The organism is Arthrobacter sp. W4I7 (assembly GCF_030816215.1).
Lineage (GTDB): Bacteria > Actinomycetota > Actinomycetes > Actinomycetales > Micrococcaceae > Arthrobacter > Arthrobacter siccitolerans_A.
The window spans coordinates 2,007,942-2,062,934 of sequence record NZ_JAUSXU010000001.1 but is presented as its reverse complement, the minus strand read 5'-3'; the positions used below and the strand labels follow the sequence as shown (position 1 = coordinate 2,062,934).

Genomic DNA, 54,993 nt, shown 5'->3' with positions numbered 1-54,993 from the left:
AATCACTGTAGGGGCTCCGATGACTGACAAGTACGCACAACTCGTCAACCACGGCCTGGGCAGGAACGTAGCCAAGAAGCTGGGGCTGCCCCAACCTGCCGTTCTCCGCCGGTACCAGCCCGGCCAGCCGCTGGTCACCGGCCCCATCGTGGTCCAGGGAGACACGCCCGGCGCTGACAGCCTGGCCGCCGAACTGCTCTCCTGGGACCTCGACGTCAGGAGGCACGCCGTTCCAAGGGAGAAGCTCGGCGCCATCATCCTGGTGCTGGACGACGTGGCACGCCCTGAAGACCTGGCGAAGCCCATTCTGACGGCCGCGGCTTCCCTTCGGGACCTCGGCCCGGGAGGCCGGATCATCACCGTCTCCCGGCCGGCCTCTGGCGCTTCCTCACCGGCCCAGGCAGCGGCCCGGCAGGGGGTGGACGGGTTCCTGCGCTCCCTGGCCAAGGAACTGCGTGCCGGTGCCACCGGCAACGGCGTGCTCCTGGGACCGGAAGTGGGGACAACCAGCCCCAGTACGTTAGGGGCAGTCCGGTTCTTCCTTTCCGGCCGGTCCGCCTTTGTGGACGGACAGTTCGTGACGGTATCGACGACGGCGGGGGAACTTCCGGAGGACGCCGCGGAACCGCTGGCTGGACGGGTCGCCGTTGTCACCGGAGCAGCGAGGGGTATTGGTGCTGCAATTGCCAGGACCCTGCACCGCGACGGCGCCACACTGGTGCTGGTGGATATCCCGGCAGCCGGCGACCACCTCGCCGAGGTGGCCAACCAGGTCAAAGGCACTGCCCTGCAGCTGGACATCAGCAGGGAGGACGCCGGGCAGCGGATCCTCGAGCACGCCGCGCAGCGGCACGGTCGCCTCGACATCATGGTCCACAATGCCGGAATTACACGGGACAAACTCCTCGCCAACATGGACCAGTCCCGCTGGAGTTCCGTGATCGACATCAACATTGCCGCGCAGCTCCGGATCAACGAGGCCCTGCTTGCGTCGGAACACTTCCGCGCGTCTCCCCGGATAGTCTCCGTGGCGTCCACCAGCGGCATTGCCGGAAACCGCGGCCAGACAAACTACGCGGCCTCCAAGGGAGGCGTGATGGGAATGGTCCGGGCCACGGCCCCGCTCATTGCTGCCCACGGAGGAACGGTCAACGCCGTGGCCCCGGGCTTTATCGAAACTGAAATGACAGCCAGGGTTCCCCTGGTGCTGCGGGAGATGGGCCGGCGCCTGAACTCACTCCAGCAGGGCGGCCAGCCAACTGACGTAGCGGAAACCATAGCCTTCCTCGCCAGTGACGCCGCCGGGGGCATCAATGGGGAAACCCTGCGGGTCTGCGGACAATACGTGATGGGCGCATGATGCCCGTGCAGCCGGTCATCCTCGGCGAGATGCCGTCGCTTTCGAAGCTGTACGTCAATGCGGCAGCCCAGGCGGCGCGGCGGCGGCTGCTGGGGACCCATGACGGTACCGCCTTGCCGGCTGAGAGCCACGAGGTCCGCGGGGTCACTGTGGACGTGGGGAACCTGACTGCCTACCAGCACCTCATTGGTGAAACCGCCAGTGACGTCCTGCCGGCGGGCTTCATCCACGCGCTCGCGTTCCCCCTCGCCATGAGCGTGATGAACAGGGACGACTTTCCACTTCCGCTGCTCGGTATGATCCATCTCCGGAACAGTGTGGAACAACGGTCTCCGGTGCTTTTCACGGACGCCCTGGACGTCACGGCCCATGTGGAAAACCTGCGCGGCCACCGTGCCGGTACCCAGGTGGACGTGGTCAGCGAAGTACGCCGGGCCGGGCTGGCGGACACCTGCTGGCGAGGTGTCTCCACCTATCTCGCCAAGGGTGTTTTCCTGCCGGGAATCGACAAGCCCTCGCCCGCGCCCGTGCGTGCCGACTTCAAGGCTCCCGATCCCACAGCACAGTGGCAGCTTGGGGTTGATACTGGCAGGGCGTATGCGGCTGTGTCCGGTGACTTCAACCCCATCCACCTCAGCGTGCTTTCAGCGAAAGCGTTGGGGATGCGGCGCTCAATCGCCCACGGAATGTACCTGGCTTCCCGGGCGCTCGCAGATGTCGGTGCAGTCCGCGGTGATTCCTTCACCTGGGATGTCGACTTTGAGGCGCCGGTGTTCCTGCCCTGCGGGGTTGCCTTGGATATCAGCAGCGCCGAGGGAACGTCCGGGGCGTGGGAGCGTTCGGACTTCGCAGCGTGGAACCCCCGTTCGGGCCGCCGGCATTTCAGCGGCTCGGTTGCCGTGCTCTAGGTTTTCGCTTCACGACGCCGAGGCCTCAGTTCCGGGGCGGACGGAACGCAGGATCCGGTGCAGGCTGAGGAGGATCGATTCGGAGGCAGGGACGGCGCCCTGGTCCAGCTCCCGCCCGGCGGTGGCGGCCATGCAGGCTTCCACCGCCGCGTGGGCCGCCTTGAAGCGTTCCGCCTGCTGTTGCGGGTCGTCAATGCTGAAGGAGCCCAGCAGTTCACCGGTTGCCGTGATGGCGTCGGCGAGGGGAACGTTGTCCTGCAGCGGGACGGTGTACGGCACGTCGCTTTCCCAGATCACGTCAGTGAGCACGTCCGTCATGTCCTGGACGTGGAACGTGACCCGTTCAAGCTGGCGAAGGTTGCGGTAGTCGAGGTCAATGTCACGGGGGTGGAGCCGGCGCCGGGGGTTGGCCCTCCGGCTGGCGTCGGCTTCCTTGACGAGGTGCCGGACCGACCGGGTGGCCGTGGCCAGCTCGTCGGAGCGGTGGGACCATTCTTCGTGCTCGGGCGGCCACTCTTCCTTCAGTGCGGTACCCATGTCCGTCATCTGCCGGCCCAAAGCGAGGCGGAGGTCATCCAGGCTCGCCGCTGCTGCCTGCAGGTGGAGCGGGGGGAAGACCAGGAAGTTGACGCCGATGCCCACAGCGACGCCCGCACCCATCTGCACCAGGTAGCCGAAGGAAAAGTCATCAGCGTTGCTTCCGCCCACCAGCAGGACCAGCAGGGCCGCCGTCGGAATCCAATCACTGCCTGAACCGAGGCCCGGCAAGCCGCCGAGCAGCACTCCTATCCCCATAAAAATCGCCACCGTCAAGGGTGACGGGTCCGCGATGTTCACCAGGACCACGGCGAGCCCGATGCCCACGGCCAGTCCGGTGAGGGCCTGCAGGCCCTGCCGAACGGAGCCAGCAACGTTGTGGTACATCGCCACCAAGGCCCCCAGGGGCGCGTAGTAGGCGTAGTGCGACGCGCTGCCGGGCATCAGCGGGGCGATGAAAAATGCCACGCCCGCTGCCAGTGCCGCTTTCGACGCCAACTGCAGTCGCTGTGCAGCGAACGCCGCGGACAGTCCTTCTACTGCCTGCTTGAGGAATTGGGTTCCCCTGGCCCATCGGATGGTGGGACGTGCTCGAGAATTGCCCATCCGCCCCACACTAGGGCGCCTTGTCCCGCAACCACAAAGGCGCAGGTCAAGGCCGCGAGCAAACCTGCCGGAGCCGGTCCATTCAGGCCAAGGCGGCTGCCGAACGGCGCACGGCAGCAGCCAGCCGGTGCGCCCTTCCGGGCGTCCGCCCGTCCTCTGCACGCCGGGGAATGTAACCAAAGCCGAGGCCGTAGGCGGGATCGGCAAACCCGAGGGCGGCGTTGGCGCCTTCGTGGCCGAAGGCACGGTGGCTGCCGAAGTTCCGGGACGGGTGCGGCTTCATAAACACCACCGCGAAGGCGTTGTCCAGCCCGGATGAACGGTCCAGGCCCCATACCTGTTCCTGGGACATAAGCTCCAGCGTCTGCGGATTGAGGAAGGCCGGCGCACTGTCGGTCCCCGTAGTGGCGGCTGCATAGAGGCGCGCCAGTCCCTCCGCGGACCCAACGCCGCCGGCCGCCGACATCCCTGCACGGCGGACGCTGCGGATATTGGGCAGCTCCATGATGGTGCTGACGGGCGCATTGCTGTTCAGACCCTCCAGGCTGAGGGGATCCACCCAGGGTCCTTGCGGATCGTCGGTGTAGAGGACGTTCCGGTAGCGGGGCTCCAGCTCTGCGGGCAGACCGAGGAAAAAGTCGATGCCCAGCGCCGTCCGGATCCGCCGGTCGTAGATGCTTTGCAGCGATTCTCCGGCCGTCCGGCGGCACAGTTCCTCCATGATGATCCCGATGGTCAGGGCGTGATAGCCAAATTGCCGCCCGGGCTGCCAGGAGGGCCGCGCCGCTGCCAGCCGGGCAGCAGCGTCCGCAGTGGTGAACTCCTCCAGCGCGAAACCGCCCTCCACTCCCATGAGTCCCGCCTGGTGGGACAAAGCCTCCCGGACCAGAAGCCGGTCCTTGCCGTGGACTGCAAACTCCGGCCAGTACTTGGCCACGGGGGCGTCGAGGTCAAGCAGGCCGTCCTGGACCAGCAGTGCGATCACCATGGCCGCCACGCCTTTGGAGCAGGAGTAGGCGCCCGTGATGGTGTCCGCATCCATATCCGGTCCGCCGGCGAGCCGCACAACCTGCGCCCCGTTCCGGAAAGCGGCCAGCTGTGCACTGTACTGCGGGTCCTCGGCCAGGAACGATTCGAACAAGTCCAGTACATTTTCGAAACCGGGCGCTACGAAGCCTTGAGAAGTCTGCATCCCGCCAGTCTAGGCGAGCAAGCGCTTTCCGTCAGGAAATCGCTCCGTGGCCTGGGGCAACTTCTTCACCAGGCTTGACCGGCCCCGGCGCTGTTCCATCGCCGAACGGCTGTCCGCCCAGGGACTCGCGGTCATGGGGCTCAAGCCACCCGCGCAGGTCGGGACCGGCGGGAACGATCCCGGTGGGATTGATGTCCTCGTGCACGATGTAGTAGTGCTGCTTGATCTGCACAAAGTCGGTGGTGTCCCCGAATCCCGGGGTCTGGAAGAGGTCGCGGGCGTACCCCCAGAGCGCCGGCATTTCGCTGAGTTTCTGGCGGTTGCATTTGAAGTGGCCATGGTAGACGGCGTCGAACCGGGCCAGGGTGGTGAACAGCCGGACGTCCGCTTCGGTGATGGTGCCGCCCACTAGGAAGCGCTGCCGGGACAGGCGGTCTTCCAGCCAGTCCAGGGCTGTCCAGAGCCGTTCGTAGGCTGAATCGTAGGCTTCCTGCGAGCCGGCGAAGCCGCAGCGGTAGACGCCGTTGTTGACCTCGGTAAACACCCGCTTGTTGACCTGGTCGATCTCTTCCCGAAGATGCTCAGGGTAGAGCTGAGGGGCACCGGGCCGGTGGAACTGGCTCCACTCGGTGGAGAAGTCGAGCGTGATCTGCGGAAAGTTGTTGGTCACCACTTCACCAGTGGCCACGTCGACAATCGCCGGGACAGTGATGCCCCGCGGGTAGCCCGGGAACCGCTTGAAGTAGGCCTGCTGGAGGCGTTCGATGCCCAGGACGGGATCCACTCCACCGGGATCCAGGTCAAAAGTCCAGGACCGGGCGTCGTGGGTAGGGCCGGGTTGACCCAGGGAAATAGCGTCCTCCAGCCCCAGGAGGCGGCGGACAATCACCGTTCTGTTGGCCCAGGGGCAGGCTCTTGCAGCGATGAGGCGGTAACGCCCCGCCTCGGCCGGCCAACCGGGTTCCCCGTTCGGGCCAGGCCTGCCGTCCGCCGTGATCCGGTCCTCGATGTAGTTGGTGTCCCGGTTGAACTCCGCTCCGCCCGTAACGTAGGCGCCCCGGGTAGTGTGTTCGAAGGATTTGCCGCTATCCGTCTGCTGCGTGCTTTCAGTTTCCTGGCTCATTAATCCAGCCTATGCGCCTTACCGCAGGATTGTTGAGAGTGGCTGCCAGGCCACCAGCCAGGACCCCGCCACAAGGACGGTAAACAGGAGGATCCAGATCCCGGAAGGGACCGCCGTTGCCCGGAACAGCAAGTAGGCATCTGACGTGGCCAGCCTGTCCCTCCTGCGCAGATGGACGTGGGTGAGCTTGATCAGGTCCCGCACTGCGCCCACCAGCAGTACCAGGCCCAGCATGACCGCGGTGTGGCCCACGAAGCCGGCAGGAACCAGGAAAATCAATGCGACGCAGCCCAGCATCGCTCCGATGGTGATGAGGAAGCCTGCGGCGTTCCGGAGGAACACCAGCGTGGCGGCCAGGGCAATGGCACTGGCAGCAATTGCGGCGGGCCCCCATCCGTTCAAGCCGCACCAGACAAAAGATGCACCCACCACGGCAGGCATGGGGTAGCCCCAGAAGCAGGACCAGACGGTGGCAAGCTTGCTCCGGCTGAAGGTGGTGGTGGTTCCGGAATGGTCAAACCTCAGCCGGATACCGGAGAGCCGCTGTCCGCTCGTCACAGCGGCGAAGGCGTGCCCCAGTTCGTGGGTGGCGGTGGCCAGCAGGCCCACGTACCTCCAGGACCGGCGGGGGATGGACAGCGCGGTGGCTATGGAAACCACCAGCAGCAGCTCGATGACGGTGATAGCCGGGCTATCTGTACGGCCGAACGCGTTGATGAAGGTAGTCCAGAGGTCGGCGGGAAGGCTCACAGGGTCCGGTCCGGGGACGGGTGGTCTTTTTCGGGCATAAGCCCCTACGGTACTAGGGATACCTGGGCGTGGCCGCAATGCCCAGGCGCCTCCCGGTGAACAAGGGCCAACAGGAACAGAGGAAAACGTGTCAACACTGAAAGAACGGCTGCAGGCCGATGTGGTCATGCATATGAAGGAGCGCAACAAGACGGCGCTCACCACGGTCCGGAACGTCCTGGGCGAAATCGAGACCCGTGAGAAATCGGGTAAAACCCCGGTGCAGCTTGATGACCTGCAGGTGACGTCCCTGCTCCAGAAGGAAGCTGCGAAGCGCCGCGAAACGGCGGTAATCTATACGGAAGCGGGCCAGCCGGACCGTGCGGCCGCCGAAATCGCCGAGGCCGAAGTCATAGAGTCCTACCTGCCCAAACCGCTTTCGCAGGCCGAAGTCGAGGCAATCGTGGATGAGGTCATTGCCGGGCTGCGCGCCGCGGGCCGTGAACTCACACCCCGCCAGATGGGCGAAGTCATGAAGCCCGTGACGGCGGAGGTGGCGGGGCGCTTCGACGGAAAGGAAGTCAGCCAGATCGTGCGGCAGAAGCTCGCTTAAAAGCCGAGAGGCACGTCTCCCGATGGGACGTGCCTCTTGCTCAGTTGAGGAAAATGGCGGTTTCCGCCCTCCACATGACTGCCTGATCAGCCCTCGCACTCGGTGCAGTAGCTGTGGCCGTCCTTCTGGCGCGCAATCTGCGAGCGGTGGCGGACCAGGAAGCAGGAGTAGCAGGTGAATTCGTCATCGGCCTGCGGAATGACCTGCACCACGAGCTCCTCGGCGACGAATTCGCCGCCAGGTACGCCCGCTCCGTCCAGGCCGTCAGCTTCATCCAGCTCGAGCACAACGCTGCGTGCGTCAGGAGCATTTGCTGACTGAAGCTGCTCGAGTGAGTTGTCCTGCGATTCCTTGACGTCGGAACGCAGTTCATCGTAATCGGTTGCCAATTTAGGTGCTTCTCTTTTCTTTGGTTCGTCTGTCGCGTATGAAACGTACAGCATCATGGGGGTATTCCCCAATAGCCGGAGTATATTGACCGCCGTCTGGGTACAGGTTCAGAGGAAGGCCGCCACAGCGTTCGTGATGCTGTTGCGGCTGCACGGGCAGGGGGGCCGCAGCAAAAGGGGCGGCCCCGGCTTTAGTCGAAGGGGTATGTGTGGAGCAGCTGACTGCAGAATTCGGTGGTGCCGGACGGGCCGGCATGGGCGTTGGCCCCGTACTGGAAAAGTTCGAGGCAGTGGACAGGATCGCCGTCCTGCGCGGCGGCGGGCTGGGTGATCTGATTTTTGCCGTACCTGCCATGGCTGCGCTGAAAGCGGCCTATCCGGGGGCTTCCATAACGCTTCTTGGCACTCCGGCCCATAAGGCACTGATCGCCGCTACGAAGAGCCCGGTGGACGAAGTATGTATCCTGCCCTTTTCCGAAGGCGTCCGGCCCGGGGCGGAAGACGAGGACGAGCTGGACCGGTTCTTCCAGGAGATGCGTGACCGGCGCTTTGATCTGGCGGTCCAGCTTCACGGCGGGGGACGGTACTCGAATCCTTTCCTGCTCCGGCTGGGCGCCCGGCATACGGTGGGAACCCGCACGCCGGATGCAGCGAGCCTGGAACGGACGGTTCCCTACCTCTATTACCAGCACGAACCCCTGAGGGCTTTGGAAGTGGCCGGTTTCGCCGGGGCGTTCCCGGTTGATCTTGAGGCCCGGCTCGCTCCGGCCCAGGGCTTGCCCACTCTTTCCGGCACGGCCGACGACGGCGCGCAGCCTTTGGTGGTGATGCATCCGGGGGCGACGGATCCCCGCCGTCGCTGGCCCGTTGAGCGGTTCGCCGAGCTGGCCGCTGCCTGCGCGGCGGATGGGTTCCGGGTGGTTGTTGCCGGCGATAAGAGTGAGCAGGAACTTGCCGCGCGCGTTGTGGAACTGGCCGCTTCGGGACCGGTCCGCTCTGTGGCGGGAGAACTGGACATGGCGGGTCTGGTGTCGCTGTTGGGCAGCGCGGCGGTGGTGGTTGGAAACGACAGCGGCCCGCGGCACCTGGCCCAGGCCCTTGGGGTCCCGACCGTGGGGATTTTCTGGGCGGGCAATATCATCAATGCCGGCGCGCTCGGCAGGAGTCTTCACCGCATCCATGCCTCCTGGGTCACCGCCTGCCCCACGTGCGGGATTGATGTCACCCAGGTGGGCTGGACGGCGCCGCGCTGCCCCCATAACGATTCCGTGGTGGCGGGAGTTGCCGTACGGGATGTGCATGAGGACGTCCGCAGCCTGGCGGCGACTGACGCGGGCGGGCAGCGCCTGTGAGCATTCCGGGAACTGCCGCTGCCCTGAAGGCTGAAGATGTCCATGATGGGAAACCCGAGCTCCTGGTCCTTCGGGCGCTCAAGCTCGGTGACCTGCTCGTCGCGGTTCCAGCACTGAAGGCCCTCCGCCGGACGTTCCCCGGGCACAGGCTGCGGTACGCGGCCCAGGGATGGTTGTCTGACGCGCTGGGCCTCGTGGGCGGGTATGAGCTTTTCCCCACCCACGGGCTCGATGAGCCTTTGGCCATCGAGCCCGGCGTGGTGGACGTGGCCGTGAACCTGCACGGCAGCGGGCCGGAGAGCCAGGGCCGGATCGAGGCGTTGCAGGCCAGGCAGACAATAGGGCACCGGAGCCAGTACCGGGACGGGCCGCCCTGGCGCGCGGAACTGCATGAACGGGAACGCTGGGTCCGGCTCCTGGAATGGCATGGCATCGAGGCCGACCCCCTGGATATCCGGCTGAATACACCCCACGTGCCAAGCCCTGTTCCCGGTGCCACGGTTTTGCATGTGGGAGCCGCCTACGGCAGCCGCCTCTGGCCGGCCGAGCGCTTCGCGACAGTTGCCTCCACGCTTGCCTCCGCCGGGCACAACGTGGTCTTCACCGGTGGCAGCGGTGAACGGGAACGTGCCCTGGATGTCTGCCGCCGCTCGGGATTTTCCGAGGATATGGTGCTGGCAGGGCGGCTGGGACTGGCCGAATTCGCAGCCGCCATCGCAGCAGCGCGGCTGGTGATCTCGGCGGATACGGGAGCGGCCCACCTGGCCTCTGCGTATGGAACGCCCTCAGTGGTGCTGTTTGGTCCGGCTCCGCCCGAAATTTGGGGTCCGCCCCCGGGTCCGCACGTGGTCCTGACCCGGGCTGAGTTGAGGCGCGGTGACACCTTCGCTGAGCAGCCCGACCCCGCTTTGCTGGCAGTCTCGGTGCAGGACGTCCTGGCGGCGGTGCGGGAGCTGGGAGTGTTGTAGAGCGGGCAAGGTTGGTCAGTCCAGGGCTCTCGCTTACGGCTCCAAAGTCCTAAAATAGAGCCATGGGCATTGAGTTGGAGATTGCCTTGGTGTTGACGATGGCGTTCCTCTGGGTTGCGGGCACCTTCGCGATTCTGTCCGGAATTGACCGGGCGGAGCGGAAGGCCCGGCGCCAGGAGCAGCGGGCCATGCGGGCTGATCATCGGCGGGTCCAGTACCGCCCCGTGGCCGCTGGCTCCCGGCTGGCAGGATCCCGCAGGCATCCGCGGACGTGAAGCTGCGCCCGCACTGAAGGCAGCAACGGCCTGTTAGCCCGCCAGATCCGGCGGGGTAGCAGGTTCATTCCTTGCCGCGCCGGCGACAACAATGGAATGAGGGCCGGGCGCGGCTGTTCCCAGCAGCGTGGCAATGGCCTGCGCAATCTTCCGTCCGCCTTGAATGGACGGCTCGATAGGGTTGGCATAGTCCCCATCCTCGCTGCACACGAGCCGCAGATCGACCAGCGCTACTCCGCGGGAAAATGCGGCCCTCGTGATGACGTCGTTGAACAGGGACAGTGCTGCCTTGATGACCGGCTGGTTCGGCCCTGACGGGGGAGTGTCGTAGACAGTGCAGACCCCCACCGGCAGTCCCCCTGCCAGGACAGCGGAAAGCATGGCCCGGTAGTCGGCGTCGAATCTGTCCCTCGCCCCGCCAAGCATAAGCAGCGCCCCGCCCACTGTTGAAGGTTGCTCCTGCAGCAGTGGCGAATGGCCAAGCGCGTCGTTTCCGCCCGCGCTCACCACCAGGTGGGTCGCATCCGCGGGGAGGCGGTCAAGTTGGCGGACGACACCGGTAATGATGTCGCCGTCGATCGCCAAGAGGGTGCATTTCCAGCCCGGCAGTTCCTGCCGCAGTTGGCTGATGACGTCCGGTCCGCCGCCAACATACGCGCCGTTGTCGAAGATGGAATCACCCAACAGAACCACGTGGCCAAGGCTGGCTGCCGGAAATGCTTCCATCCTGAAATACTGCACCATTACGGCGACTGGGGACAGAGCCCGGGGAGCCAGGGTGCGTTCCTGGAGTACATGGCTTCAAGTGCGCTGTCCAACAACATCGGTGACTAAGAATTCCCCAAGGTCTCTGTATAACGCTGATCCAGCAGATGGTGCGTCCATTCGGTCATCAGCTTGATCTCCCGGGAAGGAACAGCAGTGACAGCTACGCTTGATGCGGCGGGTTCGGGATGTCCGGGTCCTGTTGAGCCTCCCGTTCTGTTGGTACTCGTTTCGAGGTACAGGTATCTCGACGCCGATTCCATCGCCCGGCTGCAATCGGCAGCCCCACTCATCATGCAGGACTTACCGGGCCGCAGCAGGGCTGTATCAGGCTGCGTGGTTCTATCCACATGTAACCGGTTCGAGATTTACTGTGAAATTGCGCCCGCACCTGAAGCCGGTAAGGCATGCGCAGATGCGCTGGAAGCCGTGAGCTCCTGCTCCCGCCTACCGCTGGCAACCCTGCGGGCACTGTTCGAATGCCGTATCGGGCCGGCAGTGGCAGAACATCTTTTTGGCGTTGCATGCGGGCTGGATTCGCTGGTCATAGGCGAACGTGAAATCACCGGCCAAATCCGCCGTGCGTTGGCTGCAGCCCAAGCTGCAGGAACGGTCACCGGACTCCTGATCCGACTACTTCAAGGGGCTTTGCGCACTGCGAAGGACGTCGGAACACGGGCGCGCCTTGGGGGTGCCGGCACGTCAGTGGCTTCCGTGGCGATTAATCTGGCCGTCTCCCGGTTGAGCCCGTTGATGCTCTCGGATCTGTCCGTGGTCGTCATTGGCAGCGGGTCTTACGCTGCGTGCATTATGAGCCTGCTAGCGAGGGGAAGGTGTTCAAATGTCACCGTCTTCTCCCGCTCAGGCAGGACGGCCGCATTCGCCGCTGCCCATGCGGTGGCAGCGGTAACGGAAGCGGAGCTGCAGGCAGCCATCGGCCAGGCGAACGTTGTTATTGGCTGTAGCGGCAACGGATCCCGCATCGGCACCTCGGTGATGGCACGGCAGCAGAAGGACCCCAAGCCTCTCGTGGCCTTGGATCTTGCTCCCAACCGCGACTTCGATCCCGACGTTGGTGAGTTAGCCGGCGTTGACTTGATCACTCTTGAAGCGGTGCGCCTGGCCGCCCCACAGACGGACTCAGCACAAATCCAGCTGGCCCGAATGTTGATCCGGGATTCAGCCTGCCGCTTTTACGAACAAGAATCCCTCCGCACTATCGATGCTGCGATTATTGCCCTGCGCCACCACCTTCATCAGGCGCTTGAGCGGGAAATGGAAAACGTCAGAAAGCGAAACGGAGCGAGCACGTCGGCGGAGGAAACTGCCAGGGTCCTGCGGCGTTTTGTCCGTCAGGTGCTGCACACGCTCTCGGTCCGTGCAAGAGAAATGGCTGCTGCGGGCCGGCGTGACGAGTATATGGCCGCGCTGGAGGCACTCTTTGGCATCAGCGTCCACCTCGCCCAGCCCGCCGGTGTCCCAAATGCCCTTGAGCAGTAGGGACATTCTTGATCAGCAGGGACACTAAAGAGGTTTGATGCGGTCATCTTCGTCGGGTTCGCTGACGGGACATCTGAAGAGGAAGCCGGTTCAGCCGCCGTGCCGCCTCGCCAGGAACGCGGCCAGCGCCGGGTTATCGATTTCACGGGCCAGCCACGAAACTGCCTGGGCTGCCGCCTCGTCGCCAAGCACAGCCCTGTGGGACTGCCCCCGCACCACGAATTCCCGCATCCCGCTCCGGCTCGCCAGTTCAGCCAGACGCTCCACGAATGCCGACGCACGTGGCGACCTGCTGGCAATGGAAACTTCCGCCGCCGTATCCAGCAGGCGGGCCGAATACCAGAGGTACCACGGCCTGGGTTCCAGGCCCCGGTCTATCCAGTGCTCGGCAGCGGCGAGGTCGCCGTGCTCCACGAACAGCCGCGCTTCCGCACCGGCTGCCAAGGCCATGTAGCAGTGGTCGCCGGCCAGTTCGGCCATCACCCATGACCTGTCGATCAGGGCGGCTGCTTCCTCCAGCTGCCCGGCGGCCAGATACGTTTCTCCCCGCACCCCGGCGACAAACGGCTCGAACGCGGTCCAGTGTTCCTCCGCAATCCAGACCTGTGCCCGGTCCAGGGATTCGGCCGCCTGCTCCAGTTCCCCGCGGAGCAGCCGGACCCTGCCGAGCAGCGCCTCGCTGAACGCCTGCTGGCGGCGGTTCCCGGCGGCCCTGGCCAGTCTTCCGGACTCCGTCAGAGCCCTCACGGCGCCCTCGTACCGGGCAGTGTCCGAGGCCAGCATGCCTTGGATCGCCAGGATTCTGGCCTGTTCGTCGGGGAATCCATCCGCCGCCGTCATCGCCCGGTCCAGCCAGCCGGCAGCCCGGTCCGGTACGCCCCGCTGCACGGACAGGTAGCCCAGCTCGCGGTAGGCTGCAGCGGCAGTCCGGGAGGCGCCGTCGGGCCCTTCCGCCTGCAGGGCACGGTGCAGGAGGTCCGCCACCTCAGCGCCGCGGCCGCCTGCCTGGTGGATCAGCGCTCCGGAGAGCGTCACCAGGGACTCGGCGAGCAAATGTTCATTTCCGGTGCGCTGGGCGAGCACCACCGCGAGCCGCAGCTGGTCCAGCCCCCGGTCTACCGCCCCTGCCCACAGAGATGACCCGCCGGCGTCGAGATACGACCGTACTGTCCCCACAGTGGCCGGCATTCCGGGATCCGCTTCCGGAGCCGCAGCGGACAGTGCCCGCCGGACTTCCGCAGGCAGCGGCAGGCCCAGCTCCTGCCGGTAGAGGTCCCCGCATTTCGTGACGTGCTGGCGGGCGCGGCGATGTTCGCCCAGGGCCACAAAAGCTTTGACCAGGACTGCGTTGCAGTCTGCGTGGAAGGGATCCCGGTCAAGGGCCAGGGCTGCCAGTTCCGCCGCCACATCGGGAGTACCCGCAGCCAGGGCCGCCAGCGCGGCCTCGTAGAGCAGGGACTGGACCATGTTGTCGAAGCGGTACCGCTGGTCCGCCAGCCAGGAATCGAAGACGGGGCAGTCCACGAAGGACAGCCCCTGCAGCAACTGGCCGGTGAAGCTTCGGGGGTCCAGGCCAGGGTTGGCGGCCGAGTCCATCACTTCCAGCGCATCGCAGCGCCAGGGGGATTGCAGTACAAGCCGCAGGGGATCACCCGCCAATGTCACGCCGTCGAGGGTCCGCCGCAGTTCGGACAGGTTCCAGCGCAGGGCACCAAGCGGGTCCGCGGCGTCCGGGAAGAGCAGCGTCGCTGTGCGGGACCGGCCGGTGCCGCCGGCCTGCAGCGCAAGATAGGCAAGCACCGCCCAGGCCTTGCGGCCTCTGGGCTGCAGGGGAGCTGCGCCGGGGGACTCGATCACGGGCGGACCGAGGAGCCGAATCCAATTCTCGGCCATAGGCCCCATGCTACTGCCACCCGTCCAGGGCGTCTTCCGCCTTCACACGCTTGCTCACACGCCCGCCGCACACACTGGCATCACCACATCCGCCCACACTCATACGAGGTGCAAACATGGAACTGTTCGGCTTACTGCTATTTGGACTCTGGGTTCTTATTGCCACTGTCTGCGCCGTGCTGGCCGACGGCCGGGGCCACACGCCCGACGTCCGCTCCACAGCGCCGTGGTCGGCCGGGAACCTTCCCAGCGAGCCTTACGCGTCGCTCCGTATGTAGGTCCTCTGGTCCAGCCAGCAAGAAGTACGACGGCGGGAGGCCGGCTGATCTGCCGGCCCACCGCCGCAGTCTCCGCAAGCACGGAGACGGTGCCGGTGCTGGCGGGGAGGGGAAAAGGCGGGACACTGGAAGTCACTACTACGAAAGCGACACCTTTTGATTAAGCTGCAGCAGGACGCCGATGGTTTCATCCGGATGAACCGGCACTTCCCGGAAAGCGTCATTGTCACTGTCACCTTTGCGGACGGCACAACCGAGGAGCTCTCAGGCCGCCGGCTCAACCGTGCGTATGATGACGCCCTGGCGGCCTACCGCGCCCGGAACCACCTTGACGCCAAGGGCTTTTCGCGATCCCCAAAGAAGAAGACGGGCTCAGGTAACAAGATCGATTTTGTGCCCGTCCACCCGGGTATGGGTGACTGACTGCAGGGAAGGGTGGGTCACCAGACAGCTGACGCCGGCTGGCGCGGTTCCACGGGGCATGGCCAATATCAAGGGGGCCGATGCCGGCAGATGGGGTAGCAAACACCCTTATGGTGGCGCAGACCCGGGGGTAGTTTGGGCAACAGCGGGAGCCAGCCTTGAGGCGGCTTGGCCGCATCGCAGGGTCAGTTGGGAACCCGGTTCAATACCCGCCCGCAACCATCGGCGGTCCTGCTTTCTCGTGTCCTATTCAGGAGACAAAAAATGTTTAAGCGCGTTGCAGCGATCCTTGCTGCTGTTTTCGCGGCGCTTTTCCTCTTTGGAGGACCCAGTGGACAAGCAACACCAGGTGCCCCTGATGAGAACGTCCCGACCACCTATGTCGACTGCCCGCTCGAACGGATCGGCAGCCAGCTCGTGCGCTGTGACAACCTCACGGGGGCCGGAGTGGAAGCACCGTTCTGGGTTCCCGTGCAGAAATAGGCCGCCAGTATCCCTGCCCCTGGCGTGAAGGCCATCCTTGAGGTCCTGGGGCGCTGCGGTTCAGATCGGAGTTGGCATGATCCAGGCTCTGCTGTGCAAATTGAATATCCGCCACGAATGGCACGTTGAACATGCCGACGACGGAGGCCTCTACAAGCGATGTCGGCGCTGCGGCAAGGATGGCGACAGCGGTGATGGCGCCACCAACGCCTGGGCGCTGCAGAAGTGGTGGTAAACCCTCCGCCTTGGCAGCGCCTAAGTAGACAGTCTGTAAAAACGGGGTTAGCGGGTTAGCGGCCCGCGAAAAGTCCTCCCACATGGCTGGAGACACAAAAAAGCCCCGGAAAATCACTGATTTTCCGGGGCTTCCCTTTGTGCGCGGAGGGGGACTGGAACCTCACTCCCGGCCTGTCGTTCTCAGGGTCGGCTATGAACCCCACCCGGCGGTCAAGGCCCCGGCAGCGGTATGACTTCGAAGCATGGATGGAGCCGCGATTGGGGCAGGCGAGGCTTACTCAATGAGTCTCTTTGACGAAGCGATGGGCCACTTCAACGGCGCCGAGAGTGAAGCCGTCAATGCTCAAGAGAAACATCAAAAGGCGGTGGCTTATCTCTCCAATCAGATCGATCAGATAGCACCCGAATTCATTGACGCTGTTTGGAGGATGTCCCAAAGCCCGCCACCGAAGAGTGTGCGCAAAGCCCGCTCCCACACGTGGAAGATGTGCCTCCGGCTGGGTTCGAAAAAGATGTTCCGCCGACGTACGAGCGAAATGAGCTGGCAGAAATCGAGGAGGAGACTATCAGGGGTGACGTGCGCTCAGAAATCTTGCGCTTCCTGACCGGTGCTACTGCCCGCTAACCACCTTCGTCCCCGTCCAGTACATCAGCTCGGTGTCCGAATCGGTGATGGGGGCTTCAGCGTGCTCGAACTCGGCCGTGAAATCGAACCCATCGATGGTCTCCACGGTGCTGATTTTGGTGAGCATCCCGAGCAGCATGCCTTCGGCGAGGCGGAACTCGGTGCCGAAGTGGTTGGAGTTCAGACTGCGCGCCGGCAGGTACCGAGTTTTCAGCATCGGCCAGACAGGGACAGGATCCTCATCAAGTGATGAGTCCAGCAGCCGATCCGGGAAACGGAAGTTCCAACCGCAGCCGGCCTCCCGGTCGACAAACCGACGCATGCTGTCGCACCTGGGGAGGTGAACTTTGCCGGCCAGCGAGACGATGAAGCAGTCCCCGGAGTCAAGTCACTCCTGCATGGCCGCCTTCTCCAAGGCCACCGTTTCTTTCATCCGCTCCCGGAGCTCGTCCCCGCTGAGACCCTTCAGGCTACCGGGCTAGTGCTCCTGTCTATACAAGATTGGACCGGCCCGTCCGAAAACGGTCGTTATTGACGTGCCGACTTTATCAACCTACTTCTTAACCGCCACAGCGGAGAGGATCAAGGGAGTCCCACGCACCATCAGCAAGCGAAAACCTGATGGTCAAGCGCCGCGGCCTTCCCGAAGATCTCACGGGATGCCATTCGGGCCTCCGGGGCCTGTGTTGCTCTTGGTCGAGTTACTGGAACTTAGTAACATGCGAGGGTCTAAATTCCCCCGAGGAAGCCGCTGATGTCCTTGAAAACAGTTTCGCTCGATAGAGGATGAGGGCACATTACGCGAGAATCCATGCATCTTCTCCTGGTCACTAGGATTCCAATACCTTTTTTGACACGTTTCCTTGGTCCCTCTCGGTGCGTTGGATCGCCAGAATGGCTCCTCTTCATTCATGTTGTATGTCCTGGCTTCTCCAGACACCCCTACCCGGACCATGACTGCGGGACCGACCGTCCCGCGAGCCATGTTTGAGCGTATAGACCCGCTCCGCGAGACGGGTGTACTTTGAGCTGTGGAAGGCTTCAGGCACTCTTCGAAGGCCGACCGTGAGTTTTATGAGCTCCGCAGGCGGGCATACGGTCCGGATCCAGACATAAGTGTCGACCCTCCGGGCCTAGCGAGGTTGCGCGAACTTGAGGCGGCGGACCGCGCTGACGTCAATTCTCTGCCGGTTGCCCCCGCGAGCGAGAATGCGGCAGATTCGGAGGCCCCCGCGGACGCTGCCTCGGTGGAACATCCGGTGCCAAGGTGGAGTCGCCTGTACTGGGCCGGTGCCGCACTGGTCCTCGCGGGAGGGATCGTTACGACGACCCTGCTGTTATCCGCGCCGCGTCCTGATGCCACTCTTCATCCGAGCGGGGCCGCGGTCGATAACCGGCTCCCCGGACTGCTGCTTAGGGGAGCACCCCTGTTGAAGATCGAGGCTTCAACCCTCCGCGGATACGGGTCGTATCTCGGTCTCGAGATCTATTTCGGGGTGAACGCGTTCGACTCGCCGTGTCTCGTGGCACTGCACCGGGCGAGCGGTAATCTCTCAGACGTTCGCTGTGCTCCGGCTCCAGCAGATCTCATAATGGACGTCGCCTCATCCCGGGATGGGTTTGAAGGATTCGAAGGGCGCGCCGGCGACGGCATCATCCGATTCGTACTTCGTGACGACACGGTGGATGCTTACGTCTACCTCATTCCTGAGGCGGATTGATGGACGCATCCTCACCCCGGTCCGATGCTCAGCGCGAGCTGGACGAGCTCCGCAGGAGGGCATACGGTCCGCATCCGGATATCGAGTCCGACCCCGCAGCACTGGTAAGACTGGCAGAACTTGAGGCGGCACACACGGCGAGTCTTCGCGCAGCCACCGGTACCGAGATCACAGCACCCGCTGCAGCCCCGGATTCCGGGCCAGGTGCTCACTCCACCTGGACCACATTCATTGAAGAATGGCCGGAACCAGCAACCAGCACCGCACCCGTGGCGGAGCCCGGGACTGGATTGATGTCCTCAGCCTGGCGTCGTCGCGCCGCGACACAAGTGCGCCGTTACTCATTTATGGCCACCTTGATGTCCACCGCGCTGGCAGTCTTTGTTGCCGCTATGATCACCGTGGCATGGATCGTAAGACCGCGTCCCGATGCCACATTGCCTCAAATTGCAGACAAGGCAGACAGCGCCGTTCTCACCATGCTGGCGTTCCTCTCAACGCTGGAATTCCCTTGGGGGGAAGCTGCCGGCCAATCCAGCTTCCGCGGCTATCAACAGTATCGGGGAGTCGAACCCTGGTTCTTCGTGGACGGACGGGGCTACCGGTGCTTCATGCTCATCGATCGTTCCGGTCCTTTTGTAGACGGCGCCAATTGTGTGCCGCCCGGGGTCGATCTTTTTGCAGACGTCGGCGGGCAAACCCATTCGGGTGATGATGCCATGATGGGCCTCCCGAAGGGGAGCGTCGTCCGGTTCCACTACCGCGGCGACTCCGTAGACGTCTTCCTCTACCCCGCATCGTCGGAGGCAGAATGAGGCCAGGGCCCGGAGAGACGGGCCGCCATCTCAAATAAACCTTCGGAACCGCGCGGTCGGTCAAACCAGGCGCGGGAAACGGTGCGATAACCGGTCTGATCTTCGGAGAGTTTTGGCGCTCTTCTGTTCAGGGCTTCCGGATTCCCACTAGATCGCCCGAAATATTTGCCCGGTGATGGTGCCATAAACGGTGCGGCAGCTTGTACGCAAAAACGACCGTTTCTGACCTGCCTCCCGCAAGCCTTCGTAAAAGATTGTGAATCGCAGAGCTATTTGGCACTGAATCTGCACCGCTTAGTGGCCGATGAGAAGAGTTTCCCTTGCTGCATCGACGACCTCGGGGGTGAGCGTTTCAATGTCGTTGAGCGTTTGGATCCGGCGCACCTGAGTGAGGAGTCTGTCAACGAGACGGAAGTTTCCAGCAGTGATTCGCACAATGGTTGCAACCGCGGTTGCATGGGCGAGGTTTTCCTCGGGATTGTGTGAGCTGGCCGGAATGCGTTCGGTGAGGACGGCGGTGACTTCATCTGGACTGAGTGGTCGGTATTCGTGGGCGAATCCTATGCGGCTGTATAGCTGCGGGTAGCGGGCGAGACGCTTCTCGATGCCCGGCATGCCTACAAGGATCAGGCCCATAGTGTGGCGGTCGTAGTAATCCCGTACTTGTTCCAGTCCGGTTGCCTTGAGCCGGTCAGCCTCATCGATGATTAGCAATTCGGTCCGGCCGCTGGAGCGGGACTCGGTATGCACGTACGGGTCAACGACTCCATGTTCTGCATAGTCGATCGCGTAGGAGATTTGTTGGCACGCGCTCGGTAGACCCAAGTCAATTTGCCGCACGGTTGCGGCGACGGTGGGAGTGAAAAACGCTGTCCGCGCTTCGAGAACCCTGTCTGGGACAGGTTCAGGCTTCTCAGTAAGGGCGGCCTGCCAGGCCTCCCATTCGTTCACCGCTGCGTAGTGTCGAGCGGAGAGCGTTTTGCCGACCCCTGGCGGTCCCCAGCACAGCCCGATATAGCGATGGGCGCGAACAGTGTCGGCGAATTCCGTGAATCGCCGGTGCTCTCGGGTGACGAGGAACGAGGGCTGGTCCGGGGGTGATGGTGGGGCGCCGCTGTTGACCTCACCGAGGGCGCCAACGAGAAACCTGCGGCCGTCGTCTTTTCCGGCGAGAAGGCTCGGTCTGCCAAAGTTAATCGGTTTCATACACGCGCAGCCCATGTCGGGGCGGAGGTTCGACCAAAGGTTTGCCCTCAGCTGGGGCAGGAGTCATGTTTGGCGCTGGCGGGACGTAGCGGGTGTCGCTTGGCAGGGCATCGGCAAGGCTGCGCCGCTCGCGCAGCTGCTGTTTGAGCTCGCGTCGTCTGTGCGTTCTGGCGCCGCGTAGCTGTTCGAGGGAGATCGCTTCGGCTGCCAGCTCCGGGGCGATTGCGCGGCAGAGGAAGGCATCGTTGAAGTAGACGCGTATCTCGCCAATATCCCGTGGGTCGTAGCGGACCGTCACGTGTTCGCCAACATATGCCGCCAGCACTGAAGAAACGTAGCGGGTGGAAGCGAATTGGATCCCGTCGCGCTGCACCTTCCGGCCTGTGGCCACGGTCAACAGCAGCAGGTCCAGGTCTTCAGGATGAGCAGGCATTCGGGGAATGAATGCCGAGGCGGCCCACCGCTGCACCGGGGATTCACTGGTAGAAGAGTGCCGGCGCTGGTTGTACTCGGTCACGATGAATGTCTCCAGGATGCCATCGAGTTGCTGCAGGGTCAGCTCGGGTGGACTGATTGGTCGACCGCGCGTGCCGTGCGGGATGAACCCGGGAAGGTGCGGCAGGAGCTCGGTTGTGACCGTCCCATAGAACCGCTCGATCTTCCCGCGTCCTTGGGGTACTCCTATCTGGGAATGGATGAGTTGAATATGGGTGTCGAGGCAGACGCGATCGAGGCGAGCGGAGGTGAAGTCAGCGCCGTGATCGCTGTAGAGCATTTCCGGCAGACCCATCATCGGCCAGGACAGGTTCTCTTTGCGCCGCACGGCCTGGTGAAGCGCCAGCGCGGTTTGCTCAGCGCTGGGTGCGCCAAGGAATACTGTGTAGCCGGCAACCGCGCGGGAGTAGTCATCGAGCACGATCGTGAGCCAAGGCCGCGCACCGCGGCCTTTGGGGTCGAGGACTTCGATGTCGAGGAGTGTGTGGTCGGCCTGCCATTGCTCGTTCGGGCGGCCGGCGTTGCGACGGTAGACCAGCTCAAAGGTGTCCCGATAGGCGGTGTCGCCTTCCTGTGCAAGCGTCCTGAGGCCCGGATCGATGTCAGCTACGAGTGCCCGGACTGTCGAATAGCTCGGGGCCGGGATACCGCGGGCGGAGGCAATGTCGGCGATCCTGCGGTGGATAAATGCAGCTGTTGGGGCGGGACGGCGCAAAGCAAGTCCTTCGACTGCGTCTATGAGCTCTTGCGGGATCCCACGCTTGCCCCGGTCGGACCGACTCTGACGCTCCAGGCTCGCGACTTTGCCACCAGCCCGGTACCTGGACATCCAGTGGCGGATGGTGCGGATCGGGATACCCGACTCGGCAGCCAAGCGGGTGAGCGGAATTCCTTCGTCGACATGCCGTCGCAGCAGCAGGGCGCGGTCCTCGGCTTTCAACTTAGCCCGTAGCACCGCACGTTCCCTTATTTAGCGCACTGGCCCGGCGGACGGAGCCTGCAGGTGACGGTAGATAGTGGGCCGGGAAACCCCGAAAGTGTCCGCGATTTCCTGCACGGTGTGTTCCTTCGAGTCGTACATGGCCCGCGCTTGGGAGATCTTGGTCGCAGTCATCTTGAACTTGGGTCCGCCTTTACGTCCGCGGGCGCGGGCGGCAGCGAGGCCGTCGTGGGTTCGCTCGACGATCAGGTCGTGCTCGAACTCAGCAATTGCGGCGAGCATATGGAAAAACAGTCGGCCGCCGGGTGTAGTCGTGTCAATTCCCTGAGACAGTGCACGCAGGCCGATCCTGCGCTGCTGCAGTTCCTCTGCGACCTGTTTGAGGTTACGCACCGAGCGGCCCAGCCGGTCCAGCTTGGTGACGACCAAGGTGTCGCCGTCCCGGACGTACTCAAGCACCTGGTCAAGCGCCGGCCGTCGGGCGAGGACACCAGAGGCATGTTCAACGAAGATCTTCTCGCATCCGGCAGCTTCGAGAACGTCCGTTTGTCCTTCGGGGTTCTGGTCCCTGGTTGATACACGCGCGTACCCGATTAAAGCCACGCTTCAATGTAACGCAAACGCCGCCTCCGATACATAGATAGCGGACACGGGTGATGAGACAAGACACGCCGCAGTTGGGAGTGATAGACGTGGGGGTCTCACGAACGGTCGTTCACAAGACGTCCCGCAAGAGCTACCCCCAATGCGAAATTCAACGGGCGGGGTATATGCGACACCTTGAACGCTCACCCTGCAAAACCGCACGTCAAAGCCGGGTTGTCGCGTTGAGGGACCGTCTAATGGGACAACTTAGAGACTGGGCGCCCTTACCGGATGGTGCTCGGCTTGTGTAACCGGTAGATGGCGCGATAGAACCTGTCGTGGCCATTAGGCTGCGGGTGTGAACCTCGTGGGATTCTCATTGCTGCGCTTCTGCTGGTGGCCACAGCGATTGCCTTAATTGTCGCCTGGGCAAGCGTCGGTTACCGCCAGGTCCGATGAGCTGTGCGGCGGTTTAGGCCGGGACAATAGCCAAGAAAGATTTCCTAGCCAGGGGTCCCCCCCTTAGAGCAAGCCTTTTTTCGAAACTTAGGATCGGATCATGCTCATATCTACAACTGGATTTGTATACGCCGCCGAAGGTTCGGTGGTTCTCGATGTTGTGCCACCACCCAGAACGCTGGCTGAGGCCATGGCAGCGCGTGGGCATGACGAGGGACGGGACTTCAATGAAATCCTGTTTGAGACCGGCGTCAGTATGGGGCCCGTCGAAGTACGAATTGAAGTTTTGCCGGCTGAGCCTGCAGAGGACACCACGGTTGATTGGGAAGATGCTTGGGAAGATTTTGATTTCGAGCTGCCGGCAGGCACTGTGAATCTCTACGGACCTACGATGGGTGATGTGCTCAACATCGGCACCATCGAGCAACCATCGGTCTATAGGTTCCGGGTGCAGGCGAATGGCCGGAGCCGCATGAGAGATCTGGTGGCCACAGAGGCCGTGGAGAGCTATCTTGTCCAAGCCTGGGTAGTCAACCACCGAACTGGGAAAAACGTGTCGTAGAAGGTTCCTCAAACGCGGCCTAGAAGCGTCGCGGCCAGCCACCCTCATTGGGACTGCGTTGAGGATTCAGGAACGATAACAGAAGGTGCGACCGGGTAGTCGTATGGCGGAGCGTTCAATACTATGAGGCGTGGCCGCGCCAATTAAAGGTTCAGAGTTGTGCAGGACGTTGACGGTTGTCCTGTTGGCTTTCTCTCTCTTTGCTACGTCCTGCGCCACCTCAGGGTCTACAGGCGCTGGCGGTGAAGGTGCCCCTGTCTCCAAAGAGCCGATACCCACTGCGGACTCACCGGTCACCCCTGAGACTTCGCCTGCGGACGGGGCTATTGCCCTTACGGCCAGCACGCTAAGTCAGGAGCTGGCAGGGGATTCTCGGTTTGCCTCGGTCGAAGTGAAAGAGGGAAACCGGATCATCGTTCATTGGCACGGTCCGACAGATTCGATGCAAAGCGACCTACGGGCCCGGTTTCCGAACGTCAACATTCAAGTCGAGTCCGCGACCTGCTCTCCTGGGAGACTTAGGGATTTTGCCAGCGAACTGCAGGCCTCAGACCCCGCCGTGAATATCACTTCGGTATCCCCTGATGGATCCCACTTGGCACTCACGCTCGACGAATCAATTGCGGTAACGGCGGACGTTGCCGGACTCGAGCGCAAGTACTCGGCGGCAGCCGGCTGCCCGGTCAAAGTGCAATTTGGGGACATCGCCCCTGCGGCGGGCTGATCCGTCTCATTAAAGGTTCCCCAAACGGAAGGGGAATTTGCGCTGCGGGTTGAGCATATGCTCTGGTCAGGCTGAGAGTTCGGGGAAAGGAGCCGTAAATGAAGCGCCAGGCGTGCCGTTGGATGAGCTTATTCAGCCATAACCTTCGACCGGTTCGTCACCAACGTGGGCGACTGTCCCGCTAGAGGTTCCGTATAAGGGATGCCATCCGCTTCGGCAATCAGTCGAGATAGGGTCAGCACTGTGCGGGAACCCTGGCTGTTCATCTTCGGCGCGGTCTTTGTAACCGGAGCCATGTCAACGCTTCAGTACTTACGCACCGTCGACCGTAGGACGAAACGCCTGGGCTGGGAAGAGGCTAAGGAGAAATTCGACAAACGGCGCCATCTGCAATTTGCCGCTTGCATTGCCGCTGGCATCGGCATATTTGTAACCGTGGCATACTGGCTCGGTTTGCCAGCTGGTGCCGGCCGAACGAGTGAACTCGCGCTGGTCCTCATCCTCGTCTCAGTTGTTTGGGCCATCTTCCGGAGAGACATCGCGCGCTATCAATATCGAGTCGCCATGACGATGTTCGGCCGGCGCCGGCCTGAGCAGGAACAAGAACAACATCAAATTGGGGCAATGGAGTCAGTAGGAGTCGCGTTTAGCGCCCTGCTCTTCATCACCGGGATTCTGTTGCTGGCTTTGAACTTGGCCTTCGTCGCATAGTGGTGGCAAGTGTCCCGGTCAGGGTTCCTCAAACGAGACCGAGGAACCGCCATCACGCCTCGATTCAACCGTCATTTCCGCAAGGCGGAGGCGGCTGACCGCAGTCGAAAGAGTTCGAGAGCAAGACTGTGCCTGATCGACGGCGTAGGCTCCCACTATGAAGCCTCGGGGAGCACTTCTGCTTGGAGTAACAGCGGGTGCCGCCGTGCTGGGATGTGCCCTCATGGTCGGCAGCATGGCAGGCGCAGACCGAGCATGTCCAGCAATGGGTTGGGCCTTTGTGGGTGACGTGGAACTATCCTTCTCCACCCCTCCGGAATCGGTTTCAGCTTGTTTCGGCGAGGGCTGCACTCCTGAACAGGTTATGAAAAACGCGGAAGGTAAATGGCTAGTGCCGCAATCCCCGCCCTACCTGACTCCGCCTGTCAGCGTCACCTCGATATATGTGGATGCCAGCACTACCTCGGGAAATCGCCTAACGAGTGCCCTGCCCATAGAAACGGAATCCACCGGCGAATACCCCTTCGGACGCGAGTGTGGTGGACCTTTCAGATTCAAGCCAGTGCAAGTGGTCCTCGGCTAACCGTCATCGTCCGAAGAGGGTTCCTCAAACGCGGCGCAGAAGCGGCTGCGGCTGGCGACTGCCTGATCGGATAGTCAAGCCGGAGCCGCTGGGGAATTCCAGTAAACGACGTCATTACGGACGGCCCATCGGCCGATTGCTGCTGCTGCTCCAACCGTGGCCCAAGGGATTAGCATCAAGGGCTGCCAGCCAAAACCCAAGACGCTGCCCAGCAGCCAGAATGCGACGGTGGGGACCGTAAAAAAGGCTCCAATGTGGATCCATTGATTCCGGACCGGGCGTAGCAGGTAGGCCAACACCCAGGCCAGTGGGGCCGCAAACAGCAGGGCAACTCCGAAGCCATAAAGAACTGCCATGCCCAATAAGCCCCATAGGTGGCCGGTGTCGCCGTTCCGTACGGCTGGTAGGCCATAAAATGCCGCTACTACGAGCAGTAGGACACCTACCCAGAGCGAGGTCGCGATCAGCCAGCCCTTGATGAACCCGTAGGCGTCCAAGACCACCTTGTACGACTGAACTGCCTGCGGCTGCACCGCGTCCCCCAACGCCATGGGCCCAGCCTACAGATGGATGTCACGTCGGGGGTTCGGCTTACGGCACCAAGGGTGACAGCTAGCGCTGCGAAAATGCGGCCACTTACCGCTGCGATTCACAGTAAAAGATCGAAAAAGCACTTCTACTCTTAGTCAAAACTGGTTGCCGAAAAGAAAGCCGGTCAAAGGGCTAAGAGGAGGGTTTTTGACGTGTCCAGGAACATAGTTGGTTATGCGAGGGTCAGCACTCGTGGTCAATCGCTCGATTCGCAGGTGGATGCGTTGGTGGCGGCCGGAGCGGTGCGCGTCTTTCAGGAGTACGCGTCCGGTGCCACCCAGGCGAGGGCACGGTGGAAAGACTGCTTGGATTATCTACAGCCGGGCAACGTGCTGTTGGTCGCAGACCTGACCAGGCTCGGCCGTAGTACCTCAGACCTTGCGGACATCGTCACGGTGCTGGGTCAGCGGGGGATAGGCTTCCGTTCCCTTGCTGAACCTTGGCTGGATACGACTAGTGCCCACGGCAAGCTCATCTTTGACATGTTCGCTTCCCTCGCGGAATACGAACGATCACGGCTGTCGGAAAGAACGAAGGCTGGACTGGCCGCAGCCAAAGCCCGCGGCCGACTCGGTGGCCGCCCGCGGTCGATGACGCCAGGGAAATTGGAAACGGCCCGGCAGCTGCGCCACGAAGGAAAGACGTTAAAGGAAACAGCCGAGCGGCTTAGCGTGAGCGTTTCATCGCCGACACGCGCTCTGACCCGCCAGAACGGTTAGCCTTGGTGCCTTCGCGAACATGCCGCACAGGACGCGGGTTGAATCTCGCGCGCACGGGTAGTCGTCTTTAACTCAATCGCACCGAATATGCGGTAGCAGCCCGATCATGAGTCAGGAGCCGGCGGCGGTCCTGTCCTTTTGCTCTCGCTTGTCAACCACAGCAGGAGGCTGTTCATGATCTCCCTGCGCAGTTGAGGAGACTCTTCGATATGGGCCTCGGCGGTGGCGACCAGGAAAGAAGTTTCTGCCATCTTCTGCAACCACAAGGGCTGACGCATCAATCTCCATGTCCGGGTGGCCCTGTACAACTTCCCGTCTTCAGCGAGGGCGTGCAGCTCGTCGGTCTGCTGTAGCCGTAACGCCACCCCAAAGCCTGCCTCCCCGGTATAAGCGCCAGGAACCCTGCCCAAGCCAGCACGGAGGATCAGTTCTGGCGCATAGCCACGCTGCCTGCACACCTCGATGAACGTAAAAACAGCTTCGGCAAAGACAGCGTCGTATCGCTGGATATCTGCCACCAACGTCCCCCAATCAGCCGGCCCTTCTTCAGGCCGGCAATGCAACCAGCGACCCCCGCCGTGGACCTCAGCATTTCCCTTCCTAACCGTACTGAAAGCCGACTCTTGACAGGGGTATGGCGCGGCAATCCTCGGGTCGGTTTTTTCAACACGGTGAACCTCAAAGGCGAGAGGCCCGCTTTTTCCCTATTCCCCTTCCGCGCTGCCCATAGGAGGCACCTTTCATTCAACAGGAAACCGGGGCCGCATATGCGAAAGTAAGTGGACCATCTACTTGGGGGAGATACAGACATGCCAGCTGTGCCCGATGACCTGCGAAGAAGATTCCAGAGATGGGACGCGGAGGGGCGTCCACCGCAGGAGGCCTTCGTGTGGATAAAGGAAAACTGGCGAAGGTACTTCCGCAGCCACAGCATTCTCGAAGCTCTTCCGAGTCCCATTGATCGCACTGGCGTGTTGGAGCGGTTCACGATGGTCAATGACCCGGACTCCGCGCTCGACGCATACATCGCCAGCTATGTATGGGCTATGCCCAGGCCAACATTGGGCCATACAGTGCGGAGCGCGTCATCCGCTTGAACACAGTGGAGAACGGGAAGAATTTCGCCGCCGACCTGTACGAGCTCGCCGGGATCGCGAGGACCGAGGGCGGGAACGCAGCATTCGAGTATGTCGTTGGCAAGCGACAAAGCAACAGAAAGTTCTTCGATCAGTGGGGGCCGGCCTTCGCGACGAAGTTCATCAGCTTCGCTACTAAGGCCTCCAGCCAAGTGCCCACCACTCCGATCTTGGACAGCATCGTTGTGGATTGGTTCGGGGACCACTGCGAGGAGATCGGTCCCTTGTGGCTTACCTGCTACAGCGCCAGCAGCTACCGCCGGTACACCGAATGCATGGCCGAATGGGCGGAAGAGTTGGGCATTGAACCCGAGCAGGTCGAACAGCTCATCTTTAGGCGGGACTGAGCGCAGTGGGAGCTTGAGCTCCCGGAGGAAAATCCTTTGTCGCGTGTTTAGCCGAACCAGGAAGCCTGCCGGTGCAGGACGGCTGTGTACGCCCCGTCGCCAGTCTCTTGCCACGCCTGGTAGGCGTAGCCCTTTGGCCGCCAAGAAACCACGGAATTCAGTCCGTGACTGAAGAAGGTACCTTCACCCTTCCAAGAAGTTGGCCCTTTGTCTTCTACGTTGCCTTGGGCATCAGTGATCCGCACCCACCAAGTACCGTCCGGTTTCGGGTAGACCATCATGCTGATTGGGTCAGCTTCGTTGCTCATGTCCTCAAGCTACCCCGTCCTGGCTTCATTTCCCGCGCGGAATCGGGACGCACCGTTCAAGCAGTCTCTTCATCATCGCTGTGCCCTCATCTTCACGGGTCCTTCCCCTGGAGATGCCCTCATAAAATTTATCCGAGTAATGCCGGTAGCCAGGGCTTACGTTTGCTTTCGCCCTGAGCTGGCGCCAAAGGAACTCGTATTGAGGGTGGGGTTGCCTGCCGCACCAATCGCAGGAGGTGATCTCGGCGGGTTGCCGTTTTTCCTTCTTCCGGGCCGAGGACCCGGAGCTGGACGTCGGTTCCCCGTGGTCCGGATACCGGTGCCCGGTCATGATGGCCACAGCATCTCTTGCGGAGATCTCCGCCCCCACCAGCGCAACGTCTACTGCGTCTGTGCGCGGCGGCTGGCGGCGCTGATGCTGGCTAGGAATGTACCCGTCAAACGTCGGCTCCTACCCTCTGAAGGGTCCTGGCTGCACGGTCCGAAGCCCTTGTCCGCACACAGATGGACCTGTGCAAAAAGGTCTTCGGCGAGGGGAATACGAGCTGTCACCGGGATGGTCACGGACTTCCAACGGGTCTCCAGCTCCAGGAAGCCATCCCCGAAGAAGCCGATTCTGCAATGAGCGCACCCTGATGCCAGGTAAGTTTTCCCTGCCTTCTTCGAGTGGTGCATCCGCAGCGGGGCCAACGGCGGAAGGCTGCCCTTTCCGAGAACCGTGGCCACATCGGCGGCGATTAAGGTCTCGATGCGTTTGGCTGGCCACAACGGAAAGTCCGTCCGGGCGGCATCGGTCGTCTCCTGGCAGCGGGACCGGAGTGACGCTGCACTTATCCTCCAGATTGTGGAGGGCCGTTTGCACGCCCAGCACGCGTCGCTCAAAAAGTGAATCGTCACCGAGGTGACCCTTGCTTCGACTCGGTCGAGATACAGCCCCGACAGGAGAGCGGTGACGTGTGCGTGAAGACTGGTCGCCGTGGCCTGCTGGAAGGCCTTTTCTGCGAGGACATCAAATGGGGCGTCATCGCCCTCGAACACGACGTGGGGCACATTGGCCCTTCTGGCCTCGTCCTTGTTTCGCCGGTGGACGTACCAGAAGCATTCAACGCCGCCAGCGGCATAGCGCTCCTGCCTGCCTCTGAACTCCGCGGCGTCCTGGCGTGACCACTGAACCTCCAGCGCGAAGCGTCTGCCATCACGCTCTGCCAGCACATCCGCCGTCCACGCCCGTCCCTCTGTGCTCCATTCGACACTCACCTGCCAGCCTGCATCTCTGGCTGCCTGGGCGATCAGGGCCTTGAGCATGCGATGTTGAGGCGATTCGTTCCAGCAATCAATGAGGCCACACTGCACGCCGGCCTTGTGAGCAAAGTGCTTGAGGCCGCGTCTGGACGTGCGCGGAATTCCCGGGACCCCGCAGCGCATCAGCAGGGACCGGCTCCGGTACGTGCTCTTCACCAAATCCCAGCACTCGTCATTGGCTAAATAGGATTCGATTCGTTCCCCGTCGAGAAACGCCACCAGCGGCATTGTCCCCCCTTTTTTTGACTGCCCACGGGCATTTTGATCACCCTAGCCACAAGCACAGACAATCCAAAGGGGCAGGGCAGCGAAACCGTCCAGGGCGCCTGGTTCCGGCGCACTGAAGTCAGCCTGGACGGGGGCATTCACATCGCGCGGGCTGCGCCGGCGGCACGCGTCGCACGGCCCGTGCCATCCTTGGGATATGGCACGAACCTGGTTATCGGTGACGGTGGAGCTGCTCGGCGGTCGTGGTGAGGAACTGTGGCCATGGCCTGGGCGAATCTTTGCTGTGGGACCGTCTCACACCTTCATGGATCTCGCCAATGCCATCAACGGTGCCTTCGCTCGGTGGGACCGCTCGCACCTGTCATTGTTCACCCTTGCCGACGGCCGGGTGGTCACTGATGAAGAGACGGGGGCCGAGATGGCCGTATCGGTCGGTGGCCCAGTCATGGCCCCACCAATTGACATCGACATGGCCAAGGTTGTGCGGACCGTGGAGCCGGGGGCCGAGTTTCAGTACACGTTCGACCTCGGTGACGCCTGGATCCACCGATGCGTGGTCGGGGAGGTGAAGGTTGACCCGCTAGAGGTATTAGGCGTCCGTCCTGAAGTTCCCGTGCCGTACTGGGGTTGGGGCAGCATCCCGGATCAGTATGGGCGCCGATGGGAGACCGACGACGGGGAGAGCCAGACCCCAGGACCCCCGAGTCTGCCGCACCCCATGCTGCACCACGCCTGGCCGCGACATGCGCAGGCACCGAGGATTGACCTGTCCGAGTTGCGTGCAGCAATCGGGGCAGGAGATGCCGCTCGGTTCCTCGCCGCTGTGACAGCGCACGACATCGATGATGCCCTCCAACAAGTGGGGGCCGGCGTACCGATGGCGCTGGAGCACAGACGTCAGGAAGCTGAGCCGGTGGCGCTCTCGGTAATCAACCGGCTGACTTGGCGTGGGGCCGCTGGTGACCGGCTGCTGGCGGAGGACCTGTTGGCCATTCTGCGCGGAGAGCTGCTGACTGGGCAGGTCGTGCCGGTTGACCTGGAAATGCTCAGCACCCTGCTGGAAGGGGACTTGGACCTGTCGACGGGTGGCTACGTTGACCTGCGTACTGGTCAGGTGTACGACGACAGCGCCACTGACCCGATGATGGTCGGGGAGGGCGCCACCATCAATTTGGAGGAGGAGCCGGACCGTTGGCTTAGAGCCAACCGCACCGGCTCGCGGCATGCCTGGCGGGACATGGCGGCCTTTGCCGAGCGGCAGCATGATGAGGCCCTCCGAGGGCGGCTGGAGCGGGTCATCGAGGGCAAGGGCGCATTCTCCCGGTTCCGCGACTTCGTCCATGGCGAGAACCTCAATGAGGAGTGGTACACGTTCTCCACCGACCGCCAGATAGGCCGTGCCCGCGAGTTCATCGCTGACAATGGCGTCCGCGTGGGCTGACGAGCAGGACTCAGTCAGCCGACCTGCCTCCATCTAGTGCGCGCCGTTCCAAAAGTCACCCTTGTTACGGGGGCTCGACTCAAGAGTTATGGGACGACTTACGGGACAGCCAAGTTACTTGCCATTTGAAATGCAGATCCGGTGGAGGAGCGTGTCACTAACAGCGTCCCAACAACAAGGGACTGGGATGCTGATTGCTGCGCCATAAGATCGGAGCATGGGGCAGGAAAAGGGAGAACTCGTTTGGCACTACACAAATGGCGACGCTCTGATGAGCATCCTTGCCAAGGGCGAGCTGTGGGCGAGTTCGGCGGCCTTTATGAACGACATGAACGAGCTGTTGAGCGGTAGTATCCAGCTTCGGAAGCATTTCGAGGACCGGCGGCAAACTCTTTCGCCGGCGACTATTGAAGCGCTCGAAGAACATATTCCGGACGTGAGGGCAAGATCGAGGCGGTCTTTCGTGCTGTCTGCCTCCTCAGACGGAGACAACTTAACCATGTGGCGTTACTACGGTAGAGACCAAGTCAGCTTCGCCATCGGACTCGACAGGAGTGAACGCCTGGTTCCCGTAGCGCGGCTTGACGGGGATAACCACCCAAGCCCGTCGCCGGACTATTACAAAGGTATGTACGAGCTGGACGACGATGGCCAGATTTCTACTCATCCAGACGGAAGCCCGGCCGTCATCTTTGACCCAGACTCCCTGATAGTTGACGGTGGTGAATGGGCGCGTGTTGTGTACGATCCTGAGCGGCAGACGAAGATCATCGTCGACATATTCGAAAGGCTCCGGAAAGGCGTAGAAGGCAACAGCGCTACTCACGAGGACGGCCATATGAGGCTTTGGTTTCCTTACCTCATAAAAGAGTCCCTGGACCTGATCAAGAACACGGGCTTTCGTGATGAACGGGAAGAACGGATCATCGTATGGCCAAACCCAGATTGGAAATTTGTGTTCCACCGCCCTGGGCCCTTCGGGCTAGTGCCATATGTGAAGCTCACCGCTCTTGGTGCAGATAATCGCGACATGTATGAGGACCGCTACGCCACCAAACCTGGTCGACTACCGATACGAGAAATCCGCATCGGTCCAACCCCATACAGTGGTGAGGCTGTTGCGAGCCTGAAGCAGCTGCTGGATTTTCACGGCCTCCATGATGTCAAGGTTGACTACAGCGAGATTCCGTTTCGCGAGTAGGAGGATTTGGGCTGTCCCGTCTAAGCGGTGTACCGGTTCTAAGGAAGTGGACACTTGGAATCAGCACCGCTATGAGAGCGCCGTCGAACCGGAACGTGAAATCTATGCACATTGAAGGGCCGGGAGTTGTCCAAGGAGGATCGCTGATGGAGATTCAGTGCAACGCATGCAAATACGTTGAGACTGTGGAGTCAGGCGAGGGTTACGTCTGCCCGGAATGTGGCAGTACGGACGGATTCACCATGCGTGTAATGATCGACGAAACGCTCGGGATACACGAAGGCATAAGGTACAAGGGGAAGTCGGAGGGCGATAAACGCCCCTTTGTAGAGGCCCATCTTGGTGCGGATCTACACGAGGACAGTGGCGAGTTTCGTGAAATCACGCAGGTGGTCGACCGCAAAAACGAGCTCTACGAAAAGAATGTAGTCCGGCCAAATGGTGAAGTGGTCAAGGACGTCAAGGGGCCGCTAAAAGAACACGATGGTGGATCAGCGCAGCGGCGGAGGCGGGGGGCCGCTGATTCCGCTGCTGCGAATGACCAGGATAAAGAAGCAAGCGATCAATAGCCCACCGGCCTGGAGCGGGACGACATCACACCAATGTCAGGGCATTCATGCATCATCAGAAGATGATGTTTGAAGAAGACCGCTCATCGGTCCCGCGCGCCTACACTGCTTTGCCCGACGGTCCGGATCACCCTGACCCCGTCGAAGACCTGAAGCGCTCAATCGAATGGTGCCATGCGCAAGCCGATGGAAACCTGCGGGCGATTGGCGTTCAGATCGGCAGTAGGTTCGATCTTAAGGACGAACCGCTCCTTGAAGCGCTGGTCCGCCGCGGAGCAACTGTCTACCCAGACTCCCGCGGCAAGGTTGCCCGCCTCCCGGCAGGACCAGTCCTGGCCTACAGGCCGCTGCCGCAGACACTGTGGCAAATCGAAGAGCACCGAGGACCCTCCGCGATCGCCGCCGTGGGAATCACGGGGCCATCTCATTTCCGGGAGACGTTCACCTCAACAAAATCAGTGGGCGCACAACCCTGGGTCAGCGCCTACAACCCCAAACACTTAGGGGCCCCGTGATCGAGGCTAAGACTCCGGTGGTATCGGATCCAGTCGTTTTGGAAGCCCTCAAAACCTTCACAAACATGATCAATTCCAGCACAGGCTTGTCGCACAGTTCCGACCGTTCCAGCGTCACAGAAGGGCTGACGAAACTGAAGGCAGCTGGTCACCACTTCTTCCCAGATGACCTCCTCGCTGGTGCCCTTCGGTTGAACTGGAAAGGGAACGCAGCCGTAGAACTCGGTGAACTAGCAATTGAAATCAATGCCGGGAAGCAAAAACGATTTCGGAAGATGCTCAGGCCAGACATCGTGGAGGTATGGAGGGCCGAAGCAAGCTCAGCAGCACCATCCGACCAATAGACGCCTGTCGGACAGAGGCGAACTGCTGCTTGTTGCCGGCAGTATGATCGATGCCTATGTGCGACGAGCCTTCCTTCCTTTTTGAGATAAACGGGTCTGTCCCATCTCCCAACGTCCTAGCTCCGCTTCTGATCAAACCGGAACAAATACAGGAGATTCGTGATGCGTTTGAGAAGGCTGGGGTGGTTAGCCAAGACGATCGTAGGGCCTTGATCGAATCCGTCGTCTTACGTGAAGTCGCAAGCCTTCGCGAGCTAAAGGCCGTCGATACGCGGCGGATCCTTCAGCGCATCAACGGATTGGGTAGCCGCAACCCAACCAGCATCGGGTCAGCTTGGGATAACCGCGAAGAAGATACCTGGATCGACAAGCTCTAGCGAGACTCTTTTACCTTCTTGTTGTCCTCGCCAAGGCCGGAGCCTCGGCTAGCGTCAAGAGTGCCGAAGGAGTGTTTCCAGGCAGCTAAAGAGGAGATCGACTCCAATCTTTCCTGCCGCGGCCGAGGCTGCGATGACGAATGCCTCTAAAGCACGAACGGAGAGCGAGCGTATTGGGCGCTGGGGCCGCTGACGAGGGTCCATGCCCCTTTACATGCGTAGACGCAGCAAGAAGTGGTGGGAAGGCTCGAACCAGGTCATCTGCAGCATGTCTGCAAAGGACAAAAAGCGCTAACAGGGAATCTTACCTGCCTGGTTCTTCTTCCTGAACTGTCTGCAGAGCGCCAATCTCTTGAAGAGATAGGTATGTGTAGTCATCGGTCTCGCGCAGTTTTAGAAGCCGTTGGCGCACGGCTGGACCGGCGGCAAGCCAGAGGGCATCCCGCTCGCGAAGCAGGTATTGCAGCTCGAGCCAACGGATCTTTACGAAACGGGTCTTTGGCCGCTGCTTAGCGGCTTGTCGCATCCTCACCAGCCAGTAGGGCTCGGGAGACTCAATTCCAGGCTCGTCCATGCCACCAGCGTAGATATGGTCGACCGAGATGAAGCCCTGCCCTGAAATCTTGGGGAAAAAATGCGGGTCGCGGATTAGTGGCGACCCTCTGCCAACTTTGCAGCCCGTCGAGTGAGTCCGCGGCCGAACTGGCTCGCAGTGGCAGGTAAAGTCAAGTACGCCCGCGCGGGCCTCACGGGGAAGCGTCGGCCCGAGATTCAAGGAGTATGGGTGGCACACCTCGACACGCTGATCGCGATGGTCCCGGATGAGAAGCTCAGGGGCGAACTCCAGAGACAGATCACCAGGCTGACCGCCAAAACGAGTTTTGGCCTGGTATTCGAAGAGCATCGCCCGGAAAACGTGCACCTGCCAGAGTTCGAGGTCGTGCGCGGGGGGAAGGTCGTCTACAAGGACGGCTCAACTCCTGGCATCTGGACGGTGCTTCGGGTCACGGACGGTCTGGCCACAGTTGTCCGCGCCAGCGACACAGCGGAGCGGGCGGAAGCCGCTCTTGAAGATCTCGTAGTCATCCGCGAGTTTGGCGATCCGATCTATCCTGGCCTCCAAAGTGTCGGGTCCGTTGAGAACGGGGGAGATAGGCCGTTTCATACGGTCATCAACGCCGAGAACTTCCACGCCGCAGGGCCCTGGCAGCCGCCGCAGCCTGCCCCTGCTGCCGAATCGGCAGGGCTTGTCGTTCCCGTCATGCCGATCAGCCTATCGAACCGGGCGGGCCCGCTGGTGTTTAGGGCCAACCGCTGTACGGGTCCGCGTTGTGGTTCGTGGAGGGCGGGTCCTTATAGACCCGGCCCCGCTGGGACTGCGGCTCGCCCTGATGCCGGGGCGGCCGGCTGCGGCGGTGCTTGCGCTGCCAGTAGGCGTTTAGCAGCCGCACGACCGCCATGACAAGGATGAGAGCTATGAGGGCAACCAGAAACTCCATCACTTCTCCTGCTCTGGGTTGTCCTGCTGGATCCGTAGCCAGCGCCGGCGTTTCGCGGCGATTCTGAATGCTTGGACCGACATTGCCAGCGCACCACCCCCTGCTCCGAGACCGAGCACGATTGTGCCCAGTTCCTTTCCTGAGCCGATGGCCAGCGAGCCAACGAAGATCATGCCGAGGGACATGAGGGCCGTGAATACACCAAGAGCCAGGATCAGTCCGGGGCTTTGCACGGGGGTCGTGGCGGCCATCGACCATCCGTCCGGCACGCCGCCGGGTCCGTACTGCTCCTCGAACTGGCGCACATTGAAGCTGCTTGGGTCGTAGGAACTGCCGTCCGGCTGGGCAAGCCCGCTGATGCACGCAGCGATGTGTACTCCGTGGGCATCATGCTTGCGGAACTGCTTGTCTCGTCTGAACATCAATCGAATCCTACCGGGAGTCGTCTGGACGTTGTTGGCCAAGCTCCGGGAGGTTGATGTCCACCCTGCCGCTGGTGCCCGGCTTCGGTGACCCGCGTCGCTTGCGCAGCTGGGTAGCGCGGTACTCGCCGCGGGCGGGATTGAATGTATATAGCGTCATGAATCCGGCGAAACCGATCAGCCACAGGGCGCGCCACTCCGGCGTCCGGCTCTCCAACAGAGGACGCTGGAAAAGCTACAGACCGACAACCAGGACGAGCCCCAGGAAGACCGTGATGATTCCCATGCCCCACCGGGTGCTCACCTGGGCCTGTCCGCTCCCGGGGGTGAAACCGATCTCGTCGGCCGGGTAGCTGTGCAGTTCACCGGTGCTGGTCTTGCGCAGGAGGCGCTTCTCCCCGGCAGCCTCTTGTGCTCGGCTTAGACAGCGTCCTCGCGTTCAAACCGTTCCCGGTCGTAGACCATCTCTAGGCTCGTATCTCTTGGTTGGGCAGGTAGAACGGCTCGCCCCGGAATGGGCGCGTGCTGTTGGGGAAATTCTCCCTGGTGATCTCCACGATCCCGGGGTGTTCCTCAAAACAGAGGCGGGCCTGGTCGTCGGTCACGCCGTGCCGTGGCTTGGGCAGCCCCCTGGTTTTTCGGAGCTTTCGGGCCGTGAGCTCGCCTCGAAGTGCGTGGATGCTCAGCAGCCATCCACCCGTGAACAGAACGGTTCCGACAGCGGAACCAGCAATGAGGATCAGGCCATGCCTAGGTGGGCGGTACCGAAAAACGACATGACGAGCGCAACGACTCCGAAGAGAACTCCCGGGGGCGCCACCACCGCGGGAACGGTCGCAATGACGGTGACAATCGGACTTGGACGCGTGAGTCCGACGGTGCCCGCCTCGCCAGCTTTCAGGCCGGTGCGCTCAACGGCTTCCCCGCAGGCTTTCCCTGGACCGGCAGCCGCTCACGGCAGTTCCTCCAGGCCGCCAACGTCGTCGCCCCACAGCTGGCTGCAGCGCTACTGGGTGAGGTTGCTGCATGACTACTGGAGTGGTCTGACGATAAGTGTGACGGTCTGAGGTCCATTCGGGGCAGGGCTGGTCACGTTGAGCATGTAGTTGTACTCACCCTCAGTTCCGGAGGAGCTGCAGATTGTGGCGACGCCGATGGCGTTGGATGGCCGCTGACAAGGTCGGTCGGCCTTCATCTCGAAGCCAACACCCGACACGACGGGCGTGACGTTGTTTGCCATGAGCTCCTTCCCTGTGTCCCATTGCCGGTAGAGGCTGGGGCACGGGTTCGTGCTGATGCACATGAACCGCTCGGGCCGAACAACCTCCTGGGCCAGCTTCCAGTCGGCCGGGATAGCGAATCGCCCGGCGCGGGAAAGCATATCAGCAGTCACCCTGTCTTCCGCGGATCGAACGACAAAGAACGTACCAACCCCCACGACAAGTACCGCTGCCAGGATGATTCCGATAATCCGCTTCATTGTGTTCCCCCAAAACCATCAGTGCAGGCGCTGACCTCCGGGTCAACCATCCACCCTCAGCATGGCGGATGCGGTTATCACGGGTCAGCGCACCTTGAGCGAGGTCCGAACAATTGATTCACACTGCACCACGGAATCCCAGCGTGAACGGCCCGGCGGCCGATGCCGCGGGGCCGGGTCTCGGTTAGCTGAACTTGGCGATGCGCGCCTTGGACTGGCTGACGTAGACCTTGGTGTCTTCGTACATGCCACGGCTGCTATCCGGGGCCACAGCAGCCTCATTCCGACCCAGATCTAATGCTCGACCTTGCCGCATCTTTCCCGTAGCGTGACGGAAGGCCTGAAGAAGCCCAGGCCAGGGGGAGCACAGCCGACAGTTCTTTAGTCGCACGGCTGACAATTCGAAGCAGGTGGCATGGCATCTGGGGTTTGCAGTGACACAGACACCGTTGGCGAAGTGGGGCCAGGTGAGGACGAGCCGGTCCCGCACGTCGCCATTACCCAGGTTCGGCCCGGAATCCTCCGGATAGTTCTCCAGCCTCACTCACGAATCACCCCCGCTGATGGCGCTTAGCGAGTGCCCGGTTGCTGGCCCTCGGGGACGGCAAGCCAGTGGCCGTTCTCCTGGAAATTACGGGCGTTAAATCTGTCAGCAAGGAAGCCGTCGCGGTTTACAGTGAGGCGTCCACCGTCACTGCCTTTGCCCTTCTCGGCCGTTCGCCGGTGGACAAGGTCATCGCTCATGGGCTCCGTGGACTCGCTTGGCCTGATTGCCCGGTCAGGTATTTTGTGGACGAGCAGGAAGCCCTTACCTGGCTAGCTACTTCAGCCGGCAACAGAACCTGAAGACGCCGGAAAGGCGCGCCCCGTTCGCTGAGCGCGCCCTTCGATTCTCCCGTTCGCAGCCGTTCGCATTCGGCTGCTCACATGATAAGCATGCTTATGATGTGGATTTCAAGCCCGTGGTGCGCACAGTTGCTGCCGCAGCCCAAGCGACGGTCAGTATTCCTGTGGCAGGCTGATCCCCGGGGCCCTGGAAGGCTGGACATTAAACCTGGTCAGCACCCTGCCCATGATGTTGTTGAACACCGGGGCGGTCGAGATCCCGTAGATGTTCCCTTGCGGCCTCTGGACATTGACCATGACGACGTACTCCGGGTCATCCATCGGGGCCATACCGACAAACGATGCCGTGTACCCGTCCAGCCCGATCCCGTCGTCGGCGACCGCTTCGGCCGTGCCCGTTTTCCCGCCGACCCTGTAGCCGGGGACCTTGATGTCTTTCGCGCCGCCGGCGGTGACGACGCTTTCGAGGATGTCGCGGGTCTGCCGTGCGGTGGATTCACTGATGGCCCGCGCACCTGGCTCGGTCTGGACCGGGTGCTCCGCACCGTCAGGGTCGATGTAGGACTCGATCAGTTGTGGCTTGAGCAGCAGCCCATCGTTGGCGATCGCCTGGAAGGCCATGGTGGTCTGCAGCAGTGTCTGGGAGACTCCCTGGCCGAAGAGCACCGCGAATTCCTGCCGGCCGTCCCATTCGTCAGGGGGTGCCAGCAGCCCGGAGGATTCACCCGGAAGCGGGATGCCGGTCTTCTCGCCGACGCCGAACTTCTTCAGGTAGTCGTAGCGCTGCTGCCGGCTCAGTTCCTGGCCAACGATCACAGTGCCAGTGTTCATCGAGGAGCCGATCACCCCGGCAAAGGTGCGGTGTTCGGTGCCGTGCTCGAACGAGTCCTTGAAGAACTGGCCGTTCACCGTGTAGCCCGGCGGGATGACCAGGCGCGACTCCGGCGAAATGATGCCTTCTTCGATGGCCGCGGCCGCGGTGATCGCCTTGTCCGTGGATCCGGGCTCCAGGGCGGCCTGAACCGAACGGGCTCCCCGGTCAGCAGCGGCTGTGGCTCCGGGATTGTTGGGGTCGACCGAGCCTGTCTCGGCCATCGCACGGACTTTGCCCGTTTTAGCCTCGACCACGATGATGTTAGCCCAGTCGGCGTTTAGTTTCGCGACCTGCGTCTCGATGGCTTGCTGGGCCGCGTACTGCAGGTCGGTGTCGATTGTCAGCTTCACGGATTGGCCGTTGGTCGCCGGGGAGACCTTCAAAGGCGCTGTCGGGATGATGATGCCGTCCGCACCGATCTGGTACGTTCTCTCGCCGTCCTTGCCTTCGAGCCTGTCGTTGAGGGTCAACTCGAGGCCCGCGGCTCCGCCACTGTCATTGGTGTACCCGACGATGCTGCCGGCCACTGCACCCTGGGGGTAGCCCCGCTTCTTGACCGGGCGGGACTCCACGCCCGGGACGCCCAACTTCATGATTTCGTTCTCCAAGCCGGGATCGACGGCCTTGGCCAGGTAGGTGAAAAGCCCCTCACCGCTCAGCTGCTCGCGGACGGCCGGCTCCGGTTCGTCCAGGAGGTCCGCCAGCTCCTGTAGTCCCTGGTCCCGGGACACCTCAAGGATGGAGCCTTCGTCGGCGAGGCGCCGGAACGTCTCGTTGGATGTGTTGACGTTCGGGGCCCCGACGATGTCATATCGGACAATGCTTTGGGCCAGGACCGTTCCGTTCATATCCAGGATCGCTCCGCGCTCGGAGGGAAGGACCGAAGCTTGCGTCCGCAGGTCGGCCGCCTTGGAGGCAAAGCTTTCCGGGTCAAAGCCCTGGACCACAACGACACGGGCCGCTACCACCACGAGCAACGCCACCATGAAGCAGAAGCCGAGCCGGACGCGCCTGATCGCACGATGGGATTCGACCCGCGACCCGGCCTCGTAATTGGACACGCCTGACTTCTGCACCCGACTACGCTAGTGGGCCACGTCTCATGGTCAACGCCGCCACCCGGGCCCAAGGCACCAATGTGAGACATCACACTCCCTTTGCACGTGGCATGGAGTAGAGGAGCCGACGACGGCTGGGGGAGTGCGCACAGTCTCAGACACGCACTTTCGCCGCCGGCTCCGCTCCCAACGGTACGGCCCATCCCTGAGCGCTACCCGAGTGGCAGGTACCTGTTTTGGCGGTAGCTCCTACGCGCAAATGCCGCCGAGCAACCACCGAGCGTCCTGTCCCGGCCATCCGGAACAGGGGCGTCGGGTGGTTATCCGGCTCGGGTCAGCTGGCTGCCCAGGCGGAGGCTTCGGGCTCCAGGGTGTACTGCTTGGGCAGCTTCAGGGACCGCTCCGCGAGGACGTCCCGGAGCCGGTCCGGGTAGTCGGTGATCATTCCGTCCACCCCGGTGTCCATCAGTGCACGCATCGTCGGCTTGTCGTCGACGGTCCACGGGATGACTTGCATTCCCTTTGCATGGGCGCGCTTGACCATGTCAGCGGTGACGTAAGGAACGTAGCCAGGGTCGGTGACGGTACCGTTCTGTGGCGTGCCGTGGACGGGGGAGATGGCGTCAAAGCCGAGGGAAGCGGCTGCTTCCACGAGGTCGCCGCCGAAGTCGTCGGAGTCGATGCCGCCCAGCCAAGGGGAGGCGCCTGGCATTCCGGCTTGCAGGAAGTCCTTGTTGGTGAGGGCGACGGTTCGCAGGCCGGGCTGGCGGTGCTTGACCAGGCGCAGCGAGCCCCAGTCGAAACTCTGGATGGACACTCGTCCGGCCATGTTTGCCGCGTTGATCTCGCGCAGGGCTACGTTGACGAACTGTTCGCGCGGGGCCGTCTGCTCCGGGGCTCCGGCTTCGACTTTGGTCTCGATGTTGAACTTGACCTGGGTGGCGCGGTACTGCTTGGTCAGGTCGAAGACTTCGGCAAGGGTGGGCATCTTGGCGCCCGGGGAAGCTTTCTGGCCCGGGAACTGCGGCAGGGTCAGCGAGCCGCAGTCGAGGCTGCGGACCTGATCGAAGGCGAGGTCCTTAATGTACTTGCCCACGTAGGGGGACTGCGGATCCCCAGGGATGACGGGAGCAGTGTCCTGGCATTTCTGGCCGTTGATCTTCCGGTCGTGAGTGATCACTTCGCGGCCGTCCTTGGTGATCTGCAGGTCAAGCTCTAGGGTACTGACTCCTACCTCGAGGCCTTTCGCAAAGGATGCCAGGGTGGATTCCACAGTAAGGCCGAGCCCGCCGCGGTGAGCCTCAAGGTCGAAATGGTTCCCGGTGCCGTTGGGGTTGGTGTCGGCTGCCTGGGCAGGAAGGGATGATCCCACGGCCAGTCCTGCGGTCAAGGCGGCCGCTGTCAACAGTTTGGTGTACTTCATGATGTCTCCATAAATGATGTCGGTGCTGCAAGGAGTCGTTGCTGGCGAAGGGCGTTGGTCTCGGTGGATAGAGGCCAGGGATTACTGTTTCCGGCCGGGCAGAACGAGGAGGGCGTCCCCGACGGGGCGTTCGCCCGCGGCGTCGGAGGGTGAGTTCACGACGTAGCCGTTTTCGACCTTGGTGGTGGATCCGCCGCCGTCGAGGTTGATGGCGTTGACCATGCCAAGGGACCGGGCAACATCAGCTGTTTCCTTGATGCTCAGGCCGAGGCTTGTCGTCTGTCGGCCGTCCGCAGTGACCAGCAGGGTGCGGCCCTGGGCGTCAATACCGGCAATGGTGCGGGGGTTGCGCTTGTGCGCCCAGCCGTAGAAGAAGCTGTTGCTGTCACCTGCGTGGACCATGCCGTCGCGGCGGGCGGTGATGCTGATCTGCCCGTTTTCGACCAGGGTCGGACCGCCGTTGACCACGTCGGCGGTGGGGCCGGGTTTCAAAGCCTTTCCACTGGCATCAAGGAGATCCGTCTGGATCTTGAGCTTGGACCCGATGGGGGCGAGGCCGGCGAGCCTGTCCGGGTCTGCTCCGATGGCCTGCAGCGTCTGGCCCCCGGCTGGAACGGTGGTGCCACGGACGTTGTTGACGGAGGTGACCGTGCCGTGGTCGTCCAGGATCACTTCCAGCCCCGGCCCTGACGGCGTGGTGGGACCGAACTCGGGGGTGAAGTCGACGATCTCGTCGGCGTCGGTGCAGGTGAAGTCGTGCACCGGCAGGCTCGTGGGGCTGTCGTCTGTGCCGCCGCAGTTGCGGATCAGGCCGGGAACGCGGTTGATGCCGTCGAGGGCGAGCTGATCCCCGGTTCCGGGTGCGCTGACTGACCCGTCCCACTTCAGGCGCTGGATCGAGGTTTCGTTCTTGGCGCCGATGACCAGCGAGGGCCTGTCGCCAACCGGTTCGCTGAGGATCTTGCCGTCATGAGCTGCCGCACCTGCGGGGTCGCCCGGGGCGCCGGCGTTCGGGTCCATGACAAAGTAGCCGCCGTTGGTTGCCGCGACTGCTCCCGCCGCGGCAGCAAGCTGGCTGGTGGTTTCACGGTCCTGAAGGTTCGACCCGAAGGAGGACGTATGGTCCCCGCGGAATTCTTTGGGGTCGATGGTGAGAACTTCCAGCTTCCAGGGCCCGCGGTCGTCATCGCTGGTGCCCTCGTCGCCGTCCCAGCCGGTGTAGATCACCGACGAGCCATAGCCTGCCGTCCTGATCTGGGCGACCGCGGCGGTTCCGTCAGCTTTTGTCGCGAACTGTCCGGCACGGACCCGGTAGCCGAGGTCAGCGCCGGCATCAGCCAGCTGGGGTGACTGGACATGCTCGACCCTGGCGGCGACGCCGGCGGCCTTTAGCTTGTCGGCGACGAGCTGGGCCTGCGGCTGGACGGTGAGTCCTGATGCGGGGGCGTCAGGATCTGGTGAGGTGGACGGAACAGCGACTTCGGCGGTCCAGAAGAAGTCCTGGTTGGAGGTGCCCCGCGTGATGGATGTCCGGGTCAGGCCCGGCGCCAATGTTGTCACTGTACGGTTCTCGGGCTGTCCCGGCGCGCCGAGGTCCAGCTCAGGGGCCGGGGTAGACGCCTGCTGTTCCTGATGGACGGGATTACCCGGTGAAGCGGTCGAGACTCCGCCAGGGGAAAGGAGGACGACGGGGATGGATATGGCCAGCGCGGTGATGGCCGCTCTGCTGAATTTATGATGTGGGGTGATCATGGCAGCGACGTTAGAGCCACGGAACCTGCCCGGCCGAACCCACACGCCGCCGTTCACCAGGCCTTCGCCAACTGTTCACGCGGACCTGGCGGGCCCGGCCCCATCACCCACATTCCCCGGCCCAGGAATTGTTCTGGATCCTGGACACACTGACAGGCAGCCGCCGCCTTCTTGACATCTCGGAACTGGAGATCGTGCGATTGCCGGCGCACTACCGCGAAGCCCTGGTCAGGTCGTCTGGAAGCTAGCGCCTTAGTGCAAGACGGAGACCGGCAAGAGAAGCGCGGCCGCTCCCGAAAGCTGCGTGAAGCCGCCGTTCAGTGGTTGCTGAGCCTAAGCCTTATACACTGAAAGCCGGCCGCCGCTAACCGCTCATTAACTGGCGCTCCAGCCACCGCGCATAGAGCTCGCCGCTGTTCTTCATGAGCCATCCCGTGCAGGCCAGGTCGCCGGTTATGGCCAGCCGGGCGGCAGCGATGAGGCCAGTGATGGAGAGCACTTCGGCGGACCTGCCGTTGGGCGTGAGCAAGACCAAGCTGGCTGCGATCACTACCGCAGCGATCACCGAGACTTTGATGAGGTGCGGGTTGATCCGGATGGCCAGCAAGCGACCGTGGAGCATCGAGCCGGAGGTGTGTTGCTACAGGGGCGGTGGGGGTTGGTCTGCAGGAACAGGAGAGCGCCATGCGCTACGCCACTCCGCAGCACTCCAACCATCCATGATATAGATCCGCTCATGCGCCACCCGGTCGCCCCGGAACTCTAATAGGTTGACGGCAAACATCCAGGGAGCGCCGTCGTAGCTGATGAGGTTCTCCACAACGACAAGATCTGCGCGATAGGTGATTCTACGAGTATGGAACTTGATTACCGCTGGATACTGGCGCCGCCATTCGCGGAAGTTCTCCACGCCTTCGAACCGTTCCCCTGACTGGGGAAACTCAAGAACGGCGTCATCGTGGTAAATCTCGTGTGCTACGCCCTCGTCCCTGCCTGAGTTGTCCCAGTGGCGCCGCAGAGCCTGCAGGAGGTCCTCATCTTCGAGCATCACCCATCTCCCTAAGTCAGGACAATGGTAGCTTCAGGTCGTTCTCATGAGTAGGCCTATCCCCTGTTCCTGGCTGAAGAGCGGATCCCGGATTTCCGGCAATGCGTCCACGACGCGGTTTGTCTCCAGGCTCGGCGTCACGATGCGGCCAATCAGGTCGATGATGCAACGGGGCTGCTCGTGCTCACGTGACCAGTCGTTCCAGGTCGTTCACGATCCCGGAGGCCTTGTCCGTCTTGACCTGGTAGCGCTCCAGGATCCAGTCCAGGGCACGAGCCCGAGCCGAGCTTGTAGCGGTGGGCCTCTTCAGGGATGCCTTCAATGGCGATCTGAGAGTTGTAGGTGATTCTTGTCTTGTCCCACGCTCCGGCCTTGCCGGAGTACTTCATCTTCTTCACCGCGTACCGGGCGTAGTCGTCCTGGTCCATGGACAGGCCAGAAGGCACCTCGTTGAGCGGGTACGGTTCCAACGCCTCGTATCCGGTGTGCAGGTCTGAGAGTGCCTTGCCGGCGTCCGCGAAGGGCCGGAACAGCTCAGTCCCGGGAACCTCTTTAAGGCAGGGCCCACGTTGTTGCCATGAGCTCTAAGGACGAAGAGCAAAAGCTCCGCACTTTCCTTGCGGTCCATCTTCTGAGTCAGGCGGCTCTTGGATTCCCGGTCGACCCACCTGACGTAATACGTCACCGAGCCGTTCCTACGTTTGCGGTTCTCAATACATGCCATGCCACTTACCATGCGTCCAACCCCCTGACGGGCGCCGGACATTCATCCAGACGTGGTTGGAAACAGGTCTCGCGTGGCTGGAGACACAAAAAAGCCCCGGAAAATCACTGATTTTCCGGGGCTTCCCTTTGTGCGCGGAGGGGGACTTGAACCCCCACCCCCTTTCGAGGACTAGCACCTCAAGCTAGCGCGTCTGCCATTCCGCCACCCGCGCAGGTGGTAATCCGGGAACCGATTCCGCCTTTCAGCGTTTCGCGTTTCTCCGAAGCAGCGAGAAAAACTCTAACACGAACTTTCCTGAAACATCGAATCGGCCCAAGTGGGTAGGCTGAGGGCAGCGAATCGGCGCTGCGCCACCCCGTCATTCCCCTGTAAGGAGCTTCCACATGCCTGATGTCCTGCCCGAGGATGAAGTTGTCCGGATCTGCCAGGAGCTCATCCGGATAGACACCTCAAACTATGGTGACGGGACAGGGCCAGGGGAGCGGGCTGCGGCTGAGTATGCTGCCGGGCTCATCGAGGAAGTCGGCATGGAAGCCGAGATCTTCGAGTCAGCGCCGGGCAGGGCCAACGTGGTCACCCGGATGGCCGGCGAGGATCCTTCGGCCAGTGCCCTGGTGGTCCACGGCCACCTCGACGTGGTTCCGGCCCTCAAGGACCAGTGGTCTGTGGACCCGTTCGGCGCCGAACTGAAAGACGGGCTCATCTGGGGCCGCGGCGCCGTCGACATGAAGGACATGGACGCCATGATCCTTGCCGTTCTCCGGAACTTCGCCCGCACGGGCAAAAAGCCCAAGCGCGACATCATCTTTGCCTTCTTCGCTGACGAGGAGGCGGGCGGAGCATTGGGTGCCCGCTATGCGGTAGACAAGCGTCCGGAACTTTTCGAGGGTGCCACCGAGGCCATCTCCGAAGTGGGCGGGTTCTCGGCAACCATTGGCGGTCAGCGCACCTACCTGCTGCAGACGGCGGAAAAGGGCATCTCCTGGCTGCGCCTGGTAGCCCACGGCAGGGCCGGCCACGGCTCCCAGATCAACACTGACAACGCTGTTACCCGCCTCGCGGCAGCCGTAACCCGCATCGGCGAATACAAGTGGCCCATCGAACTGACCCCCACCACCAGGCAGTTCCTAGACGGCGTGACCGAACTCACCGGGGTGGAGTTCGACGCCGACAACCCGGACCTCCTGCTGAACCAGCTGGGAACGGTGGCGCGCTTCGTTGGTGCCACCCTGCAGAACACCACCAACCCCACACTTCTCAAGGGCGGCTACAAACACAACGTCATCCCGGAATCCGCGGAGGCGCTCATCGACTGCCGCACCTTGCCCGGGCAGGAGGAACACGTGCTGGAAATCGTGCGGGACCTGGCAGGAACCGGGGTGGACGTCAGCTACGTCCATAACGACGTATCCCTTGAGGTCCCCTTCGCCGGCAACCTGGTGGACTCCATGATCGATGCCCTGCACTCGGAGGACCCCGGCGCCAAGGTGCTGCCGTACACGCTCTCCGGCGGCACGGACAACAAGTCCCTCAGCCGGCTCGGCATCACCGGCTACGGCTTTGCACCGCTGATGCTGCCGGACGAGCTGGACTTCACCGGCATGTTCCACGGCGTGGACGAGCGCGTACCCGCGGATTCGCTCAAATTCGGCGCCCGGGTGCTCAACACCCTGCTCACCAACTACTGAGCAGCGTGGCCATGACCCCGGATGAGATCCTGCCCGAGGAATTGCTGGAACGGATCCGCGGCAGGGCCGCCGGATACGACAGGGACAACGCGTTCTTCGAGGAGGACCTGGAAGAACTTGTTGAGGCCGGGTACCTGAAACTTTTTGTCCCCGCGGACGACGGCGGGAAGGGACTTGGCCTCGCGGCGGCGGCGGAGTGCCAGCGCAGGCTGGCAACGGCTGCCCCCGCCACCGCCCTGGCGGTGAACATGCACCTGGTGTGGACCGGCGTCGCGCAGGTCCTTGGCGCGCGAGGGGACGCTTCGCTGGACTTTGTCCTCAAGGAAGCTGCCGAAGGAGAAGTCTTCGCCTTCGGCAACTCCGAAGGCGGCAATGATTCGGTCCTCTTCGACTCCCGCACCGTCGCGCAGCCCCAGCCCGGGGGCGGCTACACCTTCACCGGAACCAAGATCTTCACCAGCCTGTCGCCGGCCTGGACGAGGCTGGGAATCTTCGGAAAGGACGCTTCCGGCAGGGACGGCGACGGCGAACTCGTCCACGGTTTCATCACCCGGGAAACGCCGGGCTACGGCATCCTTGACGACTGGGACACGCTCGGCATGCGTGCCAGCCAATCCAGCACCACTGTCCTGGACGGTGTTGCAGTCCCGGGAGACCGGATCTTCCGCAAGCTCCCCGTAGGTCCCAGCCCGGACCCGCTGATCTTCGCCATCTTCGCGTGCTTCGAGACACTGCTGGCCGCCGTCTACACCGGCCTGGGGGAGCGGGCGCTGGCCGTGGGGGTTGAGACGGTGAAGCGCCGGACTTCCTTCAAGAATGCCGGACGCAGCTACGCGCAGGACCCGGATATCCGCTGGAAGGTCGCGGAAGCGGCGATGGCCATGGACAACCTGTACCCGCAGCTGGCATCCGTAGCGGGCGACGTCGACAACCTCGCAGGCCACGGCCCGCAGTGGTTCCCGAAGCTCGTAGGCCTGAAGGTCAACGCCACGGAAACGGCACGGCGCGTAGTGGACCTGGCCATCCGGGTCAGCGGGGGATCAAGCTACTTCCGGGGATCCGAACTCGAACGGCTCTACCGGGACGTCCTGGCGGGTATGTTCCATCCATCCGACGACGAGTCGGCCCACAACACCGTGGCCAACGCCTGGCTGGGTCCGCTCGAAGAATAGAGGCAACCGGGCGGGTGACCTCTTTTAATTACACCGCCGCTAGGCTCCCCAACTAGACGGTCCGCTGGACTTGCATGACGCGGCGGCGCAGCCAGAACCGCCTGCCTCCGCCCAGGTACAGCTTGCTGCGCTCCAGCTCCCACTTGCCGTATTCGGAGTGTTCCACCAGCCGGCGCCTTGCCTCATGCAGTGAATCCACAGGGCTGACCGTCAGTACGAGGTACTCGTACTGCTTCGCATAGTCCCGTTCCCGCTGGACCGAGCTGGTGAGAAATTGTTCCTTCATTTGCTCTCCATTTTCGTCCTTTTCCGGCTAACGTGAAGTCATGAGCATCGATCCGCGTGTCGCGCTTCAGTCCTTGACCACCGCTTTGGAAGAACACCTTATAGCAGCATCGAACCGACGCGGAGATGGTGATCCGTCCGTGGAGGCGGCGTTTTTCGCAGTTGCCGATGCCTTTGAAGTCTATGAGGACGCCCTCTACGAGGCCTACAACGAGGTCACGCCGCTCCAGGTCTTTGATGACGAGGACGACGAGGATGAAGAAAGCGATGTTGACGACGAGGACCTTGAAATTGTTGAGGACCGAAACGTCTGACAACAAGGCGCCCCGAGCGGACCCGTGAGCAGCGAAAGCCCCTAGCAGGCGGCTGAAGCGTCCTCCAGGGCACACGCAATCTCAGGCGGCAGCGGTGTCAGCTGGGCGTCCACAATCTCCTTTAGCTGTGCAGGTGTCCGGGGCCCCACAATCGCTGTGGCCACGCCGTGCTGCGACAACAGCCAACTCAAGGACACATCCTGCGGCGTCCGGCCCAGCCCTTTTGCTGCCATGCAAACCGCCTCAACAGTCCTGGATGCCTGGCCGTCAAGATACGGCTCAACGTAACCCGCTCCCGCCGCCGAAGCACCGCGGGAACCTGACGGGATGCTGCCGCGGTATTTCCCTGTCAGCACGCCACGCCCCAGCGGCGCCCAAGCCATCAGTCCCAACCCTGCGTCCTCGATCGCCGGGATAAGCTCTGCCTCCGGCTTTCGCTGCAAAAACGAATATTCAGCCTGGGCGGCAACCAGCGGGAACCCTGCAGTGGCCGCAGCCTTCGCCGTCTGCCAACCGTTAAAGTTTGAAACTCCGGCGTAGCGGGCCCGGCCCGTCCGCACCGCAAACTCCAAAGCGGACAGTGTCTCGTCCAACGGAACGTTGCCGTCCCAGGCCTGCGCGAACCAGATGTCCACATAGTCGGTTCCGAGCCTGGCAAGGCTAGCCTCAAGGCCGCTCAGCATCGCATTACGGGACGTGTCCAAGCCGCGCCGGCCGTCCGGCGTCGTCATTCCCGCTTTGGTGGAGATGGAAATCTCCGTCCGGGCCACCACGTCGCCCAGCAGGGAACCGATCATCGCCTCGGACCGCCCGTCCGTGTACGACGCCGCCGTGTCAACGTGCCGACCGCCCGCGTCAAGGAAGTTGCGCAGCAGTTCCGAAGCGTCCTGTTCATCCGTCTCGCCGGCCCAGGTCATGGTGCCAAGGGAAAGGGCGGAAACTCGCAATCCACTGTTGCCGACGTAACGCTGCTGCATAGCAGCAAGCTTACGGGCAGAACCACTACTGCCATGCCGTAGGGTCTTAGCGTGAACTGGTTTGAGGCGGCCCTGCTGGGCCTTGTGCAGGGACTGACCGAATTTCTACCTATTTCATCAAGCGCGCACCTGAGGATTGTGGGGCAGTTCCTGCCCAATGCCGAGGATCCCGGCGCAGCTTTCACGGCCATCACCCAACTGGGAACCGAGACGGCGGTGCTCATCTATTTCTGGCGGGACATTGTGCGGATCGTCAAGGCCTGGGCCGGCTCACTCAGCGGAAAGGTGTCCAGGCAGGACCCTGACGCCCGGATGGGCTGGCTTGTCATCCTGGGCAGCCTCCCGATCATCGTCCTGGGCCTGCTCTTCCAGGACGAGATCGAGTCCGTGCTCCGCAGCATGTGGGTCGTCGCCACCATGCTGATCGTCTTCGGCCTGATCCTGGCCGTTGCGGACGCCGTGGGCAAGCAGGAACGTGACCTGACCTGCCTCACCTACAAGCACGGCATCCTTTATGGCTTCGCTCAGGCCATGGCACTGATCCCCGGCGTGTCCCGGTCCGGCGGCACCATCACCGCCGGCCTCCTGATGGGCTACACCCGTGAAGCGGCCGCACGGTACTCCTTCCTGCTGGCGATTCCCGCCGTTTTTGGCAGCGGACTTTTCCAGCTGTACAAGACGGTCTCCAAGGAAGGCATCACGGGGCCTTACGGCTTGCCGGAGACCGCCCTCGCCACCGTCATCGCCCTGGTGGTGGGCTACGTCATCATCGGCTGGTTCCTGAAATTCGTCTCCACCCGCAGCTACCGCCTCTTCGTCTGGTACCGGATCTTCCTGGGCCTCGGCCTGTACCTGCTTCTCGGTTTCAATGTCATCAGCGCCTAGCACTAGGCTTGGCGTGTGAAATCCTGGATCTCCCGCCCTGTTCCTGACGTGCCCGGCAGCATGCCCGCCATCCGGTTGTTCGATACCGCCCTGGGGCGCGAGGCAGCCCTGGAAGTGGACGGCCGGCCGTCGATGTACGTCTGCGGCATCACCCCGTACGACGCCACGCACATGGGCCATGCCGCCAGCTATGTCGCCTTCGATCTCCTGAACCGGGCCTGGCGGGACGCGGGTCATAACGTGTCCTACGTCCAGAACGTGACGGATGTGGATGATCCGCTGCTGGAGCGCGCCACGGCAACAGGGGTGGACTGGCAGGACCTGGCGGCGAGCCAGATTGAGCTCTTCCAGACGGATATGGAGGCCCTGAACGTCCTCGCACCGGACCACTACGTCGGCGCCGTCGAATCCATACCGCTGATCGTTCCAGAGGTGGAACGCCTCGTCAGCCTCGGGCTGGCTTACAGTGTGCAGGGCACCAATGGTGAGCCTGACGGTGATGTTTATTACGACGTCGAGGCGGCCGGCAAGCAGTCCGTGTCACCGGACGCCTGGACCCTGGGTTCCATTTCCGGACTGGCCGAAAGCGAAATGCTGGAGCTTTTCGCCGAACGCGGCGGGGATCCCGGCAGGTCCGGCAAGCGGCAGGCACTGGACCCGCTGCTGTGGCGGGTGGCACGGGAGGGCGAGCCGAGCTGGCCGGGCGGCAGCCTCGGAGCAGGCCGGCCCGGCTGGCACATCGAGTGCACGGTGATTGCACAGAAGTACCTGCCCGCGCCCTTCACTGTGCAGGGCGGCGGGTCTGACCTGATCTTCCCGCACCATGAGATGGGAGCGGGCCATGCCTATTCACTGGCCGGCGTCCCGCTGGCAAAGCACTACGCCCATGCCGGGATGGTGGGGCTGGACGGCGAGAAGATGAGCAAGTCCAAGGGCAACCTGGTGCTTGTGTCGAAGCTGCGGGCCGCAGGGGAAGACCCGGCCGCCATCCGCCTGGCCATCCTCGCCCACCACTACCGTTCGGACTGGTCCTGGACCGAAGAAGGATTCGTGGCCGCAAAGGCAGACCTGGCCGCCTGGCGCCAGGCACTGGCCCAGGCTCCCGCCGGCTCGGCTTCCGCCCTCATCGCCGAAATGCGCGCGGCCCTGGCTGACGACCTCAACGCCCCCGCGGCCGTAGCGGCCGTCACCCGCTGGGCAGCACAGGCGAACCTGGCCGGAACCCCCGCCAGCGGCGAGGATCAGGTATTGGTGCGGGACGCCGTCGACGCCCTCCTCGGTATCCGCCTCTGACGGAACCTTCCCCCACCCGGTCCGGCCTGCCTCCGGGCAGGTCCGGGGGGGGAGAGCCTATAGCCGCCAGCGAAAGCGGCCGTCAGGGGCGGTCCTGGCCCCGCCGTTTGAGGTACCGCTCGAACTCGCGGGCAATGGACTCCCCGGTTGCTTCCGGAAGATCGGCAGTGTCCTTGGCCTCCTCGAGCTGCCGGACGTACGCTGCGATTTCCGGATCCTCAGTGGCCAGTTCGTCCACGCCGCGCTCCCAGGCGTCGGCTTCTTCGGCCAGTTCATGCGTGTCCAGGGGCACCTGGAGCAGCTCCTCGATGCGATGAAGGAGTGCCAGCTGCGCCTTCGGCGAAGGGGCCTGGGCAACGTAGTGCGGTACGGCTGCCCACAGCGAGACCGTGGGGATGCCCGCCAGCAGCGAAACCTCGGAGAGGACACCCACGATTCCCACCGGCCCTTCATACTGTGACGCTTCGAGGTTCATGCGCTCCCGCAACGGCCCGTCGTCGGAGGAGGTGCTCACGGGAATCGGCCGGCTGTGGGGAACATCCGCGAGCAGGGCGCCCACCAGGATGACGTAGTCAACGTTCAGCGCTTCGGCGTGGACCAGGAGTTCGGCGGTGTACGCCCGCCATTTATAGGACGGCTCGGTGCCCTGGACGAAAATGACGTCCACATTCGAATTGGGTGCGCTGGCCTTGTAGATGCGCGTGGAGGGCCACTTGATTTTGCGTTCGCCGGCAGCGTTCCTGCGGACCGTGGGGCGCGTGAACTGGAAATCGTAGTACTCGTCGGCGTCAATGGAGGCCACCTTCTTGCCGCCCCACAGCTTGTTGAGGTACCGCAGCGAGTCACTTGCGGCCTCACCGGCGTCGTTCCAGCCTTCAAAGGCGGCAAGCATCACTGTCACGCGCTGCCCGTCAGGCACAGGCTGCAGGAACCGTTCGCGGACGGGTTCTGCCCCCGGTTCGGTGGTGTCTCCCTCGAAGCTATTCATTTCTTCACCCTACGTCCAAGAAGTAGGGTGATGCATTGAATGAAGCGCCGGAAAAGGCAGTAAAAAGCCCCGTATTCGCCGAAGGCGTAGCCACAGGCCCCGTCCAGGCTGTCCCCGTACACTGGGTGGATGCGACAGCCAGCCACACCTTCCCCGCTCAAAGCAGTCCTATGGGACATGGACGGCACCATCGTGGACACCGAGCCCTACTGGATCGCGGCCGAGCACGCACTGGTTGAAGCCCATGGCGGAACCTGGTCCCACGAACAGGCCATGCAGCTGGTGGGGCAGTCGCTGACGTTCTCCGCCGGGATCCTCCAGCAGGCCGGCGTCGATCTAGGCATACGGCAAATTATCGACACCCTTACAGCGGAAGTGGTGGCCAGCGTCCGGCAGCAGGTGCCTTGGCGGCCGGGCGCCCGGGAACTGCTGGAAGACCTGCACCAGGCAGGCGTGAGGTGTGCGCTTGTCACCATGTCCGAGGGGCCCCTCGCCCGGGAAGTTGTCGCCAGCCTTCCCCGGCCGTACTTCGAAGTTGTAGTGACCGGGGATACGGTGGCACAGGGGAAGCCGCACCCGGAGGCCTACCTGAAGGCAGTGGAACTGCTCCAGGAAACCGATCCGGCCCTTTCCCTCAAGCACTGTGTTGCACTCGAAGACTCAACGCCGGGAGTGGCGGCTGCTGTCGCGTCCGGCGTTGCCACCGTTGCTATTCCACATATTGTTCCGTTGCCCGAGGACGAACGGTACGTCCTGTGGGAGTCCCTGGCAGGCCGATCGCTGGCTGACCTTGAAGATGCGGTCCTCGCCCGCTCCCTTTCGGACGGGTCCGGCCAGCACGGATCCACCCAGTACGAATCCTCCGGGTACGGGTCCGTCACCTTGGAAGGGGCCGGGGTCCGGGGGACTGCCCATGACTGAGACGGCCGCCCCGGTCCGCCGCGAGGGCATACCGCTGGGACGGATTGCCGGGGTTCCAGTTGTCCTGGCGTATTCCTGGTTCGTCATCGCTGCGTTCACGGTGATTGTTCACGGGCCGGTACTTGAGCGGGGCAACCCCGCTCTCGGCGCCAGCGCGTACGTCGTCGCTTTTGCCTACGCCGTCCTGCTCCTGATCTCGGTCCTGGTCCACGAACTGGCCCATGCCCTGACGGCCAAAATCTACGGCTGGCCCACCCGGAAAATTGTGCTCAACCTGTGGGGCGGGCACACGCAGTTCGACAGCTTTACGGCCACCCCCGGACGGTCGGTGCTGGTGGCCCTTGCCGGCCCCGCCGCGAACTTTGTCCTGGCCGCCGGCGCCTGGCTGATGCTTAATGGTGCCGCCCTGGGCAGTGTCGCCGAAATCCTTACCAACATCTTTATGTGGGCCAATTTCCTCATTGCCGTCTTTAACGTCCTGCCCGGGTTGCCCCTGGACGGCGGCAGGCTGGTGGAATCCGTAGTCTGGAAGGCCACCGGCAGCCAGGCCAAGGGCACGGTGGCGGCAGGGTGGGGCGGCCGCGTTATCGTCATCGCCCTCGGCTACTGGTTCCTCCTCCGGCCGCTGCTTGCCGGCAATTCGCCCGAATTCAGCCTCCTGATGATTACCGTCCTGGTGGGCGGTTTCCTGTGGATGGGCGCCTCCGCCGCCATCCAGCAGGGAACCCTCCGGGGACGGCTGCACCTGGTCAGCGCGGCAGGATTGTCGACGCCGGCCGTTGGGCTGCCAGCCACGGCGTCAGTCCAGGACGTTCTCCGGATGGGAGCGCCGTCGTCCACCTCCATAGTTGTCTGCGGCGCAGACGGACGCCCGCAAGGCGTAGTGGATCCAGCTGCCCTGCAATCCGTTCCGGCCGCCGCTGCCGGAACAACCCCTCTTGCGGCGGTGTCCTACCCCCTTGCCGCCGGGGCCTACGTGCCCGAATGGTCGAAAGGGCAGGAGCTCCTGCACTTCCTGTCCCAGCTCGAAGGCCGGGACTACGCCGTCGTGGACCACAATGGCAAGGTGACGGGACTGCTGTCGCAGGACGCCGTGCTGTCCGCCATTAACGGGAGGCGCCCGCGGCAGGATGGGCGCCCGCAGGGCAGGAACCGGTAGAGTTACCTGCCGGCAGTGCATTGCCGCCGCAGAAGCCACAGTGTCCT

The 54,993-nt window shown here is 62.8% G+C and carries 63 protein-coding genes and 1 tRNA gene (1 of these 64 cut by a window edge); 32 read left to right on the top strand and 32 right to left on the bottom strand.

Features of this window, described 5'->3' with window-relative positions:
* The 3 genes in view from QF047_RS09585 to QF047_RS09575 are tightly spaced (at most 8 nt apart) and all read left to right on the top strand, a layout consistent with a single transcriptional unit that may run on beyond the window.
* Positions 1–11 carry the 3' portion of an acetyl-CoA C-acetyltransferase gene (locus QF047_RS09585; RefSeq protein WP_307276071.1) on the top strand. It extends 1,351 nt beyond the left edge of the window, so only the last 11 of its 1,362 coding nucleotides appear in the window; the start codon falls outside the window, past its left edge; its stop codon occupies positions 9–11.
* A gap of 8 nt (positions 12–19) precedes the next feature.
* On the top strand, positions 20–1,360 hold the full coding sequence (locus tag QF047_RS09580) for a 3-oxoacyl-ACP reductase (RefSeq protein ID WP_307276068.1): 1,341 nt from the start codon (positions 20–22) through the stop codon (positions 1,358–1,360).
* Positions 1,357–2,268: a MaoC/PaaZ C-terminal domain-containing protein gene (locus tag QF047_RS09575; protein ID WP_307276065.1), complete on the top strand. Its 912-nt coding sequence runs from the start codon at positions 1,357–1,359 to the stop codon at positions 2,266–2,268. Before QF047_RS09580 ends, QF047_RS09575 begins: the two co-directional genes overlap by 4 nt.
* Before the next feature lie 9 nt (positions 2,269–2,277).
* Here QF047_RS09575 and QF047_RS09570 read toward each other — a convergent pair whose 3' ends face one another.
* From QF047_RS09570 to QF047_RS09555, 4 genes are all read right to left on the bottom strand, one after another.
* Positions 2,278–3,411, bottom strand: a complete 1,134-nt coding sequence (locus QF047_RS09570; RefSeq protein ID WP_307276062.1) for an aromatic acid exporter family protein — start codon at positions 3,409–3,411, stop codon at positions 2,278–2,280.
* Between the two features lie 82 nt (positions 3,412–3,493).
* Positions 3,494–4,603, bottom strand: a complete 1,110-nt coding sequence (locus QF047_RS09565) for a serine hydrolase domain-containing protein (protein ID WP_307276060.1) — start codon at positions 4,601–4,603, stop codon at positions 3,494–3,496.
* Positions 4,604–4,634: 31 nt separating this feature from the next.
* Positions 4,635–5,726: a glutathione S-transferase family protein gene (locus tag QF047_RS09560; RefSeq protein ID WP_307276056.1), complete on the bottom strand. Its 1,092-nt coding sequence runs from the start codon at positions 5,724–5,726 to the stop codon at positions 4,635–4,637.
* Positions 5,727–5,744: 18 nt separating this feature from the next.
* Positions 5,745–6,476, bottom strand: a complete 732-nt coding sequence (locus QF047_RS09555; RefSeq protein WP_307276054.1) for a M50 family metallopeptidase — start codon at positions 6,474–6,476, stop codon at positions 5,745–5,747.
* A 127-nt stretch (positions 6,477–6,603) separates the two neighbouring features.
* On the opposite strand from QF047_RS09555, the gene QF047_RS09550 reads away from it, so the two are divergent.
* A complete protein-coding gene (locus QF047_RS09550) occupies positions 6,604–7,068 on the top strand; it encodes a GatB/YqeY domain-containing protein (RefSeq protein ID WP_307276051.1) in 465 nt (154 codons plus the stop codon).
* Between the two features lie 86 nt (positions 7,069–7,154).
* On the opposite strand, the gene QF047_RS09545 is transcribed toward QF047_RS09550, so the two are convergent.
* A complete protein-coding gene (locus QF047_RS09545; protein WP_009358564.1) occupies positions 7,155–7,457 on the bottom strand; it encodes a DUF4193 domain-containing protein in 303 nt (100 codons plus the stop codon).
* 209 nt (positions 7,458–7,666) lie between these two features.
* On the opposite strand from QF047_RS09545, the gene QF047_RS09540 reads away from it, so the two are divergent.
* The 3 genes from QF047_RS09540 to QF047_RS09530 all read left to right on the top strand — a co-directional run bounded on the left by QF047_RS09540 (position 7,667) and on the right by QF047_RS09530 (position 10,052).
* Positions 7,667–8,809 carry a glycosyltransferase family 9 protein gene (locus tag QF047_RS09540; RefSeq protein ID WP_307276044.1) on the top strand — a complete coding sequence of 381 codons (1,143 nt, stop codon included), beginning with the start codon at positions 7,667–7,669 and terminating at the stop codon, positions 8,807–8,809.
* Complete coding sequence (locus tag QF047_RS09535) at positions 8,806–9,777, top strand: glycosyltransferase family 9 protein (RefSeq protein WP_307276042.1); 972 nt, start codon at positions 8,806–8,808, stop codon at positions 9,775–9,777. Before QF047_RS09540 ends, QF047_RS09535 begins: the two co-directional genes overlap by 4 nt.
* A gap of 62 nt (positions 9,778–9,839) precedes the next feature.
* On the top strand, positions 9,840–10,052 hold the full coding sequence (locus tag QF047_RS09530) for a hypothetical protein (RefSeq protein ID WP_306633489.1): 213 nt from the start codon (positions 9,840–9,842) through the stop codon (positions 10,050–10,052).
* 33 nt (positions 10,053–10,085) lie between these two features.
* On the opposite strand, the gene QF047_RS09525 is transcribed toward QF047_RS09530, so the two are convergent.
* On the bottom strand, positions 10,086–10,778 hold the full coding sequence (locus tag QF047_RS09525) for an SGNH/GDSL hydrolase family protein (protein WP_306633490.1): 693 nt from the start codon (positions 10,776–10,778) through the stop codon (positions 10,086–10,088).
* A 195-nt stretch (positions 10,779–10,973) separates the two neighbouring features.
* Between QF047_RS09525 and QF047_RS09520 the strand changes: the two genes are divergently transcribed.
* Positions 10,974–12,317 carry a glutamyl-tRNA reductase gene (locus QF047_RS09520; RefSeq protein WP_307276037.1) on the top strand — a complete coding sequence of 448 codons (1,344 nt, stop codon included), beginning with the start codon at positions 10,974–10,976 and terminating at the stop codon, positions 12,315–12,317.
* A 90-nt stretch (positions 12,318–12,407) separates the two neighbouring features.
* On the opposite strand, the gene QF047_RS09515 is transcribed toward QF047_RS09520, so the two are convergent.
* Positions 12,408–14,210 (bottom strand): SARP family transcriptional regulator, encoded by a 1,803-nt coding sequence (locus QF047_RS09515; RefSeq protein WP_307276034.1) that lies wholly within the window; start codon positions 14,208–14,210, stop codon positions 12,408–12,410.
* Positions 14,211–14,326: 116 nt separating this feature from the next.
* Between QF047_RS09515 and QF047_RS09510 the strand changes: the two genes are divergently transcribed.
* The 4 genes from QF047_RS09510 (at position 14,327) to QF047_RS09495 (ending at position 15,629) form a co-directional block, all read left to right on the top strand.
* A complete protein-coding gene (locus QF047_RS09510; RefSeq protein WP_306633495.1) occupies positions 14,327–14,488 on the top strand; it encodes a hypothetical protein in 162 nt (53 codons plus the stop codon).
* Between the two features lie 156 nt (positions 14,489–14,644).
* Entirely contained in the window at positions 14,645–14,911 is a 267-nt protein-coding gene (locus QF047_RS09505; protein ID WP_307276028.1) for a hypothetical protein, read from the top strand.
* Between the two features lie 264 nt (positions 14,912–15,175).
* Positions 15,176–15,394, top strand: a complete 219-nt coding sequence (locus QF047_RS09500) for a hypothetical protein (RefSeq protein ID WP_307276026.1) — start codon at positions 15,176–15,178, stop codon at positions 15,392–15,394.
* 76 nt (positions 15,395–15,470) lie between these two features.
* Entirely contained in the window at positions 15,471–15,629 is a 159-nt protein-coding gene (locus tag QF047_RS09495) for a hypothetical protein (protein WP_307276025.1), read from the top strand.
* Between the two features lie 613 nt (positions 15,630–16,242).
* On the opposite strand, the gene QF047_RS09490 is transcribed toward QF047_RS09495, so the two are convergent.
* The gene (locus QF047_RS09490; protein ID WP_307276023.1) at positions 16,243–16,578 is read right to left on the bottom strand and encodes a hypothetical protein; all 336 of its coding nucleotides are present in this window, start codon (positions 16,576–16,578) and stop codon (positions 16,243–16,245) included.
* A 709-nt stretch (positions 16,579–17,287) separates the two neighbouring features.
* Here QF047_RS09490 and QF047_RS09485 point away from each other — a divergent pair.
* Positions 17,288–17,977: a hypothetical protein gene (locus tag QF047_RS09485; protein ID WP_307276021.1), complete on the top strand. Its 690-nt coding sequence runs from the start codon at positions 17,288–17,290 to the stop codon at positions 17,975–17,977.
* On the top strand, positions 17,977–18,792 hold the full coding sequence (locus tag QF047_RS09480; protein ID WP_307276019.1) for a hypothetical protein: 816 nt from the start codon (positions 17,977–17,979) through the stop codon (positions 18,790–18,792). Before QF047_RS09485 ends, QF047_RS09480 begins: the two co-directional genes overlap by 1 nt.
* 294 nt (positions 18,793–19,086) lie before the next feature.
* On the opposite strand, the gene QF047_RS09475 is transcribed toward QF047_RS09480, so the two are convergent.
* Genes QF047_RS09475 through QF047_RS09465 form a run of 3 tightly spaced genes read right to left on the bottom strand, consistent with a single transcriptional unit; the run spans position 19,087 to position 22,036 of the window.
* Positions 19,087–19,998: an AAA family ATPase gene (locus QF047_RS09475; RefSeq protein ID WP_307276017.1), complete on the bottom strand. Its 912-nt coding sequence runs from the start codon at positions 19,996–19,998 to the stop codon at positions 19,087–19,089.
* Positions 19,985–21,433, bottom strand: coding sequence for a Mu transposase C-terminal domain-containing protein (locus tag QF047_RS09470; protein WP_307276015.1), 1,449 nt, complete (start codon positions 21,431–21,433; stop codon positions 19,985–19,987). The genes QF047_RS09475 and QF047_RS09470 overlap by 14 nt, the downstream gene beginning before the upstream one ends.
* Positions 21,434–21,463: 30 nt before the next feature.
* A complete protein-coding gene (locus QF047_RS09465; RefSeq protein WP_307276013.1) occupies positions 21,464–22,036 on the bottom strand; it encodes a recombinase family protein in 573 nt (190 codons plus the stop codon).
* 541 nt (positions 22,037–22,577) lie between these two features.
* On the opposite strand from QF047_RS09465, the gene QF047_RS09460 reads away from it, so the two are divergent.
* The 3 genes from QF047_RS09460 to QF047_RS09450 all read left to right on the top strand — a co-directional run bounded on the left by QF047_RS09460 (position 22,578) and on the right by QF047_RS09450 (position 24,474).
* Positions 22,578–23,039 carry a hypothetical protein gene (locus tag QF047_RS09460; RefSeq protein ID WP_307276011.1) on the top strand — a complete coding sequence of 154 codons (462 nt, stop codon included), beginning with the start codon at positions 22,578–22,580 and terminating at the stop codon, positions 23,037–23,039.
* Positions 23,040–23,634: 595 nt separating this feature from the next.
* Positions 23,635–23,763 (top strand): hypothetical protein, encoded by a 129-nt coding sequence (locus QF047_RS09455; RefSeq protein ID WP_307276010.1) that lies wholly within the window; start codon positions 23,635–23,637, stop codon positions 23,761–23,763.
* Between the two features lie 243 nt (positions 23,764–24,006).
* Positions 24,007–24,474: a hypothetical protein gene (locus QF047_RS09450; RefSeq protein WP_307276007.1), complete on the top strand. Its 468-nt coding sequence runs from the start codon at positions 24,007–24,009 to the stop codon at positions 24,472–24,474.
* 657 nt (positions 24,475–25,131) lie between these two features.
* On the opposite strand, the gene QF047_RS09445 is transcribed toward QF047_RS09450, so the two are convergent.
* Positions 25,132–25,608 (bottom strand): hypothetical protein, encoded by a 477-nt coding sequence (locus QF047_RS09445; RefSeq protein ID WP_307276004.1) that lies wholly within the window; start codon positions 25,606–25,608, stop codon positions 25,132–25,134.
* 192 nt (positions 25,609–25,800) lie between these two features.
* Here QF047_RS09445 and QF047_RS09440 point away from each other — a divergent pair, with 192 nt between their 5' ends.
* Positions 25,801–26,367: a recombinase family protein gene (locus QF047_RS09440; protein ID WP_307276000.1), complete on the top strand. Its 567-nt coding sequence runs from the start codon at positions 25,801–25,803 to the stop codon at positions 26,365–26,367.
* 104 nt (positions 26,368–26,471) lie between these two features.
* On the opposite strand, the gene QF047_RS09435 is transcribed toward QF047_RS09440, so the two are convergent.
* A complete protein-coding gene (locus QF047_RS09435; RefSeq protein WP_307275998.1) occupies positions 26,472–26,885 on the bottom strand; it encodes a hypothetical protein in 414 nt (137 codons plus the stop codon).
* Positions 26,886–27,406: 521 nt separating this feature from the next.
* Here QF047_RS09435 and QF047_RS09430 point away from each other — a divergent pair.
* Positions 27,407–27,850, top strand: a complete 444-nt coding sequence (locus QF047_RS09430) for a hypothetical protein (RefSeq protein WP_307275995.1) — start codon at positions 27,407–27,409, stop codon at positions 27,848–27,850.
* A 47-nt stretch (positions 27,851–27,897) separates the two neighbouring features.
* On the opposite strand, the gene QF047_RS09425 is transcribed toward QF047_RS09430, so the two are convergent.
* Together QF047_RS09425 and QF047_RS09420 are read right to left on the bottom strand one after the other, a co-directional pair.
* Entirely contained in the window at positions 27,898–28,158 is a 261-nt protein-coding gene (locus QF047_RS09425; protein ID WP_307275992.1) for a hypothetical protein, read from the bottom strand.
* A 381-nt stretch (positions 28,159–28,539) separates the two neighbouring features.
* Positions 28,540–29,679: a competence protein CoiA gene (locus QF047_RS09420; protein WP_307275991.1), complete on the bottom strand. Its 1,140-nt coding sequence runs from the start codon at positions 29,677–29,679 to the stop codon at positions 28,540–28,542.
* 313 nt (positions 29,680–29,992) lie between these two features.
* Here QF047_RS09420 and QF047_RS09415 point away from each other — a divergent pair, with 313 nt between their 5' ends.
* From QF047_RS09415 to QF047_RS09390, 6 genes are all read left to right on the top strand, one after another.
* Positions 29,993–31,129: a UPF0158 family protein gene (locus QF047_RS09415; RefSeq protein ID WP_307275988.1), complete on the top strand. Its 1,137-nt coding sequence runs from the start codon at positions 29,993–29,995 to the stop codon at positions 31,127–31,129.
* Between the two features lie 217 nt (positions 31,130–31,346).
* A complete protein-coding gene (locus QF047_RS09410) occupies positions 31,347–32,330 on the top strand; it encodes a hypothetical protein (protein WP_307275985.1) in 984 nt (327 codons plus the stop codon).
* Positions 32,331–32,581: 251 nt separating this feature from the next.
* Positions 32,582–32,899 (top strand): hypothetical protein, encoded by a 318-nt coding sequence (locus tag QF047_RS09405; RefSeq protein ID WP_307275982.1) that lies wholly within the window; start codon positions 32,582–32,584, stop codon positions 32,897–32,899.
* 62 nt (positions 32,900–32,961) lie between these two features.
* Positions 32,962–33,414, top strand: a complete 453-nt coding sequence (locus QF047_RS09400; RefSeq protein WP_307275980.1) for a hypothetical protein — start codon at positions 32,962–32,964, stop codon at positions 33,412–33,414.
* Complete coding sequence (locus QF047_RS09395) at positions 33,411–33,758, top strand: hypothetical protein (RefSeq protein WP_307275977.1); 348 nt, start codon at positions 33,411–33,413, stop codon at positions 33,756–33,758. Before QF047_RS09400 ends, QF047_RS09395 begins: the two co-directional genes overlap by 4 nt.
* Positions 33,759–33,814: 56 nt before the next feature.
* The gene (locus tag QF047_RS09390) at positions 33,815–34,135 is read left to right on the top strand and encodes a hypothetical protein (protein WP_307275974.1); all 321 of its coding nucleotides are present in this window, start codon (positions 33,815–33,817) and stop codon (positions 34,133–34,135) included.
* A gap of 304 nt (positions 34,136–34,439) precedes the next feature.
* Here the strand turns inward: QF047_RS09390 and QF047_RS09385 are convergent, their stop codons facing one another.
* From QF047_RS09385 to QF047_RS09320, 14 genes are all read right to left on the bottom strand, one after another.
* The gene (locus QF047_RS09385; protein WP_307275971.1) at positions 34,440–34,709 is read right to left on the bottom strand and encodes a hypothetical protein; all 270 of its coding nucleotides are present in this window, start codon (positions 34,707–34,709) and stop codon (positions 34,440–34,442) included.
* 727 nt (positions 34,710–35,436) lie between these two features.
* Positions 35,437–35,634: a hypothetical protein gene (locus tag QF047_RS09380; protein ID WP_307275969.1), complete on the bottom strand. Its 198-nt coding sequence runs from the start codon at positions 35,632–35,634 to the stop codon at positions 35,437–35,439.
* Positions 35,634–36,056 carry a hypothetical protein gene (locus tag QF047_RS09375; RefSeq protein WP_307275966.1) on the bottom strand — a complete coding sequence of 141 codons (423 nt, stop codon included), beginning with the start codon at positions 36,054–36,056 and terminating at the stop codon, positions 35,634–35,636. Before QF047_RS09375 ends, QF047_RS09380 begins: the two co-directional genes overlap by 1 nt.
* Positions 36,057–36,066: 10 nt before the next feature.
* Positions 36,067–36,273 (bottom strand): hypothetical protein, encoded by a 207-nt coding sequence (locus QF047_RS09370; RefSeq protein ID WP_307275963.1) that lies wholly within the window; start codon positions 36,271–36,273, stop codon positions 36,067–36,069.
* 250 nt (positions 36,274–36,523) lie between these two features.
* Entirely contained in the window at positions 36,524–36,661 is a 138-nt protein-coding gene (locus tag QF047_RS09365) for a hypothetical protein (protein ID WP_307275961.1), read from the bottom strand.
* A 425-nt stretch (positions 36,662–37,086) separates the two neighbouring features.
* Entirely contained in the window at positions 37,087–37,536 is a 450-nt protein-coding gene (locus QF047_RS09360; protein ID WP_307275959.1) for a hypothetical protein, read from the bottom strand.
* Positions 37,537–38,106: 570 nt separating this feature from the next.
* Entirely contained in the window at positions 38,107–38,280 is a 174-nt protein-coding gene (locus tag QF047_RS09355) for a hypothetical protein (protein ID WP_307275955.1), read from the bottom strand.
* 255 nt (positions 38,281–38,535) lie between these two features.
* A complete protein-coding gene (locus QF047_RS09350) occupies positions 38,536–40,332 on the bottom strand; it encodes a penicillin-binding protein 2 (RefSeq protein ID WP_307275953.1) in 1,797 nt (598 codons plus the stop codon).
* Positions 40,333–40,648: 316 nt separating this feature from the next.
* A complete protein-coding gene (locus QF047_RS09345; protein WP_307275951.1) occupies positions 40,649–41,737 on the bottom strand; it encodes a glycerophosphodiester phosphodiesterase family protein in 1,089 nt (362 codons plus the stop codon).
* Positions 41,738–41,818: 81 nt separating this feature from the next.
* Positions 41,819–43,489: a phosphodiester glycosidase family protein gene (locus QF047_RS09340; protein WP_307275948.1), complete on the bottom strand. Its 1,671-nt coding sequence runs from the start codon at positions 43,487–43,489 to the stop codon at positions 41,819–41,821.
* A gap of 364 nt (positions 43,490–43,853) precedes the next feature.
* On the bottom strand, positions 43,854–44,111 hold the full coding sequence (locus QF047_RS09335; protein WP_307275945.1) for a hypothetical protein: 258 nt from the start codon (positions 44,109–44,111) through the stop codon (positions 43,854–43,856).
* 18 nt (positions 44,112–44,129) lie between these two features.
* Positions 44,130–44,537 carry a nuclear transport factor 2 family protein gene (locus tag QF047_RS09330; RefSeq protein ID WP_373427800.1) on the bottom strand — a complete coding sequence of 136 codons (408 nt, stop codon included), beginning with the start codon at positions 44,535–44,537 and terminating at the stop codon, positions 44,130–44,132.
* A 152-nt stretch (positions 44,538–44,689) separates the two neighbouring features.
* The gene (locus QF047_RS09325; RefSeq protein WP_307281871.1) at positions 44,690–45,028 is read right to left on the bottom strand and encodes a type ISP restriction/modification enzyme; all 339 of its coding nucleotides are present in this window, start codon (positions 45,026–45,028) and stop codon (positions 44,690–44,692) included.
* A gap of 364 nt (positions 45,029–45,392) precedes the next feature.
* Positions 45,393–45,475 (bottom strand) — tRNA-Leu (locus tag QF047_RS09320).
* A gap of 172 nt (positions 45,476–45,647) precedes the next feature.
* On the opposite strand from QF047_RS09320, the gene QF047_RS09315 reads away from it, so the two are divergent.
* Positions 45,648–46,952: a M20/M25/M40 family metallo-hydrolase gene (locus QF047_RS09315; protein WP_306633507.1), complete on the top strand. Its 1,305-nt coding sequence runs from the start codon at positions 45,648–45,650 to the stop codon at positions 46,950–46,952.
* Between the two features lie 11 nt (positions 46,953–46,963).
* Positions 46,964–48,124: an acyl-CoA dehydrogenase family protein gene (locus tag QF047_RS09310; RefSeq protein ID WP_307275938.1), complete on the top strand. Its 1,161-nt coding sequence runs from the start codon at positions 46,964–46,966 to the stop codon at positions 48,122–48,124.
* Between the two features lie 52 nt (positions 48,125–48,176).
* Here the strand turns inward: QF047_RS09310 and QF047_RS09305 are convergent, their stop codons facing one another.
* Positions 48,177–48,410 carry a DUF5703 family protein gene (locus QF047_RS09305; RefSeq protein WP_050055262.1) on the bottom strand — a complete coding sequence of 78 codons (234 nt, stop codon included), beginning with the start codon at positions 48,408–48,410 and terminating at the stop codon, positions 48,177–48,179.
* A gap of 40 nt (positions 48,411–48,450) precedes the next feature.
* Here QF047_RS09305 and QF047_RS09300 point away from each other — a divergent pair, with 40 nt between their 5' ends.
* A complete protein-coding gene (locus QF047_RS09300; RefSeq protein ID WP_306633510.1) occupies positions 48,451–48,723 on the top strand; it encodes a hypothetical protein in 273 nt (90 codons plus the stop codon).
* Between the two features lie 41 nt (positions 48,724–48,764).
* On the opposite strand, the gene QF047_RS09295 is transcribed toward QF047_RS09300, so the two are convergent.
* Positions 48,765–49,700, bottom strand: a complete 936-nt coding sequence (locus tag QF047_RS09295; RefSeq protein WP_307275933.1) for an aldo/keto reductase — start codon at positions 49,698–49,700, stop codon at positions 48,765–48,767.
* A gap of 51 nt (positions 49,701–49,751) precedes the next feature.
* Between QF047_RS09295 and QF047_RS09290 the strand changes: the two genes are divergently transcribed.
* Together QF047_RS09290 and mshC are read left to right on the top strand one after the other, a co-directional pair.
* Positions 49,752–50,585 (top strand): undecaprenyl-diphosphate phosphatase, encoded by an 834-nt coding sequence (locus QF047_RS09290; RefSeq protein WP_307275929.1) that lies wholly within the window; start codon positions 49,752–49,754, stop codon positions 50,583–50,585.
* Between the two features lie 15 nt (positions 50,586–50,600).
* Positions 50,601–51,878, top strand: coding sequence for a cysteine--1-D-myo-inosityl 2-amino-2-deoxy-alpha-D-glucopyranoside ligase (gene mshC / locus QF047_RS09285; RefSeq protein WP_307275927.1), 1,278 nt, complete (start codon positions 50,601–50,603; stop codon positions 51,876–51,878).
* Positions 51,879–51,960: 82 nt separating this feature from the next.
* Here the strand turns inward: mshC and QF047_RS09280 are convergent, their stop codons facing one another.
* Entirely contained in the window at positions 51,961–52,866 is a 906-nt protein-coding gene (locus tag QF047_RS09280; protein ID WP_306633516.1) for a PAC2 family protein, read from the bottom strand.
* Between the two features lie 129 nt (positions 52,867–52,995).
* Here QF047_RS09280 and QF047_RS09275 point away from each other — a divergent pair, with 129 nt between their 5' ends.
* Both QF047_RS09275 and QF047_RS09270 read left to right on the top strand, forming a co-directional pair.
* A complete protein-coding gene (locus QF047_RS09275) occupies positions 52,996–53,787 on the top strand; it encodes an HAD family phosphatase (protein WP_306633517.1) in 792 nt (263 codons plus the stop codon).
* Entirely contained in the window at positions 53,780–54,946 is a 1,167-nt protein-coding gene (locus QF047_RS09270; RefSeq protein ID WP_307275923.1) for a site-2 protease family protein, read from the top strand. Before QF047_RS09275 ends, QF047_RS09270 begins: the two co-directional genes overlap by 8 nt.
* Positions 54,947–54,993 lie beyond the last annotated feature (47 nt).

What these genes read in the sequence shown, in the direction of transcription:
- QF047_RS09280 (WP_306633516.1), bottom strand. Translation starts at nt 52,866, where the DNA reads ATGAATAGCTTCGAGGGAGACACCACCGAACCGGGGGCAGAACCCGTC.
- QF047_RS09480 (WP_307276019.1), top strand. Translation starts at nt 17,977, where the DNA reads ATGGACGCATCCTCACCCCGGTCCGATGCTCAGCGCGAGCTGGACGAG.
- QF047_RS09575 (WP_307276065.1), top strand. Translation starts at nt 1,357, where the DNA reads ATGATGCCCGTGCAGCCGGTCATCCTCGGCGAGATGCCGTCGCTTTCG.
- QF047_RS09425 (WP_307275992.1), bottom strand. Translation starts at nt 28,158, where the DNA reads ATGAGCAACGAAGCTGACCCAATCAGCATGATGGTCTACCCGAAACCG.
- QF047_RS09340 (WP_307275948.1), bottom strand. Translation starts at nt 43,489, where the DNA reads ATGATCACCCCACATCATAAATTCAGCAGAGCGGCCATCACCGCGCTG.
- QF047_RS09405 (WP_307275982.1), top strand. Translation starts at nt 32,582, where the DNA reads ATGATCGACGAAACGCTCGGGATACACGAAGGCATAAGGTACAAGGGG.
- QF047_RS09310 (WP_307275938.1), top strand. Translation starts at nt 46,964, where the DNA reads ATGACCCCGGATGAGATCCTGCCCGAGGAATTGCTGGAACGGATCCGC.
- QF047_RS09580 (WP_307276068.1), top strand. Translation starts at nt 20, where the DNA reads ATGACTGACAAGTACGCACAACTCGTCAACCACGGCCTGGGCAGGAAC.
- QF047_RS09460 (WP_307276011.1), top strand. Translation starts at nt 22,578, where the DNA reads ATGCTCATATCTACAACTGGATTTGTATACGCCGCCGAAGGTTCGGTG.
- QF047_RS09375 (WP_307275966.1), bottom strand. Translation starts at nt 36,056, where the DNA reads ATGTTCAGACGAGACAAGCAGTTCCGCAAGCATGATGCCCACGGAGTA.
- QF047_RS09360 (WP_307275959.1), bottom strand. Translation starts at nt 37,536, where the DNA reads ATGAAGCGGATTATCGGAATCATCCTGGCAGCGGTACTTGTCGTGGGG.
- QF047_RS09475 (WP_307276017.1), bottom strand. Translation starts at nt 19,998, where the DNA reads ATGAAACCGATTAACTTTGGCAGACCGAGCCTTCTCGCCGGAAAAGAC.
- QF047_RS09430 (WP_307275995.1), top strand. Translation starts at nt 27,407, where the DNA reads ATGGGCTATGCCCAGGCCAACATTGGGCCATACAGTGCGGAGCGCGTC.
- QF047_RS09300 (WP_306633510.1), top strand. Translation starts at nt 48,451, where the DNA reads ATGAGCATCGATCCGCGTGTCGCGCTTCAGTCCTTGACCACCGCTTTG.
- QF047_RS09305 (WP_050055262.1), bottom strand. Translation starts at nt 48,410, where the DNA reads ATGAAGGAACAATTTCTCACCAGCTCGGTCCAGCGGGAACGGGACTAT.
- QF047_RS09275 (WP_306633517.1), top strand. Translation starts at nt 52,996, where the DNA reads ATGCGACAGCCAGCCACACCTTCCCCGCTCAAAGCAGTCCTATGGGAC.
- QF047_RS09385 (WP_307275971.1), bottom strand. Translation starts at nt 34,709, where the DNA reads ATGGACGAGCCTGGAATTGAGTCTCCCGAGCCCTACTGGCTGGTGAGG.
- QF047_RS09390 (WP_307275974.1), top strand. Translation starts at nt 33,815, where the DNA reads ATGTGCGACGAGCCTTCCTTCCTTTTTGAGATAAACGGGTCTGTCCCA.
- QF047_RS09410 (WP_307275985.1), top strand. Translation starts at nt 31,347, where the DNA reads ATGGGGCAGGAAAAGGGAGAACTCGTTTGGCACTACACAAATGGCGAC.
- QF047_RS09335 (WP_307275945.1), bottom strand. Translation starts at nt 44,111, where the DNA reads ATGCTCCACGGTCGCTTGCTGGCCATCCGGATCAACCCGCACCTCATC.
- QF047_RS09560 (WP_307276056.1), bottom strand. Translation starts at nt 5,726, where the DNA reads ATGAGCCAGGAAACTGAAAGCACGCAGCAGACGGATAGCGGCAAATCC.
- QF047_RS09270 (WP_307275923.1), top strand. Translation starts at nt 53,780, where the DNA reads ATGACTGAGACGGCCGCCCCGGTCCGCCGCGAGGGCATACCGCTGGGA.
- QF047_RS09570 (WP_307276062.1), bottom strand. Translation starts at nt 3,411, where the DNA reads ATGGGCAATTCTCGAGCACGTCCCACCATCCGATGGGCCAGGGGAACC.
- QF047_RS09400 (WP_307275980.1), top strand. Translation starts at nt 32,962, where the DNA reads ATGATGTTTGAAGAAGACCGCTCATCGGTCCCGCGCGCCTACACTGCT.
- QF047_RS09525 (WP_306633490.1), bottom strand. Translation starts at nt 10,778, where the DNA reads ATGGAAGCATTTCCGGCAGCCAGCCTTGGCCACGTGGTTCTGTTGGGT.
- QF047_RS09510 (WP_306633495.1), top strand. Translation starts at nt 14,327, where the DNA reads ATGGAACTGTTCGGCTTACTGCTATTTGGACTCTGGGTTCTTATTGCC.
- QF047_RS09330 (WP_373427800.1), bottom strand. Translation starts at nt 44,537, where the DNA reads ATGCTCGAAGATGAGGACCTCCTGCAGGCTCTGCGGCGCCACTGGGAC.
- QF047_RS09495 (WP_307276025.1), top strand. Translation starts at nt 15,471, where the DNA reads ATGATCCAGGCTCTGCTGTGCAAATTGAATATCCGCCACGAATGGCAC.
- QF047_RS09380 (WP_307275969.1), bottom strand. Translation starts at nt 35,634, where the DNA reads ATGGAGTTTCTGGTTGCCCTCATAGCTCTCATCCTTGTCATGGCGGTC.
- QF047_RS09345 (WP_307275951.1), bottom strand. Translation starts at nt 41,737, where the DNA reads ATGAAGTACACCAAACTGTTGACAGCGGCCGCCTTGACCGCAGGACTG.
- QF047_RS09355 (WP_307275955.1), bottom strand. Translation starts at nt 38,280, where the DNA reads ATGAGCGATGACCTTGTCCACCGGCGAACGGCCGAGAAGGGCAAAGGC.
- QF047_RS09415 (WP_307275988.1), top strand. Translation starts at nt 29,993, where the DNA reads ATGGATCTCGCCAATGCCATCAACGGTGCCTTCGCTCGGTGGGACCGC.
- QF047_RS09565 (WP_307276060.1), bottom strand. Translation starts at nt 4,603, where the DNA reads ATGCAGACTTCTCAAGGCTTCGTAGCGCCCGGTTTCGAAAATGTACTG.
- QF047_RS09295 (WP_307275933.1), bottom strand. Translation starts at nt 49,700, where the DNA reads ATGCAGCAGCGTTACGTCGGCAACAGTGGATTGCGAGTTTCCGCCCTT.
- QF047_RS09315 (WP_306633507.1), top strand. Translation starts at nt 45,648, where the DNA reads ATGCCTGATGTCCTGCCCGAGGATGAAGTTGTCCGGATCTGCCAGGAG.
- QF047_RS09530 (WP_306633489.1), top strand. Translation starts at nt 9,840, where the DNA reads ATGGGCATTGAGTTGGAGATTGCCTTGGTGTTGACGATGGCGTTCCTC.
- QF047_RS09515 (WP_307276034.1), bottom strand. Translation starts at nt 14,210, where the DNA reads ATGGCCGAGAATTGGATTCGGCTCCTCGGTCCGCCCGTGATCGAGTCC.
- QF047_RS09500 (WP_307276026.1), top strand. Translation starts at nt 15,176, where the DNA reads ATGTTTAAGCGCGTTGCAGCGATCCTTGCTGCTGTTTTCGCGGCGCTT.
- QF047_RS09490 (WP_307276023.1), bottom strand. Translation starts at nt 16,578, where the DNA reads ATGCGTCGGTTTGTCGACCGGGAGGCCGGCTGCGGTTGGAACTTCCGT.
- QF047_RS09445 (WP_307276004.1), bottom strand. Translation starts at nt 25,608, where the DNA reads ATGGCGTTGGGGGACGCGGTGCAGCCGCAGGCAGTTCAGTCGTACAAG.